Annotated in this window: 46 protein-coding genes, 1 tRNA gene and 1 pseudogene (1 of these 48 running past the window's edge); 20 read left to right on the top strand and 28 right to left on the bottom strand. The window is 71.5% G+C overall.

From position 1 onward, the window contains the following. The 7 genes in view from AOQ37_RS25745 to AOQ37_RS25715 are tightly spaced (at most 8 nt apart) and all read right to left on the bottom strand, a layout consistent with a single transcriptional unit that may run on beyond the window. Window positions 1-568, bottom strand: partial view of an HpcH/HpaI aldolase/citrate lyase family protein gene (locus tag AOQ37_RS25745; RefSeq protein ID WP_062647334.1) — the 5' portion only. Its footprint begins 266 nt before the window's first position; only the first 568 of its 834 coding nucleotides appear in the window; its start codon is at window positions 566-568; the stop codon falls past the left edge of the window. Beyond that, window positions 565-1,761: a CaiB/BaiF CoA transferase family protein gene (locus tag AOQ37_RS25740; protein WP_062647332.1), complete on the bottom strand. Its 1,197-nt coding sequence runs from the start codon at window positions 1,759-1,761 to the stop codon at window positions 565-567. Before AOQ37_RS25740 ends, AOQ37_RS25745 begins: the two co-directional genes overlap by 4 nt. Beyond that, the gene (gene rbsK, locus AOQ37_RS25735) at window positions 1,758-2,651 is read right to left on the bottom strand and encodes a ribokinase (RefSeq protein ID WP_062647330.1); all 894 of its coding nucleotides are present in this window, start codon (window positions 2,649-2,651) and stop codon (window positions 1,758-1,760) included. The genes AOQ37_RS25740 and rbsK overlap by 4 nt, the downstream gene beginning before the upstream one ends. Then, window positions 2,648-4,027: an ADP-ribosylglycohydrolase family protein gene (locus tag AOQ37_RS25730; RefSeq protein ID WP_062647328.1), complete on the bottom strand. Its 1,380-nt coding sequence runs from the start codon at window positions 4,025-4,027 to the stop codon at window positions 2,648-2,650. The genes rbsK and AOQ37_RS25730 overlap by 4 nt, the downstream gene beginning before the upstream one ends. Beyond that, window positions 4,015-5,202, bottom strand: a complete 1,188-nt coding sequence (locus AOQ37_RS25725; RefSeq protein WP_062647326.1) for an ADP-ribosylglycohydrolase family protein — start codon at window positions 5,200-5,202, stop codon at window positions 4,015-4,017. Before AOQ37_RS25725 ends, AOQ37_RS25730 begins: the two co-directional genes overlap by 13 nt. An 8-nt stretch (window positions 5,203-5,210) precedes the next feature. Then, on the bottom strand, window positions 5,211-6,758 hold the full coding sequence (locus AOQ37_RS25720; RefSeq protein WP_234437004.1) for an ADP-ribosylglycohydrolase family protein: 1,548 nt from the start codon (window positions 6,756-6,758) through the stop codon (window positions 5,211-5,213). Next, entirely contained in the window at window positions 6,755-7,906 is a 1,152-nt protein-coding gene (locus AOQ37_RS25715) for an ADP-ribosylglycohydrolase family protein (RefSeq protein ID WP_062647324.1), read from the bottom strand. Before AOQ37_RS25715 ends, AOQ37_RS25720 begins: the two co-directional genes overlap by 4 nt. A 290-nt stretch (window positions 7,907-8,196) precedes the next feature. On the opposite strand from AOQ37_RS25715, the gene AOQ37_RS25710 reads away from it, so the two are divergent. The 3 genes from AOQ37_RS25710 (at window position 8,197) to AOQ37_RS25700 (ending at window position 15,367) form a co-directional block, all read left to right on the top strand. Beyond that, complete coding sequence (locus tag AOQ37_RS25710; RefSeq protein ID WP_062647321.1) at window positions 8,197-8,928, top strand: VIT1/CCC1 transporter family protein; 732 nt, start codon at window positions 8,197-8,199, stop codon at window positions 8,926-8,928. Between the two features lie 384 nt (window positions 8,929-9,312). Beyond that, on the top strand, window positions 9,313-13,911 hold the full coding sequence (gltB, locus tag AOQ37_RS25705) for a glutamate synthase large subunit (RefSeq protein ID WP_199825084.1): 4,599 nt from the start codon (window positions 9,313-9,315) through the stop codon (window positions 13,909-13,911). Then, window positions 13,904-15,367 (top strand): glutamate synthase subunit beta, encoded by a 1,464-nt coding sequence (locus AOQ37_RS25700; protein ID WP_062647317.1) that lies wholly within the window; start codon window positions 13,904-13,906, stop codon window positions 15,365-15,367. The genes gltB and AOQ37_RS25700 overlap by 8 nt, the downstream gene beginning before the upstream one ends. Before the next feature lie 191 nt (window positions 15,368-15,558). On the opposite strand, the gene AOQ37_RS25695 is transcribed toward AOQ37_RS25700, so the two are convergent. After that, window positions 15,559-16,389, bottom strand: coding sequence for a chitosanase (locus tag AOQ37_RS25695; RefSeq protein WP_062647315.1), 831 nt, complete (start codon window positions 16,387-16,389; stop codon window positions 15,559-15,561). A gap of 105 nt (window positions 16,390-16,494) precedes the next feature. Here AOQ37_RS25695 and AOQ37_RS25690 point away from each other — a divergent pair, with 105 nt between their 5' ends. The 3 genes from AOQ37_RS25690 (at window position 16,495) to qcrB (ending at window position 19,603) form a co-directional block, all read left to right on the top strand. Then, window positions 16,495-17,214 (top strand): vWA domain-containing protein, encoded by a 720-nt coding sequence (locus tag AOQ37_RS25690; protein ID WP_062647313.1) that lies wholly within the window; start codon window positions 16,495-16,497, stop codon window positions 17,212-17,214. After that, window positions 17,211-17,756 (top strand): HutD/Ves family protein, encoded by a 546-nt coding sequence (locus AOQ37_RS25685; protein WP_062647311.1) that lies wholly within the window; start codon window positions 17,211-17,213, stop codon window positions 17,754-17,756. The genes AOQ37_RS25690 and AOQ37_RS25685 overlap by 4 nt, the downstream gene beginning before the upstream one ends. 191 nt (window positions 17,757-17,947) lie before the next feature. After that, window positions 17,948-19,603: a cytochrome bc1 complex cytochrome b subunit gene (gene qcrB, locus AOQ37_RS25680; protein ID WP_062647309.1), complete on the top strand. Its 1,656-nt coding sequence runs from the start codon at window positions 17,948-17,950 to the stop codon at window positions 19,601-19,603. 91 nt (window positions 19,604-19,694) lie between these two features. On the opposite strand, the gene AOQ37_RS25675 is transcribed toward qcrB, so the two are convergent. Continuing rightward, window positions 19,695-20,267, bottom strand: coding sequence for a TetR/AcrR family transcriptional regulator (locus AOQ37_RS25675; RefSeq protein WP_062647307.1), 573 nt, complete (start codon window positions 20,265-20,267; stop codon window positions 19,695-19,697). A gap of 78 nt (window positions 20,268-20,345) precedes the next feature. On the opposite strand from AOQ37_RS25675, the gene AOQ37_RS25670 reads away from it, so the two are divergent. Beyond that, complete coding sequence (locus AOQ37_RS25670) at window positions 20,346-20,837, top strand: FBP domain-containing protein (RefSeq protein WP_062647305.1); 492 nt, start codon at window positions 20,346-20,348, stop codon at window positions 20,835-20,837. 2 nt (window positions 20,838-20,839) lie between these two features. On the opposite strand, the gene AOQ37_RS25665 is transcribed toward AOQ37_RS25670, so the two are convergent. Beyond that, a complete protein-coding gene (locus tag AOQ37_RS25665) occupies window positions 20,840-21,820 on the bottom strand; it encodes an acyl-CoA dehydrogenase family protein (protein WP_062647304.1) in 981 nt (326 codons plus the stop codon). Further along, complete coding sequence (locus AOQ37_RS25660) at window positions 21,817-22,968, bottom strand: acyl-CoA dehydrogenase family protein (protein ID WP_062647302.1); 1,152 nt, start codon at window positions 22,966-22,968, stop codon at window positions 21,817-21,819. Before AOQ37_RS25660 ends, AOQ37_RS25665 begins: the two co-directional genes overlap by 4 nt. Window positions 22,969-23,029: 61 nt before the next feature. Here AOQ37_RS25660 and AOQ37_RS25655 point away from each other — a divergent pair, with 61 nt between their 5' ends. From AOQ37_RS25655 to AOQ37_RS25645, 3 genes are read left to right on the top strand one after another with little or no spacing between them, the layout of a single operon-like run. Further along, entirely contained in the window at window positions 23,030-23,818 is a 789-nt protein-coding gene (locus AOQ37_RS25655) for an SDR family oxidoreductase (protein ID WP_062647300.1), read from the top strand. A gap of 26 nt (window positions 23,819-23,844) precedes the next feature. Next, entirely contained in the window at window positions 23,845-24,543 is a 699-nt protein-coding gene (locus AOQ37_RS25650; RefSeq protein ID WP_234437003.1) for a TetR/AcrR family transcriptional regulator, read from the top strand. Beyond that, complete coding sequence (locus tag AOQ37_RS25645; protein ID WP_062647298.1) at window positions 24,480-25,637, top strand: acetyl-CoA C-acetyltransferase; 1,158 nt, start codon at window positions 24,480-24,482, stop codon at window positions 25,635-25,637. The genes AOQ37_RS25650 and AOQ37_RS25645 overlap by 64 nt, the downstream gene beginning before the upstream one ends. 63 nt (window positions 25,638-25,700) lie before the next feature. Here the strand turns inward: AOQ37_RS25645 and AOQ37_RS25640 are convergent, their stop codons facing one another. The 4 genes from AOQ37_RS25640 to AOQ37_RS25625 are packed head-to-tail and all read right to left on the bottom strand — an operon-like array spanning window position 25,701 to window position 29,098. After that, on the bottom strand, window positions 25,701-26,759 hold the full coding sequence (locus AOQ37_RS25640) for an NAD(P)H-dependent flavin oxidoreductase (RefSeq protein ID WP_062647296.1): 1,059 nt from the start codon (window positions 26,757-26,759) through the stop codon (window positions 25,701-25,703). After that, window positions 26,759-27,514 (bottom strand): CoA-transferase subunit beta, encoded by a 756-nt coding sequence (locus AOQ37_RS25635; protein WP_062647294.1) that lies wholly within the window; start codon window positions 27,512-27,514, stop codon window positions 26,759-26,761. The genes AOQ37_RS25640 and AOQ37_RS25635 overlap by 1 nt, the downstream gene beginning before the upstream one ends. Next, a complete protein-coding gene (locus tag AOQ37_RS25630) occupies window positions 27,511-28,347 on the bottom strand; it encodes a CoA transferase subunit A (protein ID WP_062647292.1) in 837 nt (278 codons plus the stop codon). The genes AOQ37_RS25635 and AOQ37_RS25630 overlap by 4 nt, the downstream gene beginning before the upstream one ends. Next, window positions 28,340-29,098 (bottom strand): enoyl-CoA hydratase family protein, encoded by a 759-nt coding sequence (locus AOQ37_RS25625; RefSeq protein WP_062647291.1) that lies wholly within the window; start codon window positions 29,096-29,098, stop codon window positions 28,340-28,342. Before AOQ37_RS25625 ends, AOQ37_RS25630 begins: the two co-directional genes overlap by 8 nt. A 54-nt stretch (window positions 29,099-29,152) precedes the next feature. On the opposite strand from AOQ37_RS25625, the gene AOQ37_RS25620 reads away from it, so the two are divergent. Next, window positions 29,153-29,893, top strand: a complete 741-nt coding sequence (locus AOQ37_RS25620; protein ID WP_062647289.1) for an SDR family oxidoreductase — start codon at window positions 29,153-29,155, stop codon at window positions 29,891-29,893. A gap of 1 nt (window position 29,894) precedes the next feature. Beyond that, a complete protein-coding gene (locus AOQ37_RS25615) occupies window positions 29,895-30,800 on the top strand; it encodes an SDR family oxidoreductase (protein ID WP_062647287.1) in 906 nt (301 codons plus the stop codon). A 115-nt stretch (window positions 30,801-30,915) separates the two neighbouring features. Here AOQ37_RS25615 and AOQ37_RS25610 read toward each other — a convergent pair whose 3' ends face one another. Further along, window positions 30,916-31,809 (bottom strand): hypothetical protein, encoded by an 894-nt coding sequence (locus AOQ37_RS25610; RefSeq protein WP_062647285.1) that lies wholly within the window; start codon window positions 31,807-31,809, stop codon window positions 30,916-30,918. Between the two features lie 108 nt (window positions 31,810-31,917). Here AOQ37_RS25610 and AOQ37_RS25605 point away from each other — a divergent pair, with 108 nt between their 5' ends. The 4 genes from AOQ37_RS25605 to AOQ37_RS25590 all read left to right on the top strand — a co-directional run bounded on the left by AOQ37_RS25605 (window position 31,918) and on the right by AOQ37_RS25590 (window position 37,973). After that, complete coding sequence (locus tag AOQ37_RS25605; RefSeq protein ID WP_062647283.1) at window positions 31,918-32,271, top strand: chorismate mutase; 354 nt, start codon at window positions 31,918-31,920, stop codon at window positions 32,269-32,271. Between the two features lie 186 nt (window positions 32,272-32,457). After that, on the top strand, window positions 32,458-34,947 hold the full coding sequence (pepN, locus tag AOQ37_RS25600) for an aminopeptidase N (RefSeq protein ID WP_078890357.1): 2,490 nt from the start codon (window positions 32,458-32,460) through the stop codon (window positions 34,945-34,947). Window positions 34,948-35,194: 247 nt separating this feature from the next. Then, on the top strand, window positions 35,195-36,556 hold the full coding sequence (locus tag AOQ37_RS25595; RefSeq protein ID WP_107085295.1) for a pyridoxal phosphate-dependent decarboxylase family protein: 1,362 nt from the start codon (window positions 35,195-35,197) through the stop codon (window positions 36,554-36,556). A 46-nt stretch (window positions 36,557-36,602) separates the two neighbouring features. Continuing rightward, the gene (locus AOQ37_RS25590) at window positions 36,603-37,973 is read left to right on the top strand and encodes a lysine N(6)-hydroxylase/L-ornithine N(5)-oxygenase family protein (protein ID WP_062647279.1); all 1,371 of its coding nucleotides are present in this window, start codon (window positions 36,603-36,605) and stop codon (window positions 37,971-37,973) included. A gap of 173 nt (window positions 37,974-38,146) precedes the next feature. On the opposite strand, the gene AOQ37_RS25585 is transcribed toward AOQ37_RS25590, so the two are convergent. Then, entirely contained in the window at window positions 38,147-39,958 is a 1,812-nt protein-coding gene (locus tag AOQ37_RS25585; RefSeq protein ID WP_062647277.1) for a bifunctional metallophosphatase/5'-nucleotidase, read from the bottom strand. 148 nt (window positions 39,959-40,106) lie between these two features. Between AOQ37_RS25585 and AOQ37_RS25580 the strand changes: the two genes are divergently transcribed. Beyond that, the gene (locus AOQ37_RS25580; protein WP_062647275.1) at window positions 40,107-40,808 is read left to right on the top strand and encodes an SIMPL domain-containing protein; all 702 of its coding nucleotides are present in this window, start codon (window positions 40,107-40,109) and stop codon (window positions 40,806-40,808) included. A 181-nt stretch (window positions 40,809-40,989) separates the two neighbouring features. Further along, complete coding sequence (gene pyk / locus AOQ37_RS25575) at window positions 40,990-42,426, top strand: pyruvate kinase (protein ID WP_062647273.1); 1,437 nt, start codon at window positions 40,990-40,992, stop codon at window positions 42,424-42,426. A gap of 19 nt (window positions 42,427-42,445) precedes the next feature. Here the strand turns inward: pyk and AOQ37_RS25570 are convergent. Further along, window positions 42,446-43,087: pseudogene (locus AOQ37_RS25570) on the bottom strand (helix-turn-helix domain-containing protein); the annotation flags it as partial. 106 nt (window positions 43,088-43,193) lie between these two features. Further along, window positions 43,194-43,266, bottom strand: a tRNA-Leu gene (locus AOQ37_RS25565). Window positions 43,267-43,367: 101 nt separating this feature from the next. Between AOQ37_RS25565 and AOQ37_RS25560 the strand changes: the two genes are divergently transcribed. After that, window positions 43,368-44,024: an ANTAR domain-containing response regulator gene (locus AOQ37_RS25560; protein ID WP_020131824.1), complete on the top strand. Its 657-nt coding sequence runs from the start codon at window positions 43,368-43,370 to the stop codon at window positions 44,022-44,024. A gap of 76 nt (window positions 44,025-44,100) precedes the next feature. Here AOQ37_RS25560 and AOQ37_RS25555 read toward each other — a convergent pair whose 3' ends face one another. The 9 genes from AOQ37_RS25555 to AOQ37_RS25515 all read right to left on the bottom strand — a co-directional run bounded on the left by AOQ37_RS25555 (window position 44,101) and on the right by AOQ37_RS25515 (window position 54,287). Then, on the bottom strand, window positions 44,101-44,817 hold the full coding sequence (locus tag AOQ37_RS25555; protein ID WP_062647271.1) for an ABC transporter ATP-binding protein: 717 nt from the start codon (window positions 44,815-44,817) through the stop codon (window positions 44,101-44,103). Continuing rightward, entirely contained in the window at window positions 44,814-45,728 is a 915-nt protein-coding gene (locus AOQ37_RS25550; RefSeq protein WP_062647270.1) for an ABC transporter ATP-binding protein, read from the bottom strand. Before AOQ37_RS25550 ends, AOQ37_RS25555 begins: the two co-directional genes overlap by 4 nt. Window positions 45,729-45,733: 5 nt before the next feature. Then, window positions 45,734-47,560, bottom strand: a complete 1,827-nt coding sequence (locus tag AOQ37_RS25545) for a branched-chain amino acid ABC transporter permease (protein ID WP_062647268.1) — start codon at window positions 47,558-47,560, stop codon at window positions 45,734-45,736. Window positions 47,561-47,565: 5 nt separating this feature from the next. Then, window positions 47,566-48,498: a branched-chain amino acid ABC transporter permease gene (locus AOQ37_RS25540; protein ID WP_062647266.1), complete on the bottom strand. Its 933-nt coding sequence runs from the start codon at window positions 48,496-48,498 to the stop codon at window positions 47,566-47,568. Between the two features lie 110 nt (window positions 48,499-48,608). After that, window positions 48,609-49,835, bottom strand: a complete 1,227-nt coding sequence (locus AOQ37_RS25535; protein ID WP_062647265.1) for a branched-chain amino acid ABC transporter substrate-binding protein — start codon at window positions 49,833-49,835, stop codon at window positions 48,609-48,611. A 271-nt stretch (window positions 49,836-50,106) separates the two neighbouring features. Then, a complete protein-coding gene (locus AOQ37_RS25530) occupies window positions 50,107-50,811 on the bottom strand; it encodes a hypothetical protein (protein WP_062647263.1) in 705 nt (234 codons plus the stop codon). Next, window positions 50,808-51,347, bottom strand: a complete 540-nt coding sequence (locus tag AOQ37_RS25525) for a hypothetical protein (protein ID WP_306305216.1) — start codon at window positions 51,345-51,347, stop codon at window positions 50,808-50,810. The genes AOQ37_RS25530 and AOQ37_RS25525 overlap by 4 nt, the downstream gene beginning before the upstream one ends. Before the next feature lie 108 nt (window positions 51,348-51,455). After that, window positions 51,456-51,944, bottom strand: coding sequence for a PaaI family thioesterase (locus tag AOQ37_RS25520; protein ID WP_062647261.1), 489 nt, complete (start codon window positions 51,942-51,944; stop codon window positions 51,456-51,458). A gap of 63 nt (window positions 51,945-52,007) precedes the next feature. Further along, window positions 52,008-54,287, bottom strand: coding sequence for an FdhF/YdeP family oxidoreductase (locus AOQ37_RS25515; protein WP_062647260.1), 2,280 nt, complete (start codon window positions 54,285-54,287; stop codon window positions 52,008-52,010). A gap of 189 nt (window positions 54,288-54,476) precedes the next feature. Between AOQ37_RS25515 and polA the strand changes: the two genes are divergently transcribed. After that, window positions 54,477-57,200, top strand: coding sequence for a DNA polymerase I (gene polA / locus AOQ37_RS25510; RefSeq protein ID WP_062647258.1), 2,724 nt, complete (start codon window positions 54,477-54,479; stop codon window positions 57,198-57,200). Window positions 57,201-57,485: the final 285 nt, after the last annotated feature.

Here is a 57,485-nt window from a genome sequence, read left to right as displayed (position 1 = left end):
TGTCGGGGTGCACCGACTGGGGCGGCGGCGCCAGCCCCGCGGCCCGGGCGGCGACCACGACCCTGGCGCGCGACCAGTCGAGGCCCGCGTCGTCGCGGACGCCCAGGTCGGCCCGGAGGTCCGCCTCGCCGAGGGCGATACCGCGCAGCGAGGGGTGGGCGCTGGCGATGGCGTGGGCGTGTTCGATGCCTAGGGCTGACTCCAGGAGGGCGTGGAGGGGGGTGGCTCCACGGTCCGCGTGCGGCATGGCCGCGGCGACCCGGGTGATCTGGTGCGGGGAGGTCACCTTCGGCAGGCGCAGGGCGGCGACCCCGGGGAGGGCGGCCATCGTGCGCAGGTCCGCCGCGGCGAAGGGGCTGTCCAGGGCGTTCACCCGGACATGGACGGGGACCGGCTGGGGCTCGCCGAGGCGTTCGGCGGTGGCGGTGCGGGCGTACTCCTTGCGGTCCGGGGCGACCGCGTCCTCGAGGTCGACGATGACGACGTCGGCACCGCAGGCGAGGGCCTTGGTGACGGTCTGCGGGCGATCACCGGGGACGTAGAGCCAGGTCAGAGGGGTGTTCGTCATAGGGCGCCCGCCTCGCGGAGGGAGGTCAGCTCGGCCGGGGTCAGTCCCAGTTCGGTCAGTACCTCCTCCGTGTCGGCGCCGTGCGGGCGGCCGGTCCAGCGGATCGCGCCGGGGGTGGAGGAGAGCCGGAAGAGGACGTTCTGCATGCGGATCCGGCCCAGCTCCGGGTCGTCGACGGCGGTGATCGTGTCGAGGGCCTGGTACTGGGGGTCCGCCATCACGTCGCGTACGTCCTGGATCGGGGCGATCGCCGCCTCCGCCTTCTCGAAGGCGGCCAGGACGTCGGTGCGGCTGCGGGCGGCGATCCAGCCGCCGACCGCCTCGTCGAGCAGGTCGGCGTGGGCGGCCCGGTCGGCGCCGGTCGCGAACCAGGGCTCGTCGATCAGGTCGGGGCGGCCGACCAGGCGCATCACGCGCTCCGCGATCGACTGGGCGGAGGTCGAGACGGCGACCCAGTTCCCGTCGGCGGTGCGGTAGGTGTTGCGCGGGGCGTTGTTGGCGGACCGGTTGCCGGTGCGGGCCTGGACGTATCCCAGCTGGTCGTACCAGAGCGGCTGGGGGCCGAGGACGGTGAGGATGGGTTCGATGATCGCCATGTCGACGACCTGTCCCGTGCCGGTGCGGTCGCGGGCGGCGAGGGCCGTCATGACGGCGTAGGCGGTGGCCAGGCCGGCGATGGAGTCGGCCAGGCCGAAGGGCGGCAGGGTCGGGGACGCGTCGGGTTCGCCGGTGATCGCCGCGAACCCGCTCATCGCCTCGGCGAGGGTGCCGAAGCCGGGGCGGTGCGCGTAGGGGCCGAACTGGCCGAAGGCGGTGACCCGGGCGAGGACCAGACGCGGGTTGGCCGCCGACAGTTCGTCCCAGCCGAGGTCCCACTTCTCCAGGGTGCCGGGGCGGAAGTTCTCGATGATCACGTCGGCGGTGGCGGCGAGGCGCAGCAGGGTGGCGCGGCCGCCGGGCCTGGAGAGGTCGAGGGTGATGGTGCGCTTGTTGCGGCCGAGGAGCTTCCACCACAGGCCCACGCCGTCCTTCGACGGGCCGTGGCCGCGGGAGGGGTCGGGCCGGGTGGGGTGCTCGACCTTGATCACCTCCGCGCCGAAGTCGCCGAGCATGGTGGCGGCGAGCGGCCCGGCGAAGAGGGTGGCCAGGTCGAGCACGCGCACGCCGTGCAGGGGGGTCGTCCTCCCGGTCATGACGCGTACTGCGTCTCGATCTCGGAGCGGTAGGGCATCGAGGCGGAGGCGCCCGGCCGCTGGACCGACAGGGCGGCCGCCGCGGAGGCCCAGGCCAGTGCCTCCGGTACCGGCCGTCCCTCGCCGAGTGCGACGGCGAGGGTGCCGACGAAGGTGTCGCCCGCGCCGGTCGAGTCGACGGCGGTGACGCGCGGGGCGGGCACGGTCAGCGGCCGCTCGCCCCGGGTCGCGTACAGGCTGCCGGACGGGCCGAGCGTGATGACCACCTCCGGCACGCTGTCCAGCAGGGCGGTGGCCGCCTCACGCGGGTCGGTGCGGCCGGTGAGAGTGGCCGCCTCGTGCTCGTTGGGGACCAACAGGTCGGTGACCGCCAGGAGTTCGGGCGGGAGCGGCTGGGCGGGGGCCGGGGTGAGGATCGTCCGGACGCCGTGGGCACGGGCCGCCCGGGCTCCCGCGACGACGGCGGCGAGGGGGACCTCGAGCTGGAGCAGGAGCGCGTCGGCGGAGGAGATGAGGACCTCGTCGCCGGGGACGAGGTGGTCGACGGTGCCGTTCGCGCCGGGGACGACCACGATCGCGTTGCCGCCCTCGGCGTCGACGACGATGTGGGCGGTGCCCGAGGGGCTCTCGACGGTGCGCAGGTGGTCGGTGTTGACGCCGGAGTGCTCCAGGGTGGAGCGCAGCCGGGTGCCGAAGGCGTCGTTGCCGACGGCGCCGATCATCGACACGGTGCCGCCCGCGTGCGCGGCCGCGACCGCCTGGTTGGCGCCCTTGCCGCCGGGGATCGTACGGAACTCCCGTCCCGTCACGGTCTCCCCGCGCTGCGGGGGTTTCTCTACGTAGGCGACGAGATCCATGTTCGTGCTGCCGAGCACGACGATGTCGGTCATGGCTGGGAAGCCTCCCGGGGGATGAGGGACCAGGTGAGGTGGGCCAGGGTGTCGAAGCCGACGCCGTTGAGGTCGGCGACCGAGGTGGCCAGGCGGTTCTTGAGCGGGGCCGTCCAGTGGTCGGGGAGCGCGGCCGGGTCGCCGGTGAGGAGGGCGGCGATCCCGCCGGCCGTCGCGCCGGCCGAGTCGCTGTCCAGACCGCCGGCCACGGCACGGCCGACGGAGCCGGTGAAATCGCCGTCCGCGTGGGTGAGGGCGGCGGCGATCAGCGCGGTGTTGGGGACCGCGTGGACCCAGTGGTGCCCCTGGTGGGCGGCGTGGAGTTCGTCCACCACGGTGTCGAAGTCGTCGTGTTCGCCGGCGAGCCGGACGGCGTGGGTGACCGCCCGCGCGAGGCGGGAACGGGGCGGGACGACGCTCAGGCCGGTGCGCAGACAGGCGTGGACGTCCTGGGTGCCGGTCGCGGCGGCGGCGATGGTGGCCGCCGTGAACATCGCCGCGTAGACGCCGTTCGCGGTGTGCGTGAGGGTGGCGTCGCGGTGGGCCTGTTCGGCGGCCGCGGCCGGGTCACCGGGGTTGGTCCAGCCGTGCACGTCGGCGCGGATGAGGGCGCCGATCCATTCGCGGAAGGGGTTGCGGTGGCGGGCGGTGAGCGGTGGTTCGATGCCGCACAGGAGGTTGCGCAGGGCGAGGCGTTCGGCGGTGAAGGTGCGGCCCGCGGGGAGTTCGTCCAGCCAGAGCCGGGCCACGTCCGAGGTGGTGAAGTCCCTGCCGTGGCGCTGGAGCAGGAGGAGGTTGAGCAGCGGGTAGTTGAGGTCGTCGTCCTCGGGCATGCCGTCGATGTTCTCGGCGAGGGAGGTGGTCGCCGAGCGGCGGTTCCAGGGGTGGGCCTCCAGGAGCGGACCGGGGACCCCGCGGGCGGTGAAGTAGCCCCTGAGGGGCCAGTTGCCGGTGGACCGGGCGAGTCGGCGGACGGCGTCCAGCGGGAGTTTCTCCACCGGCTTGCCCAGCAGGCAGCCGACGGCCCGGCCCAGCCAGGCCGCCTCCAGTCCGGCGGGGCTGGGGGAGCGCGGGGGCGCGTCCGCCGGACGGCTCGGCCACCGCGGGCACAGGGCCCTGATCTTCTCCAGCGCGGTCGGCTCGTGCTCCGCCGACCGGCTGGGCAGATCGGCCAGTTCGTCCAGGAGGTCGTCGGCGAGGAGGCGCAGGTAGCGTGAGGCGCGCTGGGGGGACGCGCCGGCCCGGGGCGGGGCCTCGCAGCCGCCGGCCGCCTTCCAGCGGGCGGCGATCGCCCACGGCTCCCGGCCGTCCTGGGCCGCCTGGCACAGTTCGTGGCCGAGCAGGTCCTCGGGCTGGACCCAGGTCAGTCGGAGCATCGGGGACCCCCGATCGCGGCGAACGCCCGCTCGTGCGCCCGGCGGTGGTGGACGTCGCGGTCGAAGATCTCCCGGGTGACCTCGGTGAGCGTCGCCGCGGGCTGCCAGAGGTCGAGGCGGCTGGCCTCGGCGACCCGCTTCGACCACTCCTCGGGGACCGGCGAGCCGAGGGCGCCGGCCATCGCCCCCGCCATCGTCGCGATCGAGTCGCAGTCGCGGCCGTAGTTGACCGCGCCCAGCACCGCCTGCCGGTAGTCGCCGCCGGCCACCAGCAACATGCCGAGGGCGACGGGGAGTTCCTCGATCGCGTGCAGACGGGACGGGCGGCGGGCGGCCAGCGAGGGCCGGCGGTAGTCGGGGCCGACGGTGTCGTACGGCGCCACCGCCTCGCGCAGCGGGACCAGCGCCGACTCGAAGTCGGTGTAGCGGGCCGCCGCTTCGCAGACCTTCTCGATCGCCGTGCGGGTCCCGTCCTGGGCCAGGGCCAGACAGGCCGTGACGACGGAGTCCGCCGTCGCGCCCGGCGCGCACGCGGCCGCCACCGCCGCCGCGAAGACCCCCGCCGCCTCCCGGCCGTACGACGACTGGTGGGCGCCTGCGATGTCCAGCGCCTCGGCGTAGGCGCCCGCCGGGTTGGCCGCGTTGACCAGGCCCACCGGGGCCATGTACATCGCCGCACCGCAGTTGACGATGTTGCCGACGCCCGCCTCACGGGGGTCCACATGGCCGTAGTGCACTCTCGCCACCAGCCATTTCTCCGCCAGGAAGATCCGTTGGAGGGGGAGTGCCTCGGCCTCCAGCTCCGGGATCCAGCGCGGTGTCGTCAGCAGGTCCGGGACCAGGTGGTCGGCGATCGCGTAGGCGTCGAGGTGGTCGCGGACCGTCGCGTAGACCCGGATCAGCGCGTGGGTCATCAAGGTGTCGTCGGTGACGTGGCCGTCGCCCTTGTGGTACGGGGCGATGGGGCGCGCGGTGCGCCAGTCGTCGCCGTTCCAGGGGCCGACGACGCCGTGGATCCGGCTGCCGTGGCGCTGGAGGATCTGCTCGGGGGAGTAGCCCTCGACCGGGCCGCCGAGCGCGTCGCCGACGGCCGCGCCGACCAGGGCGGCGGTGATGCGGTCTTCCAGGGTGCCGCCGCCGCTTCCACTGCTGCTTTCTTGTGCTTTGGGCGTCATGCCCCGAATCATCCTCCTGGAGGGGCCGGTTGCGTGGCTTCCAGGAGTTCGGCGAGTTCCACCAGGTCGGTTCCGGTGAGCCGGGGCAGCGCGCAGCCGGACAGGAGGCGGCAGCTGTCCCGCCAGGAGACGGGGATCGCGGTGCCGCCGCCCAACGCGCCGGTCAGCGCGCCCGCGAGGGCCGGGGCCGAGTCCGCGACCCGGGACAGACAGGCCGCCGCCGGTACCGCCTCGCCGATACGGCCCCCGGACGCCGTCACCAGGGCCAGGGCCACCGGGACCGTCTCCGCCGCCGCGATGCCGTAGCTGTAGACGTGGTCGACGATCTGGTGCTCCAGGAGGGGGATGACGGCGAAGGCGCTGTCGGCGCCGCGGGTCAGCTCCAGGGCGTGCCGGGCGTTGCGGCCGATCTCCGTGTGTTCGGGGAGTTCGGCGAGCGCCGCCGCCACGCAGGAGCCGGGGCCCGCGCCGACGAGGGCCAGCGCGACGGCCGCCGCCATCGCGCGGGCCCCGTGCACGCCGTCGCCGTCCTGTGTGTAGCGGGCGTCGAACTCGGCCAGTTCGGCGGCGAGTCGGGGGTCACCGGGGTGCGCCACGGCCAGGACGCAGGCGCGTACGCAGGCCGCGTCGTCGAAGTAGTGGGGGTTGTCGTGGCCGGTGGCGGGCGGCCGCAGTCCCGCGGCGAGGTTGCCGAGCCCGGCCCGCACGGAGATCCGGGCACGCAGCGGGAGGACGGCGGACTCGATCTCGGGCGCGCGGTCGGCGGCCGCCGCGACCTCGCAGGCGAGGGCGTTCCAGGTGAGGTCGATGGCGGCGCGCATCCGGCGTTCCCGGCTGAGGTCGCCGAGGGCGGCGTCGTCCCCGGCCCGCAGGACCGCCTCGGCGGCGAAGGCCGCCCACTCGGCGTCGTCGGAGGGGCCGAGGCGCAAGGGCTCGGGGGGCTGGTTGAGGGCGATGGGGACGGGGAGGGTGGTCGTCGCGTTGTGCTCGGCGAAGGTGTCGAGTTCGCGGGTCAGACGCCGGGTCCACTCCGGCATACGGGCGGCCCGGTGGCGGGCGGCGGGCCAGCCGGCGGCGTCGCCCGCGGCGAGGCCCAGCAGGAGGCCCTCGACGCGGGCTCCCTTCGGGGGCCCGGCCCTGCGGGGCGCCTCGGCCGCGCCTTCGGACCGGGCGTTCCCACCCGCACCGCCTGCGCGGCTCCCGCTGCCGGGTGCGGGTGGCCCCTGTGGGGCCGGTTCCTGTGGGGCCGGTCCCTGTGGAGCGGTCCGGACGTCGGCGACCGCGGATCCGTTCGCCGCCACCACTGCCGCCGCCGAGCCCGTGTCCGTCCCCGTCCCCGTCTCCGTGCCCGTGCCCGTCCCCGTCCCCGTCCCCGTGCCCGTCCCCGTGTTCGTCCTCGTCGGTGTCCGGGGTGGTGTCGCGGTGGCCGAGGTCGCCCGCGTCCGCGCCGACCCCGCCGCCGACTCGGTGGGGTCGGTGGATTCAGTGGGGTCGGTGGGGTCCGGGGGCGGGGTTCCCGCGGAGGTGTCCTCCTGCCAGGGGCTCGGTGGCCTCACAGTGCCACCTCCGCGGCGTCGTTCGCCGCCAGGGTGAAGGCGGCCGGGTCCGGCGGCGGGGCCGGCAGGGGGTCAGGCAGGGGGAACCGGGTGAGGCCCATCAGGTTCGGCACGAGGTCCTCCCCGACCATCCCCTCGCCCCACTTGCCGCCCTCGCCCGGCACCAGCAACTCCGCCACGTCCAGCACGTGGTGGCCCGCCATGGACGGCAGGCAGGTGCCCCGCGCCGGGCCGATCGCCGCCGCCCACTCCGCCGGGATCGCCGCCGCCCCCTGCGTCGCACCGGCCAGGGCGCCCGCCACCGCCGCCGTCGTGTCCGCGTCGCGGCCCATGTTCACCGCCGTGAGGACGGCTTCGCGGAAGTCGCCGTCGGCGGCGGCGTAGGCGCCGAAGGCGAGGGCGACGGCCTCGGGGGCGAGGTCGGTCCAGGGGTAGCCGCCGATGACGACGGCGGAGCGGACCGCCCGTTCGCCCCGGTGGGCCACCGCCACCGCCCGGCGCAGCGAACGCGCCGTCCAGGAGTCCTCGGGGACGACGGCCAGGGCGGAGGCGACCACCGAGACCGCCGGGGCTCCGGCCATCGCCGCCGCGACACCCGCCGCGACCGCCTGGCCGCCGTAGATGCCCTCGCCGTCGTGGCTCACCGCGCCGTCGATGGCCACCAGGCGGGCGGCTTCCGCGGGGCGGCCCGCGGCGAAGACGCCGAAGGGGGCCGCACGCATGGCCAGTCCGTCGCTCCAGGCGTGCCGGTGCTGCGCCGAGATCGGCGCCGCCAGGCCCCGGCGGAGGTTCTCCAGGGTGCCGCGTTCGCTGAAACCGGCACCGCGGAAGGGGCCCTCGTCGCGGTCGGCGATCCACTGGTGCCAGGCCGCCTCGACATGGGCCGCGGTGAGCGCGGAGCCGTGTCGGGCCAGCAGCAGGCCCGAGAAGATCGCGTACTCGGTGTCGTCGGTGCCGGCCGGCTTCTCGGCGACGTATCCCGTGATGCGGCCCCAGCGGGCGCGGATCTCGGAGGGCTTCATGTTCTCCGCGGGGGCTCCCAGGGCGTCCCCCACGGCGAGGCCGAGCAGGGCGCCGCGGGCCCGTTCGCGCAGTGCGGCGGCGTCCCCCGGCGCCGGGACCGAGGGGATGCAGGCGATCGATGCCATACGCGGCCTCTCCTCCAGGGCTCCGCACCGGGCGCGGAGCACTGTGCGGATGTGTCCCACCATCGGCGGTTGACCTCAGCCTCGGAGGCCCTCATGTCACCCGGTCGACATCTGTGCAGAGTCCCGATCGTATGAGCATTCGAAGGTAAAGCCGCAGGTTAGCCCAGCCTTTCCTTGCTGGCGGGTGGGAATCACTCGATCTATCTTTGGTGTTGTAAAAAAGTGGACTTAGTCCAGACTTAGCATTGCCTCAGCTTACTGGGGCTCTCCGTGCCACCCTGGGGGATCTCATGGCCATCATCGAAACCGAAGCCGCGCTGCACGAGGCGCACCGCGACAACCACACCCACCGGGACGTCAACGGGGGCTGGCTGCGGCCCGCCGTCTTCGGTGCGATGGACGGCCTGGTCTCCAACCTCGCCCTGATGACCGGTGTCGCCGGTGGTTCGGTGGGTCACCAGACCGTCGTCATCACCGGACTCGCCGGACTGGCCGCGGGCGCCTTCTCCATGGCCGCGGGCGAGTACACCTCCGTCGCCTCGCAGCGCGAGCTGGTCGAGGCCGAACTCGACGTCGAACGCCGGGAGTTGAGAAAGCACCCCAAGGACGAGGAGGCCGAGCTCGCCGCGCTGTACGAGGCCAGGGGGGTCGAGGCCGGGCTGGCCCGGCAGGTCGCCCATCAGCTCTCGCGCGACCCCGAGCAGGCGCTGGAGATCCACGCCCGCGAGGAACTGGGCATCGATCCCTCCGACCTGCCCTCGCCGCTGACCGCCGCCGTGTCGAGCTTCGGCGCGTTCGCGCTGGGCGCGCTGCTGCCGGTGCTCCCCTATCTGCTGGGGGCCGCCACGCTCTGGCCGGCCGTGCTGCTCGCGCTGTTCGGGCTGTTCGGCTGCGGGGCCGTGGTGGCCCGGGTGACCGCGCGCAGCTGGTGGTTCAGCGGACTGCGCCAGCTCGCCCTCGGTGGTGCGGCGGCCGGTGTGACGTACGCCCTGGGCAGTTGGTTCGGAACGGCCGTAGGATAGTGGCGATGCTACTTATGCGTTGGGCCGCATAAGTAGTCGTTACTGACTGGTTTCGAGTGCTTAACCAGCGGGCATGAGCCGTAAGCGCTGTGGGCAATGACGCCTCCGGCGCACTCGCGGGGTGAACGACGCCGCTCCCCCCGCCTCCCGGACCGACGGACACCGATCTGATCGATCTTGTCCCGTCCGGTCCCCCTTCACTTTCAGCCACGTGCGCGATACCCCTGTCGCAACAGCGTGGCGTCCGCATGTTGGAACGGAGTATCCGGTTCCCGAGAACCGCTCCATCATGTAACCTGCACGAAATTTTGCGTTACGCAGAGGGCCAACGTCGTCCCTTCGCCAGCAGACATGCCACTTGAGACGACGACGACGGGAGAGCCGATGCGTACGCCGCGCCAGCCGTCCCAGCATTCCGCGAATGGCCAGAACTGGTCCTTCATGGATGCTCGCCCTGCTGCGCAGGGTATGTACGACCCCCGCAACGAGCACGACGCCTGTGGCGTCGGCTTCGTGGCCAACCTCACCGGCGAGGCGAGCCACACGCTGGTCGAGCAGGCGCTCACCGTTCTGCGCAACCTCGAACACCGCGGCGCCACCGGCTCCGAGCCGGACTCCGGCGACGGCGCGGGCATCCTGACCCAGGTCCCGGACGCCTTCTTCCGCGAGGTCGCCGGATTCGAGCTCCCCGAGGCCGGCGGCTACGCCGTCGGTATCGCCTTCCTCCCCGAGGAGGGCACCCAGGAAGTCGTCTCACAGATCGAGACGATCGCCGACGAAGAGGGCCTCACCGTCCTCGGCTGGCGCGAGGTCCCGGTCGCCCCCGGACTGCTCGGCGCCACCGCCCGCTCGACGATGCCGGCCTTCCGCCAGATCTTCGTCACGGACCGCGCGAGCACGGGCATCGAACTCGACCGCAAGGCGTTCGTGCTGCGCAAGCGCGCCGAACGCGAGGCCGGCGTCTACTTCCCGTCGCTGTCCGCGCGGACCATCGTCTACAAGGGCATGCTGACCACCGGCCAGCTCGAGCCCTTCTTCCCGGACCTGTCCGACCGCCGCTTCGCCTCGGCCGTGTCGCTCGTCCACTCGCGCTTCTCCACGAACACCTTCCCGTCGTGGCCGCTCGCGCACCCGTACCGCTTCGTCGCGCACAACGGTGAGATCAACACCGTCAAGGGCAACCGCAACTGGATGCGCGCCCGCGAGTCGCAGCTGGTCTCGGACCTCTTCGGACAGGACGAGAAGTCCATCGAGCGGATCTTCCCGGTCTGTACGCCGGACGCCTCCGACTCGGCGTCCTTCGACGAGGTGCTCGAGCTGCTCCACCTCGGCGGCCGCTCGCTGCCGCACTCCGTGCTGATGATGATCCCGGAGGCGTGGGAGAACCACGACTCCATGGACCCGGCCCGGCGCGCCTTCTACGAGTTCCACTCCACGATGATGGAGCCCTGGGACGGCCCGGCCTGCGTCACCTTCACCGACGGCACCCAGGTCGGCGCCGTGCTCGACCGCAACGGCCTGCGACCCGGCCGCTACTGGGTCACCGACGACGGCCTCGTCGTCCTCGGCTCCGAGGTCGGCGTCCTCGACATCGACCCCGCCAAGGTCGTCCGCAAGGGCCGCCTCCAGCCGGGCCGGATGTTCCTCGTCGACACCGCCGAGCACCGCATCATCGAGGACGACGAGATCAAGGCCCAGCTCGCCGCCGAGAAGCCCTACGCCGAGTGGCTGGAGGCCGGCGAGATCGAGCTGGTCGACCTGCCCGAGCGCGAGCACATCGTGCACACCCACGCCTCGGTCACCCGCCGCCAGCAGACCTTCGGCTACACCGAGGAAGAGCTGCGCATCATCCTCGCGCCGATGGCCAAGACCGCCGGTGAACCGCTCGGTTCCATGGGCACGGACTCGCCGATCGCCGCGCTCTCCGCGCGCCCGCGGCTGCTCTTCGACTACTTCACCCAGCTGTTCGCGCAGGTCACCAACCCGCCGCTGGACGCGATCCGCGAAGAGCTCGTGACCTCGCTGCGCTCCTCCCTCGGCCCGCAGGGCAACCTGCTCGAGCCGAGCGCCGCGTCGTGCCGCACGGTCACCCTGCCGTTCCCGGTCATCGACAACGACGAGCTGGCCAAGCTCATCCACATCAACGCCGACGGCGACATGCCCGGCTTCAAGGCCGCGACGCTCTCCGGTCTGTACCGCGTGCACGGCGGCGGCGACGCGCTGGCCGCCCGCATCGAGGAGATCTGCGCCGAGGCCGACGCCGCCATCGACAACGGCGCCCGGCTCATCGTCCTGTCGGACCGCCACTCGGACGCCGAGCACGCCCCGATCCCGTCGCTGCTGCTCACCGCGGCCGTCCACCACCACCTCATCCGCACCAAGCAGCGCACCGAGGTGGGCCTGCTGGTCGAGGCCGGTGACGTCCGCGAGGTCCACCACGTCGCGCTGCTGATCGGCTTCGGCGCCGCCGCCGTCAACCCCTACCTGGCGATGGAGTCCGTCGAGGACCTGCTGCGCGCGGGCACCTTCCTCGACGGCCTGGAGCCCGAGCAGGCCATCCGCAACCTGATCTACGCGCTCGGCAAGGGCGTCCTGAAGGTCATGTCCAAGATGGGCATCTCGACCGTCGCCTCCTACCGCGGCGCCCAGGTCTTCGAGGCCGTCGGTCTCGACGACGCCTTCGTCGAGAAGTACTTCAACGGCACCGCCACCAAGATCGGCGGCGTCGGCATCGACGTCATCGCCAAGGAGGTCGCCGCCCGCCACGCCAAGGCGTACCCGGCCAGCGGCATCGCGCCGGCCCACCGCGCCCTGGAGATAGGCGGCGAGTACCAGTGGCGCCGCGAGGGCGAGCCGCACCTGTTCGACCCCGAGACGGTCTTCCGCCTCCAGCACTCCACGCGCACGGCCCGCTACGACATCTTCAAGAAGTACACAGACCGCGTGAACGAGCAGTCCGAGCGCCTCATGACGCTGCGCGGCCTGTTCGGCTTCAAGTCGGACCGGCAGCCGATCCCCCTCGACGAGGTCGAGTCGGTCGACGAGATCGTCAAGCGCTTCTCCACCGGCGCCATGTCGTACGGCTCCATCTCCAAGGAGGCGCACGAGACCCTCGCCATCGCCATGAACCAGCTGGGCGGCAAGTCCAACACCGGTGAGGGCGGCGAGGACGCGGACCGGCTGTACGACCCGGCGCGCCGCTCGGCGATCAAGCAGGTCGCCTCCGGCCGCTTCGGCGTCACCTCCGAGTACCTCGTCAACGCGGACGACATCCAGATCAAGATGGCCCAGGGCGCCAAGCCCGGCGAGGGCGGCCAGCTGCCCGGCCACAAGGTCTACCCGTGGGTCGCCAAGACCCGGCACAGCACCCCGGGTGTCGGTCTGATCTCCCCGCCGCCGCACCACGACATCTACTCGATCGAGGACCTGGCCCAGCTGATCCACGACCTGAAGAACGCGAACCCGCAGGCGCGGATCCACGTGAAGCTGGTCTCCGAGGTCGGCGTCGGCACGGTCGCGGCCGGTGTGTCCAAGGCCCACGCGGACGTCGTGCTGATCTCCGGCCACGACGGCGGCACCGGCGCCTCCCCGCTCACCTCGCTCAAGCACGCGGGCGGCCCCTGGGAGCTCGGCCTCGCCGAGACCCAGCAGACGCTGCTGCTCAACGGCCTGCGCGACCGGATCGTCGTCCAGACCGACGGCCAGCTGAAGACCGGCCGTGACGTGATCATCGCCGCGCTGCTCGGCGCCGAGGAGTTCGGTTTCGCGACCGCGCCGCTCGTCGTCTCCGGCTGCGTCATGATGCGCGTCTGCCACCTGGACACCTGCCCGGTCGGCATCGCCACCCAGAACCCGGTGCTCCGCGACCGCTTCGCCGGCAAGGCGGAGTACGTGGTGAACTTCTTCAAGTTCATCGCCGAGGAGGTCCGCGAGATCCTCGCCGAGCTGGGCTTCCGCACCATCGAGGAGGCCGTCGGCCACGCCGAGGTCCTCGACGTCGAGCGTGCCGTCGACCACTGGAAGGCCCAGGGCCTCAACCTGGCCCCGCTGTTCCACGTGCCCGCCCTGCCCGAGGGCGCGGCGCTGCACCAGGTCATCTCCCAGGACCACGGTCTGGAGAAGGCGCTCGACAACGAGCTGATCAAGCTCGCCGCCGACGCCCTGGCCGCGGACTCCGCGACCGACGCCCAGCCGGTGCGCGCCCAGGTCGCCATCCGCAACATCAACCGCACGGTCGGCACCATGCTCGGCCACGAGGTGACGAAGAAGTTCGGTGGCGCGGGCCTGCCCGAGGACACCATCGACATCACCTTCACCGGCTCCGCGGGCCAGTCCTTCGGCGCCTTCCTCCCGCGCGGCGTCACGCTGCGCCTGGAGGGCGACGCCAACGACTACGTCGGCAAGGGCCTCTCCGGCGGCCGGGTCGTCGTCCGCCCGGACCGGGGCGCCGACCACCTCGCCGAGTACTCCACGATCGCGGGCAACACCATCGCCTACGGCGCGACCGGCGGCGAGCTGTTCCTGCGCGGCCGTACCGGTGAGCGGTTCTGCGTCCGCAACTCCGGCGCGACGGTCGTCTCCGAGGGCGTGGGCGACCACGGCTGCGAGTACATGACCGGCGGTCACGCGGTGGTCCTCGGCGAGACGGGCCGCAACTTCGCGGCCGGTATGTCGGGCGGCATCGCCTACGTGATCGACCTGAACCGCGACAACGTCAACTCCGGCAACCTCGGCGCTGTCGAGGCCCTGGACGAGACCGACAAGCAGTGGCTGCACGACGTGGTGCGCCGGCACGCCGAGGAGACCGGTTCGACGGTCGCCGCGAAGCTGCTCGTCGACTGGGACACCGCCGCGGAGCGCTTCAGCAAGATCATCCCCAGCACGTACAAGGCAGTGCTCGCCGCCAAGGACGCCGCCGAGCAGGCGGGACTCTCCGAGTCCGAGATCACCGAGAAGATGATGGAGGCGGCGACCAATGGCTGACCCGAAGGGCTTTTTGAACCACGGCCGTGAGGTCGCCAAGTCCCGTCCGGTCGACGTGCGTCTGAAGGACTGGAACGAGGTCTACGTCCCCGGCTCGCTGCTGCCGATCATCAGCAAGCAGGCCGGCCGGTGCATGGACTGCGGCATCCCGTTCTGCCACAACGGCTGTCCGCTGGGGAACCTGATCCCCGAGTGGAACGACTTCGCCTACCGCGAGGACTGGACGGCGGCCTCCGAGCGCCTGCACGCCACGAACAACTTCCCGGAGTTCACGGGCCGGCTGTGCCCCGCTCCGTGCGAGTCGGCGTGTGTGCTGGGCATCAACCAGCCGGCCGTCACCATCAAGAACGTCGAGGTCTCGATCATCGACAAGGCGTGGGAGACCGGTGACGTCGCCCCGCAGGCCCCCGAGCGCCTGTCCGGCAAGACCGTCGCGGTCATCGGCTCGGGCCCGGCGGGTCTTGCCGCCGCCCAGCAGCTCACCCGGGCCGGCCACACCGTCGCCGTCTACGAGCGCGCGGACCGCATCGGAGGGCTCCTGCGGTACGGCATCCCCGAGTTCAAGATGGAGAAGCGGCACATCAACCGCCGTATCGAGCAGATGCGCGCGGAGGGCACCCGCTTCCGTACCGGGATCGAGATCGGCCGCGACCTCAAGGCGACCGACCTGAAGAAGCGCTACGACGCCATCGTCATCGCCGCCGGCGCCACGACCGCCCGTGACCTGCCGGTCCCCGGCCGTGAGCTCAAGGGCGTCCACCAGGCGATGGAGTACCTGCCGCTGGCCAACAAGGTCCAGGAGGGCGACTTCGTGGCGCCCCCCATCTCGGCCGAGGGCAAGCACGTCGTGGTCATCGGCGGCGGCGACACCGGAGCCGACTGCGTGGGCACGGCCCACCGTCAGGGCGCGGCCTCGGTCACCCAGCTGGAGATCATGCCCCGCCCGGGCGAGGAGCGGGACGCGGTCTCCCAGCCGTGGCCGACCTTCCCGATGCTGTACAAGGTCACCAGCGCGCACGAGGAGGGCGGCGAGCGGGTCTACTCCGTCTCCACCACCCACTTCGAGGGCGACGAGGACGGCAACGTCCAGTGGCTGCACCTGAGCGAGGTCGAGTTCGTCGAGGGCAGGCTGACGCCGAAGCCGGGCACGGAGCGCAAGATCCCCGCCCAGCTGGTCACCCTCGCCATGGGCTTCACCGGCACCGACCGTGAGAACGGCGTGGTGGAGCAGTTCGGCCTGGAGCTCGACGAGCGCGGCAACATCGCCCGCGACGCCGACTTCCGCACCAACGTCCCCGGCGTGTACGTCGCCGGTGACGCGGGCCGCGGCCAGTCGCTCATCGTGTGGGCGATCGCGGAGGGCCGCTCGGCCGCCCGCGGCGTCGACCGGTTCCTGACCGGCGCGAGCGAACTGCCGGCCCCGATCCGCCCGACGGACCGCTCGCTGCTGGTCTGACGGCCCGAGGGCCCCCATACGTCCCGTACAAAGGCGTACGGAACACAGACGGCGCCTGCCCCACAGTCCCCGACCGGACGACCGGGCAGGCGCCGCCGCATGTCCGCGTACCGGCGTGGCGCGTTCCGGGGGGCCGCCCACCGCTGTGCGGGCCGCCCGACCGCCGTGCCCCGGGCGCGCACCCCCGGTGGCTACGGCACCTGGTACGTCTCCCCGTACACCTGCCACCGCAGCGGCGGGCGCAGGCCGAGGTTGCCCTCGCGCAGGAACCGGCGCTGGGTCGTGTCCACCCGAGAGGTGTCGATGCCGGGGTGCCGGGTCAGCATGGCCCGGCGGCGGGCGTCGAGGAACGCGTCGAGGTACGCGGTCTCCGCGCCGCCCTGCGCCGGGGTGCGGGCCCGCCGCATCGCAGCCGCGCGGATGCCGTCGAAGCTGGTCGGGCCCGCGCCGGGGCCGTGGAAGACCAGTGCGTCGTAGTAGAAGAACTGGCCGAGCGCGCCGAGGCCGTCGACCCGGCCCCGGTGGACCGCGGGGTCGAAGTAGATACGGTCGCGCTCGGCGGCCTGGGCGGCCCGGAAGGCCGGCACCCTGGACTCGGCCCGCCAGGCGGCCGGGAAGCCGGGGTCCAGGCCGGCGTGCGAGGGGGTGCCGTCGACCCGGCGCAGGGCGGGGAGATAGCGCGCGAGGGCGTTGCCCGGGTGGTCGCGCGTGTAGCGCTCGACGAGGGTGAGCAGATCGTGCGTGCCGGTGCAGAAGCCGATCAGGCCCGCGGTGTAGCCCTGACCGTCACCGATGTCCTCGACATAGCCGTACGCACCGCGCCAGTTCAGTGTTGCGTTCTCGGCGCTCGCCACGATCTTCTGGGCCAGTTCCTTCTGGGCCGGGGCGGCGACTCCCGGCGCGGTCGCCCGGACGTCGGCGGTCGGCTCGGCGAGCTGGGTGAGCTGGGTGAGCTGGGCCGGAGTGAACAGGTACACCGTCGACGCCACGGCGGCGCAGACTAGGGCGGCGGCACGTTTCATGCCGCAACCCTAGAGCGGGAATGTCGCGTTCCTTGTCATTCCATCCTTTTTAGTCGGCGAACGAACAAAAGGGCGAGGGCCGGTGGGTGTGGGAGGCTGTGCGCCATGGTCGCGATCAGTCTCACCAAGGTCCAGGAGACCGCTCCCGCGCTGGTCAACCTCTACAAGAGCGCCGGGGTTTCCCTCAGCAAGCACGGTCTCGACGGGCAGCGGGCCGCCGTCTATCTCGTCGTGGACTATTCGGGGTCGATGAAGCCGTACTACCAGGACGGCAGTGTGCAGGCGCTGGCCGACCGGGTGTTGGGCCTGTCCGCGCACCTCGACGACGACGGCCGGGTGCCGGTCGTCTTCTTCTCCACCGACGTCGACGCCGTCACCGACATCGCCCTCGCCGACCACCAGGGGCGGGTGGACCGGATCGTGGCCGGGCTCGGGCACATGGGCAAGACGAGTTACCACCTCGCCATGGACGCGGTCATCGACCACTACCTCGACAGCGGGTCGAAGGCCCCGGCGCTCGTCGTCTTCCAGACCGACGGCGGCCCGATCAACAAGTTGGCCGCCGAACGCTACCTCTGCAAGGCCTCGAAGCTGCCCCTGTTCTGGCAGTTCATCGGCTTCGGCGACCGGAGCAGCAAGCAGTTCGACTTCCTGCGCAAGCTCGACGAACTGCCCGTGCCGGCGAAGCGGGCGGTCGACAACGCCGGTTTCTTCCACGCCGGTTCGGACCCGCGGAAGGTGTCGGACGCGGAGCTGTACGACCGGCTGGTGAAGGAGTTCCCGATCTGGCTGAGCGCGGCCCGGGCGCGGGGGATCATCCGGTGACGGTGCTGCTGCCGGCGGCCGGGCGCGCGGCGGTGGCCTGGAAGAACGGCGGCGGGGTGACCCGGGAGATCGCCTGTGTCCCGGCGGACGCGGGCATGGCCGCCTTCACCTGGCGGGTCAGCCTCGCCGAGGTCGCCGCGGACGGGCCGTTCTCCGTGTTCCCCGGGGTGGAGCGGACCCTGACCCTGGTCGAGGGCGCGGGCATGGACCTGACCGTGGCCGGACGGCGACGGCTCGTCGGCGCACGGTACGTGCCCCAGGACTTCCCCGGGGACGAGCCCACCGACTGCCGACTGCTGGACGGGCCCGTCGTCAACCTCAACGTGATGTGGCGCAGGGGCGCTTCGGCCCCGGCCGTCGCGGTCGTACGGGGCCGGCTCCGGCTGCGGGCGGCGCACGCCCTGGTCGTCGCCCTGGACGAGGACGGGGCCACCGAGGTCGACGGGGTACGACTGGCCCGCCACGACGCCCTGTTGCTGACCGGTGAGGACGCGACGCTGCACGCACACGGCCCGACGGCGGTGGTCGGCCTCGTCCCGTGACGGCGGCCCCCTGCGCCGCGCCGACGGCTCGGGCCGTGCGTACGGGTCGTCCGCTCGGGCCGTGCGTTCGGGCCGTGCTCTCGGGTCGTCCGCTCGGGCCGTGCTCTCGGGTCGTCCGCTCTGGCCGTCCGCACCGTTGGCTCAGCCGGGCCGCCGTGCCACCCTGGGGTTGATCCGGCGGGAGGCGACGTATGGGTGACGACGCGCGATCGGTGAACGGGGCGGCCGGCGAGGGGACTTCGCGGCGTGTCGAGTCCGGCGGGGGCGAGCGGCTCGCCGACTGGGCCGACGAGCGGCTGGGACTGTACGCGCTGGCCAGGACGAACCTGCGCAAGGTGTTCCCGGACCACTGGTCCTTCATGCTGGGCGAGGTCTGTCTCTACAGCTTCCTGGTCCTCCTGCTCACCGGCGTCTACCTGACGCTCTTCTTCGAACCGAGCAGCGCCGAGGTCGTCTACGACGGCAGTTACGCCCCGCTCAACGGCGTCACGATGACGAAGGCCTACGAGTCGACGCTCGACATCAGCTTCGACGTGCGCGGCGGGCTGCTGATCCGGCAGATCCACCACTGGGCGGCCCTGGTCTTCGTCACCGGCATGCTGGTGCACATGATGCGGGTGTTCTTCACCGGCGCGTTCCGCAAGCCGCGCGAGGTCAACTGGCTGTTCGGCTGGACCCTGTTGTTCCTCGGCATCCTCACCGGACTGACCGGCTACTCGCTCCCCGACGACCTGCTCTCCGGCACCGGCGTCCGGTTCGCCGACGGCGCGATCCTGTCCATCCCGGTCGTCGGCACGTATGTGTCGTTCTTCCTCTTCGGCGGGGAGTTCCCGGGGCACGACATCATCTCCCGGTTCTTCCCGATCCATGTGCTGCTGCTGCCCGGGATCATGCTGGGGCTGGTCGTCGCCCATCTCATCCTGGTGTTCTTCCACAAGCACACGCAGTACCCCGGGCCGGGCCGCGATCAGAGGTCGGTCGTCGGCATGCCCTTCATGCCCGTCTACATGGCCAAGGCCGGCGGGTTCTTCTTCCTGGTCTTCGGTGTGCTGACGGTGATGGGCGGCATCGCGAGCATCAACCCGGTGTGGGCTTTCGGCCCGTACCGTCCGGACCTGGTGACGACGGGCGCGCAGCCGGACTGGTACCTCGGATTCTCCGAGGGGCTGATCCGGGTGATGCCGGGATGGGAGATCAACGCCTGGGGCCACACCCTGGCGCCCGGTGTCCTCATCCCCTTCACGCTGTTCCCGCTGATCCTGCTCGCCATCGGCGTCTACCCGTTCGTCGAGGCGTGGATCACCGGCGACCGGCGGGAGCACCACATCCTCGACCGGCCGCGCAACGCGCCCGTGCGCACCGGGCTCGGGGTCGCCTGGCTGACCCTGTACGGGGTGCTGCTGATCGGCGGCGGCAACGACATCGTGGCCACCCATCTGCATCTGTCCATCAACGCGATCACCTGGTTCGTACGGGTCTCGGTGTTCGTCGCCCCGGTCGTCGCCTTCATGGTCACCAAGCGGATCTGTCTGGGCCTCCAGCGCAGGGACCGGGACCAGGTGCTGCACGGCCGCGAGACGGGGACCATCAGGCGTCTGCCGCACGGCGAGTACGTGGAGGTCCACGAGCCGCTGAGCCAGGCCCGGTTGTTCACCCTCACCCAGCACGAGCAGCATCCGCCGTACGAGATCGGGCCGCTCGTCGACCACAACGGCGTGCGGCGGCCGGTCCGGGTGTCCCAGCGGGTGCGGGCGCGGCTCGCGCGGGCCATGTTCGGGGCGGACAGCCACATCCCGAAGCCGACGCCACAGGAGCGTCGCGAGCTGACCGGCGGTCCCGGACACTGACACCGGCTCGCCCTGCCCGCACGGGCGGACGGGTGGACGGCGGGGAAGCGGACACTAGCGGGCGGACGAGCGGGCGGGTGCGCCGTGCCGGTCAGTCCTGGGGCGGCCAGTTGCGCAGCAGGGTGTCGAGGGCGTCCAGGATCCTGGTCCAGGTCTCCTGGGTGTCGGGTGCGCTGTGGCTGAATCCGCCGCCCAGCTCCAGGCTGACGTAGCCGTGGAAGACGCTGCCCAGGAGCCGGACAGCGTGGGTCTGGTCCGGCTCGGTGAGGTCGTAGCCGCGCAGGACCGCCCGGGTCATGCGGGCGTGCCGCGGTCCCGCGCTCGCGGCCGCCGCCTCGGGGTCGAGCCGCAGCTGGGCCGCGGCGTAGCGGCCGGGGTGTTCGCGGGCGTAGTCGCGGTAGACGTCGGCCAGGGCGGTCAGGGCGTCCTTGCCGGCGCGCCCGGCGAGGGCGAGGTCGCCCCGGTCGGCGAGCTCCGCCAGGGCGAGCTGGGCGATCCGGGTTCTGAGGTCGTCGGAGTTCTTCACATGCGAGTACAGGCTCGCGACCTTGACGTCGAAGCGCCGGGCGAGCGCCGAGACGGTCACCTGGTCGAACCCGACCTCGTCGGCCAGTTCCGCGCCCGCCCGGACCAGCCGGTCCGTGCTCAGCCCCACTCGCCCCATGCGCCGTCCTCCAGTGCCTTGTCGCCGACAGACATTATGCGTTTGCCTAAAAGCTTTAGGCAAATTAGCCTGCGTTATATGAAGCCGCTCACCGAGCAAGAGATCCGCGCCGCCTTCGTCAACTGCACCAAGGGTGAGGCCAAACGCCTGACCGTCCCCCGCGACCTGGCCGACCGGCCCTGGGAGGACCTGGACTACCTCGGCTGGCGGGACCCCCAGGCCCCCGACCGGGCCTACCTCGCCGTCGAGCTGGACGGCCGGCCCCAGGCCCTCGCGCTGCGCTCCTCCACCTCCGGCTCGTGGCAGGCACGGCGCAGCATGTGCACGATGTGCCTCACCACCCACTCCGGCGGGGTCTCGCTGATGGTCGCGCCCAAGGCGGGCCGGGCCGGTCAGCAGGGCAACTCGGTGGGGGCCTACATGTGCAGCGACCTCGCCTGCTCGCTGTACGTGCGGGGCAAGCGGGACGCGGGCGCCGGGGCCCGGATGCCCGAGACGCTCACACTGGAGGAGAAGATCGGGCGGACCGTGGCGAACCTCGCCGCGTTCATCGCCAAGGTGACCGGCTGAGGCTACGCGTGGCCGCGCAGGACCTCCGCCCGGCACTCCTGCGGGGTGCCCCAGGCGGTGCGCAGCGCGCGGGCCTTGGTCAGCCAGAGCGACAGGTCGTACTCCGCCGTGTAGCCGATCGCGCCGTGCAGATGGAGCGCGGTGCGCGCGGTCGCGTACGCGGCCTCGCAGGCGCTCACCTTCGCGGCGGCCACATCGACCGCGCTCATCGTCACGGCGGCGCCCAGGACCAGGGGGCGGGCGAACTCCAGCGCGATCCTGGCGTCCGCCAGCCGGTGCTTGACCGCCTGGAACGAGCCGACGGGGACGCCGAACTGCACGCGTCGCCCGACATACGCCACCGTCCGCTCCAGCAGCGCGAGCCCCACCCCGAGCGCCTGCGCCGCGGTGGCCAGACGGGCCCAGCGCAGGCCGCGGTCCACGGGCGGGTCGGGGACGAGCAGTTCGCCGCCCGGCAGCAGGCGGGTGAGGCGGCGGGCGGGGTCGAGCGAGGGGCGCACCGGGCCGTGACCGGGGGCGAGGCGGAGGCCGTCGGCGTCCACCGCCAGGCGTAACTCCGCCGCGTCGCCGTCCACGGCGTACGAGCCCGCGGCCGCCAGCGTGGCCATCGACCGGCCCGTGGCCAGAGCGGGCAGGAACCGCTCGGCGGGGCCGGGCTCGAGCAACAGGGCCGCCGCGGCGACCGTCTCCACCAGCGGGCCCGGCACCGCGTGCCGCCCCAGCTCCACGAAGGCGACGGCCAGGTCCACCGGCCGGGGCCCCAGCCCTTCGTACGCCTCCGGGACCGCCAGCGCGAACACGCCGGCCTCGGCGATCCGCGACCACAGGGCGAGGCCGCCCGCCCGCTCGCCCCGGCTCCAGTCGCGGATCACGGCAGGAGTGCCGGCCGCGCCCAGCATCGCGTCCAGCGACCGGGCGAACGCCCGCTGCTCGGCGTCCAGCAGGAAGCGCGGCGGCGGCGCAGCCGGCCCGGGCGAAGTCATCGGCGGCGTCCCCTCGGCAGGCCGAGCAGCTGCTCGGCGACGATGTCGCGCTGGATCTCGTTGGTGCCCGCGTAGATCGGCCCGGCCAGGGCGAAGACATAACCCTGCGACCAGTCGGTGTCGGCCGCCTCGCCCTGCGCCTCCGGTGCGCCGAGCAGATCCAGCGCCGTCTCGTGCAGCGCGATGTCGTACTCCGACCAGAAGACCTTGTTCAGGCTCGACTCCGGGCCGAGCCGCTCCCCGGCGAGGAAGCGGGCGGCGGCCGCTTGGGTGAACAGCTGGTACGCGCGGGCGCCGATCAGCGCGTCCGCGACCTGGGCCGCGGCCGCCTCCGGACAGCCCCGCTCCACCCACAGGGCGTGCAGCCGGTCGGCCGAGGCGAGGAAACGGCCGGGGGAGCGCAGGGTGAGCCCGCGTTCGTTGGCCGCCGTCGACATCGCGATCCGCCAGCCCTGACCCGGCTCCCCGATCACGTCCTCGTCCGGCACGAAGACCTCGTCAAGGAACAGCTCGGCGAACGCCGGCTTCCCGTCCAGGCGGCCGATCGGGCGGACGGTGACCCCGGGGGCCCGCAGGTCGAACATGAGGTAGGTGAGGCCCTGGTGGGGTTTCGGGGTGTCGGGGTCGGTGCGGAACAGGCCGAAGGCGCGGTCGGCGAAGGCCGCGCGCGAGGACCAGGTCTTCTGCCCGCTCAGCAGCCAGCCGCCGTCCCCGCGGACCGCCCTGGCGCGCAGCGCGGCCAGGTCCGACCCTGCCTCGGGCTCCGACCAGGCCTGCGCCCAGACGACCTCGCCGGTCGCCATCGGGGGCAGGACCCGCGCCCGCTGCTCCTCGGTGCCGTGGTCGAGCAGGGTGGGGGCGAGCAGGCTCACCCCGTTCTGGCCGACGCGGCCCGGGGCGCCCGCCGCGTAGTACTCCTCCTCGAAGAGCAGCCAGCGCAGCAGCCCGCAGTCCTGGCCGCCGTAGCGCCTCGGCCAGTTCACCACCGACCAGCCGGCCGCGGCCAGTTCCGCCTCCCACGCGCGGTGCGCTGCGAAGCCCTCCGCGGTCTCCAGGGAAGGCAGCGGCTCGGACGGCACCCGCGCGCGCAGCCAGGCCCGCGCCTCGGCGCGGAACGCCTCGTCGGCGGGGGAGCGGTCGAGGTCCACGGGCGTCCTCCTCGTGCGCGCGTTCTTCCCTAACAAGTGTTTGGTAGGTTAGCGTGCCGTCATGAAGAACGTCGAGGGTCCGCCGTACGTTCCCGGGCACGCGCTGCTCGACGGCCGCACCGCCGTGATCACCGCGGCGGCCGGCGCGGGCATCGGCGGGGCGACCGCGCGCCGCTTCCTGGAGGAAGGCGCCCGCGTCGTGATCAGCGACACCCACGTCCGCCGGCTCACCGCGTACCGGACCGAACTCGCCGAGGAGTTCGGCGAGGACGCGGTGGCCGCCCTGCCGTGCGACGTCACCGACGAGAGCCAGGTCCGGGACCTGTTCGACACCGCCGTACGCACCCACGGGCGCCTGGACGTCGTCGTCAACAACGCGGGCCTCGGCGGCACCTCGGAACTCGTCGACATGACCGACGCACAGTGGTCACGCGTCCTGGACGTCACCCTCAACGGAACCTTCCGGTGCACCCGGGCCGCCCTGCGCCTGATGCGCGAGACCGGCGGGGGAGTCGTCGTCAACAACGCCTCCGTCGTCGGCTGGCGCGCCCAGGCCGGACAGGCCCACTACGCCGCCGCGAAGGCGGGCGTCATGGCCCTGACCCGGTGCGCGGCGATCGAGGCGGCCGCCTACGGCGTACGGGTCAACGCGGTCTCGCCGAGCCTCGCCATGCACCCGCACCTGGTCAAGGTGACCTCCGCCGGCCTGCTGGAGGAACTCACCGCCCGGGAGGCCTTCGGCCGGTACGCCGAACCCTGGGAGGTGGCCAACGTGATCGTCTTCCTGGCGTCGGGCTACTCCTCGTACATGACGGGCGAGGTCGTCTCCGTCAGCGGCCAGCACGCGTGACGACCGGAGCAGACCACAATGTGTCCGTGCCGACCAAGAAGAAGCCCCAGGTGACCGCGGCGCCCGCCCGTCGCCGTGAACTCCTCGACACCGCCGCCGAGGTGTTCGCCGAACAGGGCTACAACGCCACCACCGTCCGGAAGATCGCCGACCACGCGGGCATGCTCGCGGGCAGCCTCTACTACCACTTCGACTCCAAGGAATCGATGCTGGAGGAGATCCTGCGGACCTTCCTCGACGAGCTCTGGGACGGCTACGACACCGTCCTGGCCGCCGGGCTCGGACCCCGCGAGACGCTCGCGGCCCTGGTCACCGAGTCCTTCCGGGAGATCGACCGGCACCGCGCCGCCGTCGCGATCTACCAGAAGGAGAGCAAACAGCTCGTGGCGCAGGAACGGTTCGCGTTCCTCGCCGAGTCACAGCGCCGGTTCGAGAAGGCCTGGCTGGCCACGCTGGAACGCGGCGTCGCGGACCGGGTCTTCCGCCCCGACCTAGACCTCCGCCTCGCCTACCGGTTCGTCCGCGACACCGTGTGGGTCGCCGCGTCCTGGTACCGGCCCGGCGGACAGCACAGCCCGGAGGAGATCGCCCGGCAGTACCTGTCGATGGTGCTGGACGGGATCGCCGTACGTGAACAGCCCTTTCCTGTGAGGGAGTCGCCATGTCCGAGGCCTACATCGTCGAAGCGGTCCGCACGCCCGTCGGGCGGCGCGGAGGAGGACTGAGCACGGTCCACCCGGCCGACCTGGGCGCGCACGTGCTCAAGGAACTCGTCGCGCGGGCCGGCATCGACCCGGCCGCCGTCGAGGACGTCGTCTTCGGCTGCCTGGACACGGTCGGACCGCAGGCCGGGGACATCGCCCGGACCTGCTGGCTGGCCGCCGGGCTGCCGGAGGAGGTGCCGGGCGTGACCGTGGACCGTCAGTGCGGCTCCTCGCAGCAGGCCGTGCACTTCGCCGCACAGGGCGTCCTGTCCGGCACCCAGGACCTGGTGGTCGCGGGCGGCGTACAGAACATGTCGCAGATCCCGATCGCCTACGCCACCCGGCAGGCCGCCGTGCCCCTCGGCTTCACCCAGGGCCCCTTCGCGGGCAGCGAGGGCTGGCGCGCGCGGTACGGGGACCGGCCGGTGAACCAGTTCGCCGGCGCCGAGATGATCGCCGCGAAGTGGGGCATCAGCCGCCGGGACCAGGAGGAGTTCGCCCTGCGCTCGCACGGCCGGGCGGTGCGGGCGATCGACGAGGGCCGCTTCGCGCGGGAGACCGTCGCCCTCGGGGAGGTCACCGCCGACGAGGGACCGCGCCGGGACACCTCTCTGGAGAAGATGGCCGCGCTGAAGCCCGTCATCGACGGCGGGACCGTCACCGCCGCCTGCTCCTCGCAGGTCTCCGACGGCGCGGCGGCCCTGCTGCTCGCCTCGGAACGGGCGGTGCGCGAGCACGGTCTGACGCCCCGCGCACGCGTGCACCACCTCTCCGTCCGCGGCGAGGACCCGATCCGCATGCTGACGGCTCCGATCCCGGCGACCGCCCACGCCCTGAAGAAGACCGGCCTGTCGATCCAGGACATCGACCTCGTCGAGATCAACGAGGCGTTCGCGCCCGTCGTCCTGGCCTGGCTGAAGGAGACCGGCGCCGACCCGGAGCGGGTCAACGTCAACGGCGGCGCGATCGCCCTCGGCCACCCCCTCGGCGCGACCGGCGCCAAGCTGATGACCACCCTGCTGCACGAACTGGAGCGCACGGGCGGCCGCTTCGGCCTCCAGACGATGTGCGAGGGCGGCGGCCAGGCCAACGTCACGATCATCGAGAGGCTGTGACGGTCACCGAGAGGCTGTGACGGTCATCGGGAGGCTCTGACGGTGACCGGGAGGCCGTGACGGTCACCGTGGGGCACCGAGCCGGTTCACGGCGAGGACCGTGTCCTGCGCCTCCTTCATGATCCGCGCCACCAGCTCCGCGCACGACGGCAGGTCGTCGATCACCCCGGCGACCTGCCCGGCGGCCATCACTCCCGCATCCGTGCGCCCCTCCACCATCGCGGACCGGAGCATCATCGGCGTGTTCGCGGCGAGCAGCACCTGACTCCAGGTGAGGTCCTTGCCGTGGCGCAGCGCCAGACCGTCGCGGACCATCTCCCGCCAGCCGAGGCCGGACAGCCTCCGGAAGCCGGCCGCGTGACGCACCGCCCGCACCAGGGCCCCGGCCCGGCCCGCGTCCTCCAGGGCGTCGACCAGAGCGGTGCGCAGCATGCGGTGCGGGAGGCCGTCCACCGCCCGGGTCACGGTGACGTCCCGGACCGTCGCCGCCAGGTACCGCGCCTTCACCGCGTCCGGGACCGGCGAGTCCGAGGTGAGCAGGAACCGGGTGCCCATCGCGACCCCGGCCGCCCCGTACGCCAGCGCCGCCACCAGACCCCGCCCGTCGAAGAAGCCGCCCGCCGCCACCACCGGGATGTCCACGGCGTCCACCACCTGCGGCAGCAGCACCGTCGTCGCCACGTCCCCGGTGTGTCCGCCGCCCTCCCCGCCCTGCACGATCACCGCGTCCGCACCCCAGGCCGCGACCTTCTCGGCGTGCCGACGCGCCCCGACGGACGGGACGACGACGACACCCCCCTCCTTCAGCTCCGCGATCAGCTCCGCGGAGGGCGCCAGCGCGAAGGACGCGACCCGCACGCCCTCGTCGAGGATGATCCGCACCCGGTCGCCCGCGTCCGCCGCGTCGGCCCGCAGGTTCACCCCGAACGGCGCCGTCGTCCGCGACCGCACCTCGCGCACCGCCGCCCGCAGCCCGTCCACGGTCATGGTCGCGGAGGCCAGGACCCCCAGCGCCCCCGCCTCCGCCGCCGCCGACACCAGCCGCGGGCCCGCCACCCACCCCATCCCGGTCTGCACGATCGGGTGTCGCACCCCGACCAGCCGGGTGAACGCCGTTTCCATCAGACGGCGACCTCCCTGGCCCGGGTGCCGTGCGGGTCGATCACCTCGCGGATCAGACGCAGTTCGCCCGCCGTCGGTTCACGGGTGAGCGGCACCTCGTCCGGTATCACGAGGTCGAAGCCCGTCGCCTCCCGGACCTGTTCGACACTCACCCCGGGATGCACCGAGGCCAGCCGCATCGCGTGGTCCGGCGTGGCGAAGTCGAACACCCCGAGGTCGGAGACGACCCTCGGGACCCGGTGGTGGCGGGCGCCGGCCGCCCGGTCGTAGCCCACCCCGCACACCATGTCGACCCGCTCGACGAAGACCCGCCGGGAGTGCCGCGGCACCCAGTAACTCGTCGGGTTGTTCAGCGTGTTGACCGGCGCGCCGCGCACCCCGAGCAACTGCCGCAGGGGCTTCGCCCAGTCCCCGATGCACGCGATGTTCTGGTTGCCGTACCGGTCGATCTGACTCGCGCCCATCATCACGTGCCGCCGGCCCCCCGTGACCAGCGCCAGGTGCTGCCGGTACGGCAGCCAGCCCTCGACGGTGCCGTCGGGCCCGACGAGCAGGGCCTCCCCGTCGGTCAGCAGCAGGTCCGGCGCGAAGGTGTGCCGGGCCAGGCGGGCACCGACGGAGGGGATGAGACCCATCGGACTGGCCAGGATCTCGCCCGCCCCGCGCCACGCCTCCGCGCAGGCGATCACGCAGTACTCGGCACGGGTCACCTCGCTCACGCCCCCGTTCACACCCTCGCTGACGCCCTCGCTCACGACTCCTCCTCGACGGCCGACCGGTACGCCCGCTCGTCCCCGGCGAGGAACCGCGCGGCGAACTCGGGCCAGGGCGTGGTCGCGTACCGCTTCTGCAACGCCTCGTCCCGGCCGTAGTCGGGGGCGCAGGACGTGAAATGCGCGCCGCCCGTCGCCTCGATCACCCCCGTCACCGTGTGCCGCTTGATCAGCAGCGACTGCGGCGCCGCCTCCTCGGTCAGCTCCGCGGTGTCGACGATCCGCTCGCAGCTGACGTACGCCGCGTCCGCCGCCTCGCAGAACAGATCGTCGAAGTAGGGATCCGGGCCCAGGTACTGCCCGTTGCCCAGCCGGTCGGCCCGGTTGACGTGCACCAGGGCCGCGTCCAGCCGCAGGGCCGGCATCGCCACGAACGTCTCCTGGTCCTCGTACGGCGAAGTCACCGTCCGAAGCCCGGGGTTGACCCGCATCACGTCCGAACCGAGCCCGGCCCGCACCGGCAGGAAGGGCAGCCGGTTCGCGGCCGCGTGCAGACCCCACATGAACATCGCCTCGTCGACCTCCGTCAGCTCGAAGGCCCCGCGCTCGCGGGCCGCGCGGTAGTGCGGCTCCAGGGGGATCGAGTCGAGGGTGACGAACGCGGCGACCAGCTTCCGGATCCGCCCGGCCGCGGCGAGCATCCCGACGTCCGGGCCGCCGTACGACACGACGGTGAGGTCGGTGACCTCCGACCGGAGCAGCGCCCTGACCAGCGCCATCGGCTTGCGGCGGGAGCCCCAGCCGCCGATGCCGAGGGTCATCCCGCTGCGCAGCCGGGCGACCGCCTCCGCGGCGGTCATCGTCTTGTCACCCACGCCTGCCCCCGTCCCCGTCCTCGCCGAAGGTGCCCCGGACCCGGTCGGCCACCCCCGAGACGTCCGCCTCGAAGGTGAAGCCCTGCTCGAAGCGGTAGCTGCGGCGCACGTCGACCGGGTCGATGCCGTTGATCGCCGCCTTGGCGAGCCGCAGCAGCTCGCCGTCCTTGGCGGCTATCTCGCGCGCCAGCTCCAGCGCCGCGGCGCGCAGCCCCTCGCGCGGGACCACCCGCCACACCGAGCCGTGCGCGTGCAGCTCGGCCGCGGTGACGGTGCGCGAGGTGTAGTACAGGGCGCGCATCAGATGCTGGGGGACCAGCCGGGCGAGATGGGTGGCCGCGCCGAGCGCGCCCCGGTCCAGCTCGGGCAGCCCGAACACGGCGTCCTCGCTCGCCACGATCACGTCCGCGTTCCCCACCAGGCCGATGCCCCCGCCCAGGCAGAAACCGTGCACCGCCGCGACCACCGGCACCTCGCACTCGTACACCGCGGCGAACGCCTCGAAGCAGCCGCGGTTGGCGCCTACCAGTGCCGACCGCCCCCGTGCCCGGATCTCCTTGATGTCCACGCCCGCGTTGAACCCACGGCCTCCGGCCGCCAGCACCACGCACCGGGTCTGCGGGGCGCGGCCGGCCGCGCGGACCGCGTCGGCCAGCGCGAACCAGTCGTCCACCGTCAGCGCGTTGACGGGCGGGACGTCGACGGTCGTCACGGAAATCCCCTTTTCGGGGGACGAGGTGGAGACACCCATGGAAGCATCAGCTACCTTTCCACCAAACGTTTGTTAGGTGGAAGGTAGCAGCGAATGGAGCTGGACGGAAAGGTCGCCGTCGTCACCGGCGGCACCCGCGGCGTGGGCGCCGGCATCGCCCGCTCCCTCGCACGCGCGGGCGCCCAGGTCGTGGTCTGCGCCCGCCGACCACCGGAACACCCCCTCGACAGCGCCACGTTCGCCCCGCTCGACGTACGGGACGCCGACGCCGTACGGCGCTTCTTCACCGGCCTGCCCCGGCTCGACGTCCTCGTCAACAACGCGGGCGGCGCCCCCCACCGCCCCCTCGCGCACACCGACCCCGCACGGCACGCGCGCGTGATCGAACTCAACCTCCTCGCCCCGCTGACCGTCTCCCTCGCCGCGTACGACCACCTCAGACACGCCAACGGCTCCATCGTGATGATCGGCAGCGTCAGCGGCGGCCGCCCCTCACCCGGCACGGCCGCCTACGGCGCGGCCAAGGCCGGCCTGGAGAACCTCGCCCGCTCCATGGCCGTCGAATGGGCGCCCGAGGTCCGCGTCAACACCCTCGTCGTCGGCATGGTCCGCACCGAACTGACCCACCTCCACTACGGCGGCGAGGACGGCGTCGAAGCCGTCGCCCGCACCGTCCCCCTCGGCCGCCTCGCCCTCCCCGCCGACGTGGGCGCGGCAGCCGTCTTCCTCGCCTCCGACGCCGCCCGCTACATCAGCGGGGCCAGCCTGCTCCTGCACGGAGGCGGTGAACGGCCCGCCTTCCTCGACGCCGCAACCGTCAACAAGGAGACGTGAGATGAGCGGAATCTGCCACCGGCGCGTCGTCGCCGTCACCGGCGCGGGACGCGGACTCGGGCGCGCCCACGCGCTCGCGTTCGCCGCCGAGGGCGCCCGTGTCGTCGTCAACGACCTCGGTGTCGGCCTCGACGGCACCCCCGACCCGCACAGTCCCGCCGGACAGGTCGCGCGGGAGATCCGCGCGGCCGGCGGCGAAGCCGTCGCGCACGCCGGGGACATCGCCACCCCCGAAGGCGCCGCCACCCTCGTCGGCACCGCGCTGGACACGTACGGCCGACTCGACACCCTCGTCAACAACGCGGGCTTCCTGCGCGACCGCATGCTCGTCAACCTGACCGAGGACGACTGGGACGCCGTCCTGCGCGTCCACCTCAAGGGCCACTTCCTCACCCTCAAGCACGCCGCCGCACACTGGCGCGCCGAGACCAGGGCCGGCCGCCCGCCCGCCGCCCGCGTCATCAACACCAGCAGCGGCGCGGGGCTGCTCGGCTCGCTCGGCCAGGGCAACTACAGCGCCGCGAAGGCCGGGATCGTCGCCCTGACGCTCGTCGCCGCCGCCGAACTCGCCCGCTACGGCGTCCAGGTCAACGCGATCGCACCCGCCGCCCGCACCCGGATGACGGAGCGCACCTTCGCCGCGGCCATGACCGCCCCCGAAGCCGGCTTCGACGCGATGGCCCCCGAGAACGTCTCCCCGCTGGTCGTCTGGCTCGGCTCCGACACGAGCCAGGGCGTCACCGGACGCGTCTTCGAGGCCGACGGCGGACGCATCACCGTCATGGAGGGCTGGCGGCCCGGCCCCACCACCGACAAAGGGGCACGGTGGGCCCCCGCGGAGGCGGGGGAGGCCGTACGGAAACTCCTGACGCGGACGACCCCACCGGGCCCCGTCCACGGCACGTAGGCCACCCGGCCACCCGGCTCCGCGGGCCCCTCGACCGTCTCTCCCCGCGACCCCGCGACCCCGCAGCCCACAGCCCCGCAGCCCGCGGCCCGGAACCCGGCAGTCCGGCGCCCGCCTACGTGTCGCACTCCAGCACCGTCCGGCACAGCGCGCACCGTGCCCGCACCCGGCCCCGCACCGGGACCCTGATCCGCTGATGGCAGGTGGGACACGCGAACGTCACCCGCAACGCCCCCGGAGCGTCCGGGGCGAAGCTGTACGGGCTGTCCGGGGCCGCCGCCGACGGATGGACCTGGGCATGCCGGCGATCACGCGCGTAACGCCGCCGCCCCGCCCAGCCCGCCGCCGTCAACGGAGGCTGCCGCCCGTCATGCCGGGCCCGCTCGAGCCCCCGCGCGTACGCCGTGTACGCCTGCGCACTCGTGAACCACACCGACGGATCCTCACCGAAGACCAGCGACCGCTTCGCCAGCACGTACCCGAACTCCTCCGGAGTCAGATACCCCAGCTTCTGCGAGGACGCCGCGTCCTCCCGGTAGGCGTCCAGCAGCAGCCAGCCCGCCCCCAGATACGTCGTCGCCGTGTCCGTCAGGATCTCGTTGTCCCGCGTCCCCGGGAACGACAGCCCCACCCGGTGCAGATAGACATGCATGACCTCGTGCGCCAGCGCCGCGCCGATGTCCCGCCGGTGCGTACGGAACCGGTCGTTCAACTCCACGAAGTACTCCGGACCCGCCGTGAGTTCGACGTTCGCCGCATGCTCCATCGCACGGAACGCGACGATCATTCGCGCCTGCGGCAACCGGAAGTGCCGCACCAGCTCACGCGCCACCCGCTGCACCCCCAGATGCAGATCGTCCGTGTCGCAGAACGCCACGTCCGCCGGCGCCACACTCGACGTGAACTGATGGATGGTGTCGTACGACAACCGCCGGTACAGCGCCGTGACCGCCGCCCGCACCGTCTCCAGGTGCGGGTACCCGTGCTCGACCGGCCCGCCGTTCGCCACGCCCGCACCCCCAAGACGCCGGGAACCCGGGTTCCCGGGATCCCGATTCCACTGTAAGGGCAGGCCACCCCCGGGGCGGGCCCGGCGGACGCACTAGGGTGAACGCCCATGACCACCAGCAACACCCCCGGAGCCGGAGACGTCGACCCCGCCGTCCGCGAGGAGCTCGACCGGCTGCGCGCCAGCATCGACAACATCGACGCCGCCGTCGTGCACATGCTCGCCGAGCGCTTCAAGGCCACCCAGCAGGTCGGCCACCTCAAGGCCCGCCACCAGCTGCCGCCCGCCGACCAGGCCCGCGAGGCCCGCCAGATCGCCCGGCTGCGCTCCCTCGCCGAGGACGCCCGACTCGACCCCGCGTTCGCCGAGAAGTTCCTCAACTTCATCATCGCCGAGGTGATCCGCCACCACGAGCGCATCGCCGAGGGCACCGTCGACGCCGAGGCCCCCACCCCGAACTGACCCGGGAACCCCGAACCGACCCGGAAAGGGCGGGGTCCGTCGCGGCCTGTCACCGCGCGGAAACGCACCGTCGGCACCGCCCGTCGCACCCACCGCACCCCGCGACCGGAACGGCGCTCCGGCGCGAGAAGGGGCATAAGGCACGTACCGATCCGCCCCTGTGCCCCGCCGACGGCATCAGGCAGCATGTCGTTCATGTCCGTACTGACGCGCGACGAAGCGCAGAGCCGTGCCAAGCTCCTCGACGTCCACCGCTACACCATCGAGCTCGACCTGACGACCGGCGAAGAGACCTTCGAGTCCAGCACCGTCATCCGGTTCGCCGCGCGCACGGACGGGGCCACCTTCGTCGAGGTCAAGCCCGCGGCACTGCACTCCGTCACCCTCGACGGCGAGCCCCTCGACCCGGACACCCTCGACGGCAACCGGCTCCCCCTCGACCACCTCACGGCGGGCGACCACGAACTGCGCGTCCGGACCAGCATGCGCTACTCCCGCACCGGCGAAGGCATGCACCGTTTCACCGACCCCACCGACGGCGAGACCTACCTCTACACCCAGCTCTTCATGGACGACGTCCAGCGCGTCTTCGCCGCCTTCGACCAGCCCGACCTCAAATCCGTCTTCGAGCTGACCGTCAAGGCCCCCGAAACCTGGACCGTCCTCGCCAACGGCATCACCGAACACCTCGGCGAAGGCCGCTGGCAGGCCGCCCCCACCCCCCTCATCTCCACCTACCTCGTCGCCGTCGCCGCCGGCCCCTGGCACTCCGTACGCACCGAACACGACGGACGCCCCTTCGGCCTCCACTGCCGCCGCTCCCTCGCCCCCCACCTCGACGCCGACGCCGACGAACTCCTCGAGATCACCCGGCAGTGCTACGACCGCTACCACGAGAAGTTCGAGGAGCCCTACCCCTTCGACTCCTACGACCAGGCGTTCGTCCCCGAGTTCAACGCCGGCGCCATGGAGAACCCCGGCCTCGTCACCTTCCGCGACGAGTTCGTCTACCGCTCCGCCGTCACCGACACCGAACGCCAGACCCGCGCCATGGTCATCGCCCACGAGATGGCCCACATGTGGTTCGGCGACCTCGTCACCCTCCAGTGGTGGGACGACATCTGGCTCAACGAGTCCTTCGCCGAATACATGGGCTACCAGACCCTCACCGAAGCCACCCGCTTCACCGACACCTGGACCGACTTCGGCGTCGTCCGCAAGGCCTGGGGATACGACGCCGACCAGCGCCCCTCCACCCACCCCGTCGCCCCCGAGAACGTCGACGACACCGCGTCCGCCCTCCTCAACTTCGACGGCATCTCCTACGCCAAGGGCGCCTCCGCACTACGGCAACTCGTCACCTGGCTCGGCGAGAAGGACTTCCTCGCCGGCATCAACACCCACTTCGCCCGCCACCGCTTCGCCAACGCCACCCTCGCCGACTTCATCGACTCCCTCGCCGCCCACACCGACCGCGACGTCCACGCCTGGGCCGACGCCTGGCTGCGCACCACCGGAGTCGACACCCTCACCCCCACCCTCCACGGCAGCAACGGCGACCACACCCTCACCGTCACCCACGACGGCAGCCGCCCGCACCGCGTCGCCGTCGGCCTCTACGACCTCGACCTCGCCGACGAAGGCCGCCTCACCCTGCGCGAACGCCTCGAGGTCGACATCCCGCAGAGCGCACCCCAGCCCATCGGCAAGCGCCCCGCCCTGGTCCTCCTCAACGACAGCGACCTCACCTACACCAAGGTCCGCTTCGACCCCGCCTCCTCCGAAACCGTCCGCACCAGCCTCTCCGGCCTGCCCGACCCGCTCACCCGCGCCGTCGTCTGGAACGCCCTGCGCGACGCCGTTCGCGACGGCGACCTCGCCCCCACCGCCTACCTCGACGCCGCCCGCGCCCACCTCCCCAGGGAAACCGACCTCGCCCTCGTCCAGGGCGTCCTCGCCTTCGCCTCCGGACAGGTCGCGGACCGCTACGTCACCCCCGAGCAACGCCCCGCCGCCGTCGCCACCCTCTCCGCCCTCTGCCGCGACCTCATCCGCCGCACCGAGGACGGCGACCACCCCGGCCTGCGCCTCATCGCCGTACGCCACTTCATCGACGGCGCCGCCCACCCCGACACCATCGCCGCCTGGCTCGCCGACGGCACGGTCCCCGGCGGCCCCGAACTCGACCCCGACCTGCGCTGGCGCGTCCTCGCCCGGCTCGCCGTCCTCGGCGCCACCGACGAACGGGCCATCGCCACCGAACTCGCCCGTGACCCCTCCGCCACCGGCCAGGAAGGCGCCGCCCGCTGCCGCGCCGCCCTCCCCGACGCCGAAGCCAAACGCACCGCCTGGGCCGCCATGTTCGACGACGACACCCTCTCCAACTACCTCTTCACCGCCACCGCCCAGGGCTTCTGGCAGCCCGAACAGAGCGACCTCGTCGCCGACTACGTCCCGCGCTTCTACCAGGACGCCGTCGCCGTCGCCGCCCGACGCGGCCCCGCCATCGCCGAAGCCGCCGGCCGCTGGGCCTTCCCCGCCCACGCCGTCACCCCCGACACCCTCCACCTCGGCCGAGCCTGCCTCACCGACGCCGACCCCACCCCCGCCCTCCGCCGCAAGCTCATCGACCAACTCGACGACCTGGCACGGGCGTTGCGGGTCAGGAACGCGTAGTTACGCCGGAAGACGATCGGCCCGTCCGGCGATCGAGGACGAGGCCCGTCCAGGGCCGAAGCGGGTCCAGGGGCGCGGCCCCCGGTAGCGCCCACACCAGCCCCGGTGCGATCTCCCGCACCGGGGCTGAGAACACACGTCCCCCGTAAGGGTTCCCTCACCGGATCCTCCGGACGCGCCCCCGCGATCCCCGACAAGCTTGCACTCCCCGCTGCGGCCACCCGCCCCGCGCCCCCGGAGGAGCCCCGTGAGCATGCCACCCCTCGCCTCAGGACCCGAAGGCCCCGACGCCCTACGGCCCTTGCTCACGACCGTCCTCGACGCCCTCACCACCGGCAGCGGCGCCCGCGGCGGACCACTCCCCGCCGGCGGACCCCGGGCCGTCGCCGCCCGCGTACGCCACGCCGTGGGAGACCTGCTCCCCGAACAAGGCGACCCCCGAGCCCTCACCACCCTCGTCCACGCCCTCGCCGAAGGCGCCGCCGACCCCGCGGACCCCCTCTGCGCCGCCCACCTGCACTGCCCACCCCTCGCCGTCGCCACCGCCGCCGACCTCGCCGCCTCCGTCCTCAACCCCTCCCTCGACTCCTGGGACCAGGCACCCGCCGCCTCCGAAATCGAGGCACTCCTCACCCGGACCCTCGCCGCACACGCCGGCATGGCCGACGCGGTCGTCACCACCGGCGGCACCGAAGCCAACCAACTCGCCCTCCTCCTCGCCCGCGAGACCCACGGCCCCGCCCTGACCCTCGTCTGCGGCGCCAACGCCCACCACTCCCTGCCCCGCGCCGCCTGGCTCCTCGGCCTCCCCGCACCCGTCGTCATCCCCACCCCCACCGGCACCCTCGACCCCACCGCCCTCACCCACACCCTCACCACCCTGCCCGGCCGCCCCCTCCTCGTCGCCGCCACCGCGGGCACCACCGACGCCGGACTCATCGACCCCCTCCCCGCCATCGCCGCGCTCTGCCGCACCCACGGCGCCCGCCTGCACATCGACGCCGCCTACGGAGGCGGACTGCTCTTCAGCGACCGCCACCGCCCCCTCCTCACCGGCCTCGACACCGCCCACACCGTCACCCTCGACCTGCACAAACTCGGCTGGCAACCCGTCGCCGCCGGCCTCCTCGCCGCCCGCGACGCACACGACCTCACCGCCCTCCACCACCAAGCCGACTACCTCAACGCCGACGACGACACCGAAGCCGGCCTCCCCGACCTCCTCGGCCGCTCCCTGCGCACCACCCGACGCCCCGACGCCCTCAAGATCGCCGTCACCCTCAAGACCCTCGGCCGCACCGGCCTCGGCGCCCTCGTCGACCAGGTCTGCTCCCACGCCCACGCGTTCGCCGACCTCGTCACCGCACACCCCGGCCTCGAACTCCACGCCCCACCCACCATCAGCACCGTCCTCTTCCGCCCCACCGGCGCCACCGACCAGGCCGTGGCCGAGATACGCCGCCGCCTCCTCACCCACGGCCGCGCCGTCCTCGGCCGAGCCCGCCTCGACGGGCGCCTCTGGCTCAAAGCCACCCTCCTCAACCCCCACACCCGCCCCCACGACCTGGCCGCCCTCCTCGACCTGGTGGAAGGAAACACCCCCCGATGAACACACCCCCCACCCCGGCGCCGACACCCCCCGCGACCTCGTCGGCATCGGCATCGGCCCCTGCAACCTCTCCCTCGCCGCCCTCGCCCACCCCCTCGCCGAACTCGACACCGTCTTCTACGAACAACGCCCCCGCTTCGACTGGCACCCCGGCCTCCTCATCGACGGCGCCCGCGTCCAAGTCCCCTTCCTCGCCGACCTCGTCACCCTCGCCGACCCCACCAGCCCCTGGACCTTCCTCAACTACCTCAAGACCCACCACCGCCTCTACCCCTTCTACTTCGCCGAGCGCTTCCACACCCCCCGCGCCGAATACGACACCTACTGCCGCTGGGTCGCCGACCAACTCCCCGGACTCCGCTTCCGCCACCAGGCCGACGCCGTCCGCTGGAACCCCGAACGCGACGTCTTCGAAGTCGACCACACCCAACTCGACGCCGACGGCGAAGCCGAAGCCCTCGGCCGCACCCACACCCGCAACGTCGTCCTCGGCATCGGCACCGAGCCCTACGTCCCCGACGCCCTGCGCCCCCTCGTCGACGCCCCCGGCGTACCCGTCGTCCACGCCGCCGACTACCTCACCCACCGCGACACCCTCCTCGCCGCCGGCCACATCACCGTCGTCGGATCAGGACAGTCCGGCGCCGAAGTCTTCCTCGACCTCCTCCGCCACCGCCCCGCCGGCCACGAACAACTCCACTGGATCGGCCGCACCGACGCGTTCGCCCCCATGGAGTACTCCAAACTCGGCCTCGAACACTTCACCCCCGACTACACCCGCTACTTCCACTCCCTCCCCGAAAGCACCCGCGACCGCCTCACCACCGCCCAGTGGCAACTCCACAAAGGCATCGACACCACCACCCTCGCCGCCATCCACGACGAGCTCTACCGACGCACCCTCGGCGGCGGCTGGCCCGACACCGTCCTCACCCCCGGCGTCCGCGTCCGCACCGCCGGACGCATCGCCACCACCAAGATCGAACTCCACCTCGAACACCTCCAGCAGGACACCCGCACCCGCCTCACCACCGACGCCGTCGTCCTCGCCACCGGCCACCGCGAACGCACCCTCGACCGCATCCTCGCCGGCCTCGACCCCTACATCCGCCGCGACAACAGCGAACGCCCCCGCGTCGACGAACACTTCCGCCTCGTCCTCGACCCCTCCATCACCGCCACCGGGTGCAACGTCTACGTCCAGAACGCCGAACGCCACACCCACGGCGTAGGCGCCCCCGACCTCGGCCTCGCCGCCTGGCGCGCCGCCACCATCCTCAACACCCTCACCGGCAAGGAGACCTACCCCCTCCCCACCCGCACCGCCTTCACCACCTTCGGACTCGAACAACCACAACCCCGAGTCCCCGCAGCCCGACAGGCACCCACCCTCACCCCCCTCGTCGACCGACGATGAGCACCGGGCCGGCACCGGACGGCCCACATCCCCCAGCACGCCACCCGCAGTTCAGCACCCTCCAGACCCACGAAAGACCGCGTACGCGAAAGGCGGTGCTCCCGCGGTGACCGACCCGGCCACCACCCGAAACACCGCCCACCGCACCACAGCACTACACGCGCACGGAAACCCTAGAAGACCGGCGTACCGTCACGCGTCAGCTCCCAGTCCACCGACGCGAAGTCCTTCGGATCCAGCACACCCTTCGCCGTCACCCACTCCGAGATCCGCGTACGGATCTCCGTCGACTCCGCCCACAACTCCTGCGCCGACGCCACATGCGGGAACGCGCCACCACCATTGGCCCGGTAGTTGTTCACCGCCAGCACGAACTGCTGCGCATCGTCCAACGCCACCCCGTTGTACGTCAGGTTCTTGATCCGCGAACCCGCCGCCTGCGCGATGTCGATCTCGTACACCAGACCCGACACATAGTCGTAGTTGTAGTCCGGACGCCCCGCCGCGTTCGTCAGCTTCTCCGTGTCGACCACCGCACCCGCCGCCGTCTGCACGAAGTACTGCGCCGAGTACTCCAGGTACGCCCGCACCTGCGCACCCGTCAGCAACTTCGCCACCAGCGTGTTGTCGTACACGTACAGGCTCGACAGATCCCGGATCGTCACCTCGCCCGCCGGGATCTCCGACGTACGCGAGAACGGAGACGCCTGCGCGATCACCGGCAGCGACGCGTACGACGTACCCGCCAGCGCCGCCCTGACGACGTCCTCCTGCACCTTCGTGATCAGGTCGATGATCGGCGCGTCCTTGTACCGCGCCTCCACCGTCGTCAACGTCTCCGTCGCCGTACCCACCACCTGGTTGACGTACGCCACGACCTTCGCGTGCTCGTCACCCAGCAGCTTCGTGATCTTCGGGTCGTCCGCCACCGAGTTGGAGTTCAGCACCTTCGAAGCGACGGACTCCACCGTCCACCGCCCCTTCTCGAACACCAGCTCCACATCGAACACCGACAGCCGCTCCGCGTACGCCAACGGCTCCGACAACACGACCGTCTTCCCGGTCTTCGCGTTGACGACCTTCAGCTCCGGAATCTCCACATGCGCGTGACCCACCAGCACCGCGTCGATGTCCGGCACCTGCTGCGCCACCAGCGCCGCCGAGTTCTCCACGTACGGCAACTGGTCACCGTACGACGACGTACCCGACGAACCCGAGTGCGCCGACACGATCACCACATCCGCACCCAGCGACTTCAGCTTCGGCACCCACTTCGCCGCCTGCTCCTCCAGCCCCGGGAACGCCAGCTTGCCCTGCACATACGCCTTGTCCCAGATCGCGATACCCGGGTTCGTCAGCCCCAGCACCGCCACCTTCACCGGCGGCGCGCCCTTCACACAGAACGTCTTGATCACGTAGGGCGGGAACGCCGGCTTCAGCGTCTTCGCGTCCACCGCGTTCGCACCCAGCAGCGGGAACCGCAACTGCGACTCGAACTTCCGCAGCGTCTCGATACCGTAGTTGAACTCGTGATTGCCCAGCGCCGCCGCGTCGTACCCGATCGCGTTCATCGCCTGCGCCATCGGGTGCACCGGACCACCCTTGGCGGTGATCGGATCCACCTTCGCGTAGTAGTACGTCAGCGGAGTGCCCTGGATCGTGTCACCCGCGTCCAGCAGCAGCGTGTTCTCGCGCCCCTTCTCCGCACGGATCTGGTTCACCAGCGTCGAGATACGCGCCAGCCCCTGCGCGTTACCGGCCGCGTCCGTGTACTCCGCGTCCTTGAAGTAGTCCCAGTTGAACACGTGACCATGCAGGTCCGTCGTCCCCAGCACCGTCAGCGCGTACCGCTTCGGCTGCTTGACCGGCTTCCCCGGCTTCTTCGCCTCGGCGGCCCGCGCCGGAGCCGCGGCAGCACCCGCGATCGCCACCCCCGCCCCGGTCACAGCGGACTTCTTCAGGAACTTCCGGCGATTCAACGGCATGTCTCATGCTCCTCGGGGATGGTTGACGACGCGCGTAGATTCTGACCCGGGCACGACCGACGGCAACAGGTCCAGGAGGTTTCGATCTGATGACCAGACCGGTCAACTGCCCCCGGTCAACGGGGAAACCCATGACAAGGTGGGACGTATGACCTCCCCGCAGAATCCCCCGTACGGCACACCCGACGCACCACTCCTCACCGTCCGCGGCGAGGCCGAACTCGAGGTCGACCCCGAGATCGCCCGCATCGGCATCACCCTCACCGCCCGCGGCCGCGACCGCCGCACCACCCTCGACGACCTCACCCGCCGCAACACCACCACCCTCGACCTCATCAAGTCCTACGGTGACGCCGTCGAGAACCTCTCCACCGGCACCCTCACCCTCACCCCCGAACTCACCCACCGCGGACGCGGCGAACGCGTCCGCACCTACCACGGCACCATCCACCTCACCGCCGAACTCACCGACTTCACCGCCCTCGGCGAACTCACCACCCGCCTCGCCGACCTCGACCTCACCCGGATCGACGGCCCCACCTGGGAACTCCGCCCCACCTCACCCGTCCACCGCCAAGCCCGGCAACAAGCGGTCCGCGAAGCCGTACAACGAGCCCACGAATACGCCGAGGCACTCGGCACCACCGTCGCCGCCCTCCTCGAACTCGCCGACACCGGCACCGACGGCGGACGCCCCCGCGCCGCCTTCGACCGCCGCGCCGTCCGCTTCTCCATGGCAGCCCCCGACACGGACGCCGGCGCACCCGAACCCCTCGACCTCGAACCCCAGCGCATCCACATCCACACCGAGGTCAGCGCACAGTTCACGATGAATCCACCGAGCCTGTGAATTCATCCATTCGGGGAGGCCCCCCGCAAGAGCCGGGGTAAAAACGAAAAGTGCTCATCAGAGCGGCAGCCCGCACAATTTATTAATTGACGGCAGTCGACAACAACCCTTCACCCAAAGGTTGTTGGACGGCCATGCCCCTCCGAATTCCCTACCCACCGGTAAGACATAAGCTCGAAACATGCGCCGAGCAAAAATCGTCTGCACCCTGGGCCCCGCCACCGACACATACGACCAGATCAAAGCCCTGGTCGACGCCGGAATGGACGTAGCCCGCTTCAACCTCAGCCACGGCGGCCACGCCGAGCACGACGAGCGCTACCAGCGCGTCCGCAAGGCCTCCGACGAAACCGGCCGCAGCGTCGGCCTCCTCGCCGACCTTCAAGGCCCGAAGATCCGCCTCGGCAACTTCGCCGAAGGCCCCGTACTCCTTGAACGCGGCGACACCTTCACCATCACCGTCGAGGAAGGCGTGGAAGGCGACCGCCACAGGTGCGGCACCACCTACGCCGGCCTCGCAGCCGACGTCACCACCGGCGAACGCATCCTCGTCGACGACGGCAAGGTCTGCCTCGAAGTGACAGAGGTCGACGGACCCCGCGTGCACACCCGCGTCATCGAAGGCGGCGTGATCTCCGACCACAAGGGCCTCAACCTCCCCGGCGTCGCCGTCTCCGTCCCCGCCCTCTCCAAGAAGGACGAGGACGACCTCCGCTGGGCGCTGCGCACCGGCTTCGACGTCATCGCCCTCTCCTTCGTCCGCAGCGGCCGCGACATCCTCGACGTCCACCGCATCATGGACGACGAAGGCCGCCGCCTCCCCGTCATCGCCAAGATCGAGAAACCCCAGGCCGTCGAGAACATCGACGACATCGTCGCCGCCTTCGACGGAATCATGGTCGCCCGCGGCGACCTCGGCGTCGAAATGCCCCTCGAACAGGTCCCCATCGTCCAAAAGCGCGCGATCAAGCTGGCGAAGCGCAACGCCAAGCCCGTCATCGTCGCCACCCAGATGCTCGACTCCATGATCGAGAACTCCCGCCCCACCCGCGCCGAAGCCTCCGACGTCGCCAACGCCATCATCGACGGCACCGACGCGGTCATGCTCTCCGGCGAGACCAGCGTCGGCAAACACGCCATCCAGACCGTCCGCACCATGGCGAAGATCGTCGAAGCGGCCGAGGAGGACATCCTCGCCAAGGGGCTCCCGCCGCTCACCGCCTCGAACAAACCGCGCACCCAGGGCGGCGCCGTCGCCCGGGCCGCCGCCGAGATCGGCGACTTCCTCGACGCCAGGTTCCTCGTCGCCTTCACCCAGAGCGGCGACACCGTCCGCCGCCTCTCCCGCTACCGTTCGCCGATCCCGCTCCTCGCCTTCACCCCGGAACCGGCGACCCGCTCCCAGCTGAACCTGACCTGGGGCGTCGAGACGTTCCTCGGCCCCCACGCGGACTCGACGGACGCGATGGTCGACCAGGTGGACGAGCTGCTGCTGAGGTACGGCCGCTGCGAGAGGGGCGACGTGGTGGTCATCACGGCGGGTTCGCTCACCGGCGTCTCGGGCTCGACCAACCTGGTCCGCGTCCACCACGTCGGAGAGGACGACAGCCCGAAGTAGGGGGACCGGGTCAGTACTACCGGATGTCGTCGGAGACATTGGTGAAGAAGTACCGGGGGTATTCGTAGCGCTTGGGTTCACCGGCAACGATGCGGGTCGTCCAGTTGGTGATGCGGCACCCGTCGGAGTGGATGAGACCTCGGATGAACTCCCAGGGGTGGGCGTCGACGATGCCCTGTTGCCAGGGTTCGAGGACGATGGGCCGCTCGTGCTTCTTGCCGGGGTTGTGCTGGGGAAACATACAAGTCCAGTGCCTTGTGTACGACTTCACCTCGACGCAGCCAGTCTTGTGACGCTGGCTGACGTTCGGGAGCGGCATCACCTTGCGCATGGCTTCTTCGGCTGCCGCGATCAGGCCGGTCTGCGTGGCGTTGCAGAAGATGGAGAGGCGGTGCTGCTTGGTTTTCGAGACGATGTGGCCGTCGCCGAGGTACAGGCCGAGCAGGTAGGCGTATGCGATCTCATCGAACTCGCGGCCGGTGCAATTGGGGCAGTCCGTCGGCTGTTCGTATCTCTCGCCACGGGCTTTGCGGTCCTCGCTGCGCCACCAGCCGACGGTGCCGCGCGGAATGTTCAGATGCTCAGCCACGAGACGATTCGGCGCACCTTGGCGCATGAGTGCGACGGCTTGGGCGCGAATCGAAGGACTGTGCTGTTCCATGCCGCCACTTTGAGCAGGAGGCCGCGACGACACGCAGCAAAAAGCGGATGTTCACGAGAACGGGAACATCCGCTTTTCTTTCGTGACCTTGGGAACCAAGGAAAAGTGCCCCGAGTCGGATTCGAACCGACGCTGTATGGGTTTTGAATCCATGGCCTCTACCGCTGGGCTACCGGGGCCCCTTCGAAACGAAGGTCAGCGGTCACCCGCTGTGTCACTACCTTACCGCAGCTAGGTAGGCTCTTGTCAGCAGCACCCCTGCCCTGAACGAGGAGCTCCCGTGACCGCCCCCGAGTCGCCCCAGCCCGTGGACGCGCCCGACGACGACAAGTCGCACGTGCCTCCGCTGACGACCCGTGTCGTCATCGCCGAGGACGAGGCCCTGATCCGCCTCGACCTCAAAGAGATGCTGGAGGAGGAGGGCTACAGCGTCGTCGGCGAGGCCGGTGACGGTGAGCAGGCGATCGAGCTGGCCCGTGAGCACAAGCCGGACCTGGTCATCCTCGATGTGAAGATGCCCAAGATGGACGGCATCTCCGCCGCCGAGAAGATCGCCGAGGAGCGCATCGCGCCGGTGCTGATGCTGACCGCGTTCTCGCAGCGCGACCTCGTCGAGCGGGCGCGTGACGCCGGGGCGATGGCGTACCTGGTGAAGCCGTTCAGCAAGAGTGACGTCGTCCCGGCGATCGAGATGGCCGTCTCGCGTTTCACGGAGCTGCGGGAGCTGGAGAACGAGGTCGCGGACCTGACGCTGCGGCTGGAGACGCGCAAGCTGGTGGACCGGGCGAAGTCGATTCTCCAGACGGAGTACGGGCTGACGGAGCCGGCGGCGTTCCGCTGGATCCAGAAGACGTCGATGGACCGTCGGATGTCGATGCAGCAGGTCGCCGAGGCGGTCATTCAGGACGCGGACGAGAAGAAGTCGTCCAAGGGCTGAGCAAGCACGGCAGAGCAAAGGACGAGGCCCGCGCCCGGAGAAGGGGCGCGGGCCTCGTCGTGTGCGAGGGGGGTGCTCAGTCCTCGCCGAGGTACGCCTTGCGGACGGACTCGTCGTGGAGGAGGTCCTGGCCGGTGCCGGAGAGGACGATCTTGCCGATCTCCATGACATGGCCGTGGTCGGCGAGCGACAGGGCGGCCTGGGCGTTCTGCTCGATGAGCAGGATGGTCATGCCCTGGGCCTTGAGCTCGACGATGGTGGACATGATCTTCTGCATCATGATGGGGGAGAGGCCCATGGAGGGCTCGTCCAGCATGAGCAGTTTGGGCTGGGACATGAGCGCCCGGCCCATGGCGAGCATCTGCTGTTCGCCGCCGGACAGGGTGCCGGCGGCCTGCTTCCGGCGCTCTCCCAGGATGGGGAAGAGGTCGTAGGCGCGCTGGATGTCCTTTTCGATGCCGGGCTTGTCGTTGCGGAGGAAGGCGCCGAGGCGGAGGTTGTCCTCGATCGTCATGCGCGGGAAGATGTGCCGCCCCTCGGGGGAGTGGGCGAGTCCGAGCGAGACGATGTCGTGGGCGGGGATCTTCTTCAGCGATCTGCCGTTGAATTTGATCTGGCCGCCGACGGGCTTGAGGAGTCCGGACAGGGTGCGCAGGGTGGTGGTCTTGCCGGCGCCGTTGGTGCCGATCAGGGTGACGACCTCGCCGGCCTCGACCTTGAACGAGATGCCTTTGACGGCCTCGATCTTGCCGTAGGCGACCCGGAGGTCCTCGACTTCGAGCAGTGCGGTCATCGGTCGTTCTCCTTGGCGGGCGCGGCGTCCGTCGGGGTGGCGGCGCTCTCGGCGTTCGCTTCGGCGGCCTCGACTTCGGCTGTTTCTTCGTCGCCGGGGGCGTTCTCGAAGGGTTCGCCGAGGTAGGCGGCGACCACTCGTTCGTCGCCCTGGACGGTCGCGCTGTCGCCTTCGACGAGCTTTTCGCCCTGGACGAGGACGGCGACGCGGTCGCAGAGGTTGAAGATGAAGCGCATGTCGTGCTCGATGACGAGGACGGCGATGCCCTTGTCGCGGATGGCGAAGACGAGTTCTTCGGTCGCGCGGGTTTCCTGGGGGTTCATGCCGGCGGTGGGCTCGTCCAGGAGGAGGAGGCCGGGCTCGCTGGCGAGTGCGCGGGCGATCTCGAGCTTGCGCTGTTCGCCGTAGGGCAGGTTGCGGGCGAGGTGGTCGGCCTTCTTCTCCAGGCCGATGAACTCCAGGAGTTCCATGGCGCGTTCGCGGCTGGCGGCTTCGGCGCGGTGGAAGGAGGGGAGGCGCAGGACGGCCGACCAGAAGCCTTCCTTGGTGCGGGTGTGGCGGCCGACGAGGACGTTTTCCAGGACGGTCATGTTGCCGAAGAGGCGGATGTTCTGGAAGGTGCGGGCGATGCCGGCGGCCGTGACCTTGAAGGATTTGGGCGGCAGGACGGTGCCCTTGTAGCGGACTTCGCCTTCGGTGGGGATGTAGAGGCCGGTGAGGCAGTTGAAGAAGGTGGTCTTGCCGGCGCCGTTGGGGCCGATGAGGCCGACGATCTCTCCGGCGTTGACGTGGAGGTTGACGTCGCGGACGGCGGTGAGGCCGCCGAAGCGCATGGTGACGCCGCGGGCGTCGAGCACCGTCTCGCCGACAGGGGCGACAGGGGCGTCCTTGGTGGTGGTGTCGGTGGTCATGGTGGTCAGGCCCCTGCCTTGGTCAGGACGGTGGGAGCTTCCGCGTCCTCGTGGAACTCGAGCTGGCGGCGCCGGTTGGGGATGAGGCCTTCCGGTCGGAAGCGCATCAGCAGGATGAGGGCGAGGCCGAAGGCGAAGAGCTGGTAGTCGCCGAGGAACTGGAGTTTGTTGGGGATGAGGAAGAGCAGTGCGGCGCCGATGAGGGGGCCGCTGATGGTGCCCATGCCGCCGAGGACGACCGCGGCGAGGAGGAAGGCGGAGTTGGGCGGGATGGGGCCGGCGAAGAGGTACTGCTCGGGGGTCACGGTGTAGGTGACGTGGGCCTGGACGGTGCCGGCGAGTCCGGCGAGGGAGGCGCCGACGGCGAAGGCGATGAGCTTGACGCGGAAGCCGTTGATGCCCATGGCGAGGGCGGCGGTCTCGTCCTCGCGGATGGCGACCCAGGCGCGGCCGATGCGGGAGTCGCCGCTGCGTCGGAAGACGAGGACGACGACGGCGGTGATGACCAGCATCAGGAAGAAGTAGTTGGCGAACCGGCCGATGGTGAATCCGGCGATGGCGTGCTCGGCTCCGAAGTCGAACCCGAGGATGTTGAGGTTCGGGATGGAGGAGATGCCGTTGGAGCCGTTGGTGATGTCGGGGCCGGAGGTGCCGTCGAGGTTGTTGGCGGTGATGCGGAAGATCTCGCCGAAGCCGAGGGTGACGATGGCGAGGTAGTCGCCGCGCAGTCGCAGGGTGGGGGCGCCGATGAGGACGCCGAAGATGAGTGAGGCGGCTGCGCCGACGAGGACGGCGGCCCAGAACGGGAAGTGCACGTCGAAGGGCGAGCTGGGGGAGCCGGAGACCATGGCGGCCGCGTAGGCGCCGACGCCGAGGAAGGCGACGTAGCCGAGGTCGAGGAGGCCGGCGAGGCCGACGACGATGTTGAGGCCGAGGGCGACGGTGCCGAAGATCAGGATGTAGACGCCGACGGTGGCGTACTGGTCGTCGGTCTGGGTGAAGGGGAACATCGCGGCGGCGACGAAGGCGCCGCAGATGGTGATGTTCTGGTGGCGTGCGGTGATCTGGCTGGCCTGGGCGACGAGGCCGGCCTTGTTGAGTGCGGCGAAGCCGAAGGCGGCGGTGATCAGGAAGCCGATGAAGAGTTCGTCGTACTCGGTGCCGATGCCGTAGGTGAAGACGGTGAGGCCGAGGCCGAGGATGCCGACGATGATCAGGATCTCGGCGTAGGAGGGCAGGGTGCCGACGGGGCGGGCGGTGCCGCTGGAGAAGGCTGCCTTGGTGGTGTCCCGGGCGGCGCGGAGGCGGTGGCGGAAGAGTTCCCAGCCGGTGTCGTCCGGGTCGTGGGGTTCGGGTTCGGGGCGCTCGAAGGGGAGGGCGAGGGCGCCGAGGAAGGCGGCGAGGCTGGTGAGGGCGGCGAGGTAGCCGCCGGGCTCGAGGTTGACGATGCCGCCGAGGTCGACGGTGATCGCGATGACCGTGTACCAGACGGTGGCGAAGGCGGCGAGGGCGGCGAACTTGATCGCGCCGTCGGAGCCGGCCGGGGTGAGCCAGCGCAGGCCCTTCACTCCGTAGGAGGAGAGGCCGAAGAGGGTGGTGAGGGCGCCGCCGATGAGGGCGAGGACCTGGAGGCCGCCGGGGTAGCCGTAGACGGTGAGGTCGCCGGGGAAGGCGGAGGTCCAGGTCCAGGCGAGGAAGGTGGAGACGACGGTGAGTGCGCCGCCGCCGGTGGCGAGTGCGCGGCCGAGGTGCGCCGGGATGCCGATGAGGCCGGTGGCCGGCCCGGAGGCGGGGGTGCTCGGGGTCTCGGGTGCGGTGGTCTGTGTGGTCATCGGTGTCACGCCCTGTCCGCGACGCGCTCGCCGAGCAGGCCTTGTGGCCTGAACAGCAGTACGAGGATGAGAAGTACGAAGGCCCAGACGTCGGCCCAGGACTGGCTGCCGAACTTGTCCATGCCGGGGATGTCGGCGATGTAGGCGGTGGCGAGGGTTTCGGCGATGCCGAGGACGACGCCGCCGATCATGGCGCCGTAGATGTTGCCGATGCCGCCGAGGACGGCCGCGGTGAAGGCCTTGAGGCCGAGGATGAAGCCCATGCGGTAGTCGATCTGGCCGTACTTGAGGCCGTAGGCGACACCGCCGATGGCGGCGAACACGGCGCCGAGGGCGAAGGCGATCACGATGATGCGGTCGGTGTTGACGCCCATGAGCTTGGCGGTGTCCGGGTCCTGCGCGGTGGCCTGCATGCCGCGTCCGGTGCGGGTCTTCATGACGAAGTAGGCGAGGACGGCCATGCTGATGGGGGCGGCGGCGAGGAGGAAGATGTCACCGGTCTGGATGGTGACGTCGCCGAGGTGGAAGGGGCCGCCCTCGATCTGGGGGAAGGTGCGGGCGGAGGTGGCCTCGGGGTACCAGGCCCAGACCGCCTGCTGGAGGGCCAGGGAGAGGCCGATGGCGGTGATGAGGGGGGCGAGACGGGGTGCTCCGCGCAGGGGGCGGTAGGCGAACCGTTCCGCACCGATGGCGACGAGGACGGCGACGAGGATGGCGCCGATGAGCATGAGCGGGAGGGCTATCCACATGGTCGTGCCGTTCGGCAGTACCCAGAGGTAGACGGAGAGAGCCCCGAATGCGCCCGTCATGAAGATCTCGCCGTGGGCGAAGTTGATGAGCTGGACGATGCCGTAGACCATTGTGTAGCCAATGGCGACCAGCCCGTACATGGATCCCAGTAGCAGGCCGTTGACCAGCTGCTGCGGCAGTTCGTTCACCGCATGTCCTCCGAGACGTTCGGATGTTTTCGACGGATGTGTCCGGATGTGAGTCCGCGCGGGGCGCCAGTGGAACAGCGCCCCGCGCGGCTCGTGTGATGCGGGGTGGGTCAGCCGGAGTAGGTGCCGGACTTGACCGGCTTCCAGGCGCCGTTCTCGACGGCGTAGACGGTGAGCTGCTTGTTGGTGGCGTCACCGAACTCGTCGAAGGAGACCTTGCCGGTCACACCGTCGAAGGAGACGTTCTGCATGGCGGCGGTGACCTTGGCGCGGGCGTCGTCCGGAAGCTTGCCGTCGTTGTCGTCGACGACCTTCTTCACGGCCTCGATGATCGCCCAGGCCGAGTCGTAGGAGTAGCCGCCGTAGGCCTCGTAGGCCTCCTTGTAGCCCTCGGTCTTGTAGTTGGCGACGAACTCCTTGGCGGAGGCCAGTTCCTCGACGGGGGCGCCGACGGAGGTGGCGAGGTCGCCGGTGGCGGTGGCGCCGGCCAGCTTGATGAAGTCGGCGCTGTAGATGCCGTCACCGCCGACCACGGGGATCTTGGCGCCGGCGGCCTTGATCTGCTTGCTCAGGGGGCCGGCCTGAGGGTACTCGCCGCCGTAGTAGACGACGTCGGCGCCGGAGTTCTTGACCTTGGTGGCGATGGCCGAGAAGTCCTTGCTGTCCGGGTTGATGTGCTCGGTGCCGGCCACCGTGCCGCCGAGCTTCTTGAACTCCTCGGTGAAGGTTCCGGCGAGGCCGGCGCCGTAGGTCTTCTTGTCGTCGATGACGAAGACCTTCTTCTTCTTGGCGTCGTTGATCAGGTACTGCGCGGCGAACGGGCCCTGGATGGCGTCCGTGGTCGCGGTGCGGAAGTACGAGTTGTAGACGCGCTTCTTGGAGTTCGCCCAGTCGGTGCCCTGGGTGAGCGCCGGGTTGGTGTTGGCCGGCGAGACCTCGACGAGCTTGGCGTCGTCGAAGACCTTCTGCATGGACTCGGCGACGGAGGAGTTCAGCGGGCCGACCACGCCGAGGACGGACTTGTCGGCGACGAGCTTGGTGGCGTTCTGCTGGCCCGAGGACGGCTGGGCCTGGTCGTCGAGCGCCTCGATCTTGAAGGTGACGCCGTCGACGTACTTCTGCTTGTTGGCCGTCTTGGCGGCGAGGTCGACAGAGTTCTTGATGCCGAGGCCCAGCGCGGACAGGTCGCCGGTCAGCGGGGCGTCGATACCGATGGTGACGGTGGTGCCACCGCTGTCGGAGCCCTTGTCGTCGCTGTCGCGCGAGCCGCAGGCGGTGAGGGTGAGTGCTCCCGCGGACAGCGCGGCGGTAATGGCGATGAGCGAACGTTGGCGCACGTTCCAGTCCTTTCCCTGGGCGGCTCTCCCCCCTGGAAGAGGCCGAGTCGAGCGCTGGGCCGAAGGGGTATTCCAGCCGCGCGGTGACTGGGCGTGACTCTAAGCGGGTGAAGCTGACGGAGAGGAGGGTCTGACCGATGCTGTGACGCTCTTGTTATGACACGAGGTAATGCAGAGCGGTACTTGGTGGGTGGAACAGCTGAATTCAGGCCGATTCGCCCTGTCCACATGTTGAGAACGTGCAGGACGCACCAGGGAACGTTCAGGCGTCTCAGGTGTTTTGGTGATGACCGGATTCGTTGCTACAGGCGACTTGTACGGCCTCGGAGAGGTCGTGCGCATAGCGACTGCCGAGGATGAAACTGTGAGCTTGTATTGCGCGCGCATTACGTAGAGTTACGTCCAGGAAAGGAAGTCCGGCGTTCTTCGGCACTTTTCCGCATTCCGTCACGCGCATCGTGATGACGACCTTGCGGACGGAACCCGCTTTCGTCCTGAAGGGGGCGCGGGGGGCCGAGGTCAGGGAAAGCCCGGCGTACGGCTGGGTCAGCCGCGTCACGGTGACCGGCGGTCCTGATTCCACGCCGAGCACCATGTCGAAGGCGAACGTGCGGGGTGGCGCGTCGGGCGGCACGGCGGCCTCGCCGAGGTAGCTGACGTCCACCACCTGGGACGGGAACGGCGGTGCGGGAGCGGCCTGTTGGGCCTCGTGCGGGCGGGTCGCCCAGAGGTAGCCGCCGCCCGCGAGGAGGAACGCCGCGGCGAGGGCGGCCGACACGGCCCGGCGGTGGGCGCCGCGGTGGCGGACGAGCCCATGGAACAGGCGGGCGGCGGGAGTCGGGGCGACGGCGTCGACGGCGTCGACGGCGTCGGCAGGGCCGGTGGGGCCGACGCCGGCCGCGGTGGTGCGGCCGGCGTCGGGGGCGTCCCACGCGTGCGTGCCCTCGCCGGGCTCCACGGGACCCACGCCGCTCATTGCCAGGGCCCCTCGGTCGGGCCGCCGGAGCGGTACCGGTCCGCGCAGCCCCGGCCCGCCTCACGGTCGATCAACTCGTCGGCCACGTCGGCTCCTTGGCTCTTCCTCACGGCCCGCGCGGCGTCCACGACGGTCCGCAGGATCTCGTACTGCCCGTTGGACAGCCCCATCGACTGGTAGTCCCCGTAGGCGGTGCTGTCCAGGACCTCGCGCGACCAGTGGGCGACGATGCGGGTGCACAGTTCCGCGGGCGAGGCGGTGGACGGGGAGCCCGACGGGGGTGCGGACGGGGACGCGGCCGGCGGCCCCGTGCCGCTCGCGCCGTCGCGCCCGGACGCTCCGCAGCCGGTCGCGAACAGAGCCACCAGCAGAGCGGCCAGCAGGGCTGCCGACAGGGGCGTCGGCAGGGGCGTCGGCAGGGGCGCCGACAGGGGCGGCGACAAGGCCGCCGACGGGTCCGCCGGTAAGTCTGCGGGCAACGCCGGTGCGGGCAGACGGCCCGCCGCCCCCGCCCGAGGGGCTCCTCCCGTGGTCATGCCCCGACGCTAGGCCGCCGCGGTGGCGGCGGGCAACGGCCGCGCGCACGTGACCCTCCGCGGCGGCCCTGCCGTCACCGCGCGGTCGCCCTCATCGCGCGGTCGCCGTCACTGCGCGGTGGCCACCTGCGCTCCGTCACCGGCCCGGACGTCCCGCAGGAGGCAGGTGAGCCGGGCGGTGCACACGCGTCGCCCCTCCGCGTCGCTGATCACGATCTCGTACGTCGCGGTGGAGCGGCCCTGGTGCACGGGGGTGGCCACACCGGTGACCAGGCCGGAGCGGACCCCGCGGTGGTGGGTGCAGTTCAGGTCGACACCGACGGCGATCTTGGTGCTGCCGCCGTGCAGCATGGAGCCGACCGAGCCGAGGGTCTCGGCGAGGACCGCGGAGGCGCCGCCGTGCAGCAGGCCGTAGGGCTGGGTGTTGCCCTCGACCGGCATGGTGCCGACGACCCGGTCGGCGGAGGCCTCGATGATCTGCACGCCCATGCGGTTGCCGAGGTGTCCGGCGGAGAAGAGGGCCAGGAGGTCGATGCCGAGGGCGTCGTACTCGTCGATGACCTCTTGCGGGAACTTCACGTGCTGCTGCTCGCCCATGGGGCCCGGCTCCGTTCGTCGATCACATCGTCGATCACACTGCGGTGTGACTTAAGCAAACGCTCAGTCGGTTGCCGATTGTTCCAGACGGACGACGACCGACTTGCTGGCCGGGGTGTTGCTCGTGTCGGCGGTGGCGTCCAGCGGGACCAGGACGTTGGTCTCCGGGTAGTACGCGGCGGCGCAGCCCCGGCTGGTCGGGTAGACCACCACCCGGAAGCCGGGCGCCCGCCGCTCCACGCCGTCGCGCCACTCGCTCACCAGGTCCACGTAGGAGCCCTCGGCGAGCCGGAGGTCGCGCGCGTCCTCGGCGTTGACCAGGACGACCCGGCGGCCGTTCTTGATGCCCCGGTAGCGGTCGTCGAGGCCGTAGATCGTGGTGTTGTACTGGTCGTGCGAACGCAGCGTCTGGAGGAGCAGCCGGCCCTCGGGCAGCTTCGGGTACTCGACCGGGGCCGCGGTGAAGTTGGCCTTGCCGGTCGCGGTGGGGAAGCGGCGCTCGTCGCGCGGGCCGTGCGGGAGGGTGAAGCCCTCGGGGCGGGCCACGCGCGCGTTGAAGTCCTCGAAGCCGGGGATCACGCGCGCGATGCGGTCCCGGATCGTCGCGTAGTCCTTCTCGAACTCCTCCCACGGCACCTTGCTGTCCTCGCCGAGCACGCGGCGGGCGAGACGGCAGACGATGGCGGGTTCGGACAGCAGATGCGCGCTCGCGGGCGCGAGACGGCCGCGCGAGGCGTGCACCATGCCCATCGAGTCCTCGACGGTCACGAACTGTTCGCCCCCGCCCTGGAGGTCGCGTTCGGTGCGGCCGAGCGTCGGCAGGATCAGGGCCCGCGCGCCGGTCACCACGTGCGAGCGGTTGAGCTTGGTCGACACGTGCACCGTGAGCCGGGCGCGCCGCATGGCCGCCTCGGTGACCTCGGTGTCCGGGGAGGCGGAGACGAAGTTGCCGCCCATCGCGAAGAACAGCTTCGCCTCGCCGTCGCGCAGGGCGCGGATGGCGCGCACGACGTCGAAGCCGTGCTCGCGCGGGGGCGCGAAGCCGAACTCCTTCTCCAGGGCGTCCAGGAAGGCGGGCGCGGGCCGTTCGAAGATGCCCATCGTGCGGTCGCCCTGCACGTTGGAGTGTCCGCGCACCGGGCACACGCCCGCGCCCGGCCGGCCGATGTTGCCGCGCAGCAGAAGGAAGTTGACGACCTCACGGATCGTCGGCACGGAGTGCTTGTGCTGGGTGAGGCCCATGGCCCAGCAGACGATGGTGCGCTCGGAGGCGAGCACCATGCGCAGGGTCTCCTCGATCTGCGCGCGCGTGAGGCCGGTCGCGGTGAGCGTCTCGTCCCAGTCGGCGGCGCGGGCCGCGTCGGCGAACTCCTGGAAGCCGTGGGTGTGTTCGGCGATGAACGCCTCGTCGAGCGCGCCGTCGGTGTCCAGGACGAGCTTGTTGAGGAGGCGGAAGAGGGCCTGGTCACCGCCGATGCGGATCTGGAGGAAGAGATCGGTGAGCGAGGCGCCCGCGGTGAGGCCCTTGGGGGTCTGCGGGTTCTTGAAGCGTTCCAGGCCCGCCTCGGGCAGCGGGTTGACGCTGATGATCTTCGCGCCGCCCGCCTTGGCCTTCTCCAGCGCGGACAGCATGCGCGGGTGGTTGGTGCCCGGGTTCTGCCCGGCGACGATGATCAGGTCGGCCTGGTAGAGGTCCTCGAGCAGGACGCTGCCCTTGCCGATGCCGATGGTCTCCGACAGGGCCGAGCCGGACGACTCGTGGCACATGTTGGAGCAGTCCGGGAGGTTGTTCGTGCCGAGTTCGCGGGCGAAGAGCTGGTAGAGGAACGCGGCCTCGTTGCTGGTGCGGCCCGAGGTGTAGAAGACGGCCTCGTCGGGAGAGGCGAGGGCGGCGGTCTCCTCGGCGATGATGTCGAAGGCGCGCTCCCACGTCACCGGTTCGTAGCGCTCCCCGCCCTCGGGGAGGTACATGGGGTGCGTGAGACGGCCCTGCTGGCCGAGCCAGTAGCCGCTGCGGCCGGCGAGGTCGGCGACGGGATGCGCGGCGAAGAACTCGGGGGTGACCCGGCGCAGGGTCGCCTCCTCGGCGACCGCCTTCGCGCCGTTCTCACAGAACTCGGCGGTGTGCCGGTGCTCCGGTTCGGGCCAGGCGCAGCCCGGGCAGTCGAAGCCGTCCTTCTGGTTGACCCGCAGCAGGGTCAGGGCGGTGCGCTTCACACCCATCTGCTGCTGCGCGACCCGCAAGGAGTGGCCGACGGCCGGCAGGCCCGCCGCGACGTGCTTCGGCCCGGCGACCTGCGGAGCGTCCTGGACCGGATCGGCCTTGGGCGGCTTCGTTGCCATCGCGCGCTCTCCTTCGCTCGCCTGTGCCACACACCTCCTCGATCCTCGCACGAGGCACCGACGGCGTTCACCCGCGGGCGGTGCGGCGGGCGGGAGCAAAGCTTGCGGCGCACGGCCGGCGGCCCGGGGAACCCCGTGAGCCGTGGCGGCCGGGACAGAGTGTCAGTGGGGCGTGGCAGGATCGGGGGCGTGGCAGAGACAGCAGCGAAGAAGACCGACACCCCCGCCGGCAGCCGGCCCCGCCTGATGCTCATGGACGGGCACTCGCTGGCCTACCGCGCGTTCTTCGCGCTCCCCGCGGAGAACTTCACCACCGCGACGGGCCAGCCGACGAACGCGATCTACGGCTTCGCGTCGATGCTGGCCAACACCCTGCGTGACGAGGCGCCCACGCACTTCGCGGTCGCGTTCGACGTGTCCCGCAAGACCTGGCGCTCCGAGGAGTTCACCGAGTACAAGGCGAACCGCTCCAAGACGCCCGACGAGTTCAAGGGCCAGGTCGAGCTGATCGGCGAGCTGCTCGACGCGATGCACGTGTCCCGGTTCGCGGTGGACGGCTTCGAGGCGGACGACGTCATCGCCACGCTCGCCACCCAGGCCGAGGCCGAGGGCTTCGAGGTGCTGATCGTCACCGGTGACCGCGATTCCTTCCAGCTGGTGTCCGAGCACACGACCGTGCTCTATCCGACGAAGGGGGTCTCGGAGCTGACCCGGTTCACCCCGGAGAAGGTCTTCGAGAAGTACGGGTTGACGCCCGCCCAGTACCCCGACTTCGCGGCGCTGCGCGGCGACCCGTCCGACAACCTGCCCGGCATCCCCGGTGTCGGGGAGAAGACGGCCGCGAAGTGGATCAACCAGTTCGGTTCGTTCGCGGAGCTCGTCGAGCGGGTCGAGGAGGTCAAGGGCAAGGCCGGGCAGAACCTGCGCGACCACCTGGAGGCCGTCAAGCTCAACCGCCGCCTCACCGAGATGGTCCGTACCGTCGAGCTGCCGAAGACGGTCGTCGACCTGGAGCGCCTCCCGTACGACCGCACGGCCATCGCGGTGATCCTGGACACCCTGGAGATCAGGAACCCGTCCCTGCGCGAGCGGCTGTTCGCCGTCGACCCGGGCGGCGAGGAGGCCGAGGCGACCCCGGTGATCACCGGTGGGGTGGAGCTGGACGGCACGGTGCTGGGCACCGGCGAGCTGGCCGGCTGGCTCGCGGAGCACGGCACCGACACCCTCGGCGTCGCCACCGTCGACGCCTGGGCGCTGGGGGCGGGCTCGGTCGCCGAGATCGCGCTCGCCGCCGCCGCGGGAGCGGCCGCCTGGTTCGACCCGGCGGAGCTGGACGAGGCCGACGAGAACGCGTGGGCGGCCTGGATCGCCGCCGAGGACCGCCCCAAGGTCCTGCACAACGCCAAGGGCGTCATGCGGGTCTTCGCCGAGCACGGCTGGTCCGTCGCCGGTGTCGGGATGGACACGGCCCTGGCCGCCTACCTGGTCAAGCCGGGCCGCCGCTCGTTCGACCTGGACGCGCTGTCCCTGGAGTACCTGGGCCGCGAGCTGGCCCCCGCCGCCGCGGCCGACGGCCAGCTCGCCTTCGGCGCGGACGACGGCGCCGAGGCCGAGGCCCTCATGGTGCAGGCCCGCACGATCGTCGATCTCGGCGAGGCGTTCCGCGGCCGGCTCGAGGAGGTCGGCGCGGCCGACCTGCTGCGCGACATGGAGCTGCCGACCTCCGCCCTCCTGGCCCGCCTGGAGCGGCACGGCATCGCCGCCGACCGCGCCCACCTGGAGGCCATGGAGCAGATGTTCGCGGGCGCCGTCCAGCAGGCCGTGAAGGAGGCGCACGCGGCGGCCGGACACGAGTTCAACCTCGGTTCGCCCAAGCAGCTCCAGGAGGTCCTCTTCGGCGAACTGGGGCTGCCGAAGACGAAGAAGACCAAGACCGGCTACACCACCGACGCCGACGCCCTGGCCTGGCTCGCCGGCCAGACGGACAACGAGCTGCCGGTCATCATGCTCCGCCACCGCGAACAGGCGAAGCTGCGGGTCACCGTCGAGGGCCTGATCAAGACGATCGCCGCGGACGGCCGCATCCACACCACGTTCAACCAGACGGTCGCCGCGACCGGCCGGCTGTCGTCCACGGACCCGAACCTCCAGAACATCCCCGTCCGCACCGACGAGGGCCGGGCCATCCGCCGCGGTTTCGTCGTCGGCGAGGGCTTCGAGTCCCTGATGACCGCCGACTACAGCCAGATCGAGCTGCGGGTCATGGCGCACCTGTCGGAGGACGCGGGTCTCATCGAGGCGTTCACCTCCGGCGAGGACCTGCACACCACGGCCGCCTCCCAGGTGTTCGGCGTCGAGCCCGGCGCGGTGGACGCGGAGATGCGGCGCAAGATCAAGGCGATGTCCTACGGCCTCGCGTACGGCCTGTCGGCGTTCGGCCTCTCCCAGCAGCTGAACATCGACGCGGGCGAGGCCCGTGGCCTGATGGACGCCTACTTCGAGCGGTTCGGCGGCGTCCGGGACTACCTGCGCCGCGCGGTCGACGAGGCACGGGCGACGGGCTACACGGCGACGCTCTTCGGCCGCCGCCGCTATCTGCCCGACCTCAACAGCGACAACCGTCAGCGCCGTGAGGCGGCCGAGCGCATGGCCCTCAACGCGCCGATCCAGGGCACGGCGGCGGACATCGTCAAGATCGCCATGCTCAAGGTGGACGCCGCCCTGCGCGCGGCGGACCTCACGTCCCGCATGCTGCTCCAGGTCCACGACGAAATCGTCCTGGAGATCGCCCCCGGTGAGCGGGCGGCGGTCGAGGAACTGCTCCGCCACGAGATGGCCCACGCCGTCCAGCTGCGAGCACCGCTGGACGTGTCGGTCGGCGCGGGCACGGACTGGGAATCGGCGGCGCACTAGGCCGCCGCGAGGGGCGGCCCACCGGGCGCGGACGCCCGCCGTGCGGGACGGTCCACCGGGCGTGGCGATCCGCCGCGTGAGGACGGCTCGCCGCGTGGGCACGTCCGCCGGGTGGGGGCGGCCCACCGTTCCCCGTCGTTCTCCGGAACGGACGGGAGGGGCCCTGCCGGCAGCGGCAGGGCCCTTTCGTGTGCCCGGGGGCAGCCGTTGGTGCTGCTGTCGGGCCCGGAGCCGTAGGGGCCGGTGCCTGACCTGGGGGGAGTCGGGCTCCGTCACGGGGGGGTG

This window comes from Streptomyces maremycinicus, assembly GCF_001184025.1.
GTDB lineage: Bacteria > Actinomycetota > Actinomycetes > Streptomycetales > Streptomycetaceae > Streptomyces > Streptomyces maremycinicus.
This window is presented reverse-complemented; position numbering and strand designations above follow the sequence as displayed.

What these genes read in the sequence shown, in the direction of transcription:
- AOQ37_RS25740 (WP_062647332.1), bottom strand. Translation starts at nt 1,761, where the DNA reads ATGACCGGGAGGACGACCCCCCTGCACGGCGTGCGCGTGCTCGACCTG.
- rbsK (WP_062647330.1), bottom strand. Translation starts at nt 2,651, where the DNA reads ATGACCGACATCGTCGTGCTCGGCAGCACGAACATGGATCTCGTCGCC.
- AOQ37_RS25730 (WP_062647328.1), bottom strand. Translation starts at nt 4,027, where the DNA reads ATGCTCCGACTGACCTGGGTCCAGCCCGAGGACCTGCTCGGCCACGAA.
- AOQ37_RS25725 (WP_062647326.1), bottom strand. Translation starts at nt 5,202, where the DNA reads ATGACGCCCAAAGCACAAGAAAGCAGCAGTGGAAGCGGCGGCGGCACC.
- AOQ37_RS25715 (WP_062647324.1), bottom strand. Translation starts at nt 7,906, where the DNA reads ATGGCATCGATCGCCTGCATCCCCTCGGTCCCGGCGCCGGGGGACGCC.
- AOQ37_RS25710 (WP_062647321.1), top strand. Translation starts at nt 8,197, where the DNA reads ATGGCCATCATCGAAACCGAAGCCGCGCTGCACGAGGCGCACCGCGAC.
- gltB (WP_199825084.1), top strand. Translation starts at nt 9,313, where the DNA reads ATGCGTACGCCGCGCCAGCCGTCCCAGCATTCCGCGAATGGCCAGAAC.
- AOQ37_RS25700 (WP_062647317.1), top strand. Translation starts at nt 13,904, where the DNA reads ATGGCTGACCCGAAGGGCTTTTTGAACCACGGCCGTGAGGTCGCCAAG.
- AOQ37_RS25695 (WP_062647315.1), bottom strand. Translation starts at nt 16,389, where the DNA reads ATGAAACGTGCCGCCGCCCTAGTCTGCGCCGCCGTGGCGTCGACGGTG.
- AOQ37_RS25690 (WP_062647313.1), top strand. Translation starts at nt 16,495, where the DNA reads ATGGTCGCGATCAGTCTCACCAAGGTCCAGGAGACCGCTCCCGCGCTG.
- qcrB (WP_062647309.1), top strand. Translation starts at nt 17,948, where the DNA reads ATGGGTGACGACGCGCGATCGGTGAACGGGGCGGCCGGCGAGGGGACT.
- AOQ37_RS25675 (WP_062647307.1), bottom strand. Translation starts at nt 20,267, where the DNA reads ATGGGGCGAGTGGGGCTGAGCACGGACCGGCTGGTCCGGGCGGGCGCG.
- AOQ37_RS25670 (WP_062647305.1), top strand. Translation starts at nt 20,346, where the DNA reads ATGAAGCCGCTCACCGAGCAAGAGATCCGCGCCGCCTTCGTCAACTGC.
- AOQ37_RS25665 (WP_062647304.1), bottom strand. Translation starts at nt 21,820, where the DNA reads ATGACTTCGCCCGGGCCGGCTGCGCCGCCGCCGCGCTTCCTGCTGGAC.
- AOQ37_RS25655 (WP_062647300.1), top strand. Translation starts at nt 23,030, where the DNA reads ATGAAGAACGTCGAGGGTCCGCCGTACGTTCCCGGGCACGCGCTGCTC.
- AOQ37_RS25645 (WP_062647298.1), top strand. Translation starts at nt 24,480, where the DNA reads ATGTCCGAGGCCTACATCGTCGAAGCGGTCCGCACGCCCGTCGGGCGG.
- AOQ37_RS25640 (WP_062647296.1), bottom strand. Translation starts at nt 26,759, where the DNA reads ATGGAAACGGCGTTCACCCGGCTGGTCGGGGTGCGACACCCGATCGTG.
- AOQ37_RS25625 (WP_062647291.1), bottom strand. Translation starts at nt 29,098, where the DNA reads ATGGGTGTCTCCACCTCGTCCCCCGAAAAGGGGATTTCCGTGACGACC.
- AOQ37_RS25620 (WP_062647289.1), top strand. Translation starts at nt 29,153, where the DNA reads ATGGAGCTGGACGGAAAGGTCGCCGTCGTCACCGGCGGCACCCGCGGC.
- AOQ37_RS25615 (WP_062647287.1), top strand. Translation starts at nt 29,895, where the DNA reads ATGAGCGGAATCTGCCACCGGCGCGTCGTCGCCGTCACCGGCGCGGGA.
- AOQ37_RS25605 (WP_062647283.1), top strand. Translation starts at nt 31,918, where the DNA reads ATGACCACCAGCAACACCCCCGGAGCCGGAGACGTCGACCCCGCCGTC.
- pepN (WP_078890357.1), top strand. Translation starts at nt 32,458, where the DNA reads ATGTCGTTCATGTCCGTACTGACGCGCGACGAAGCGCAGAGCCGTGCC.
- AOQ37_RS25585 (WP_062647277.1), bottom strand. Translation starts at nt 39,958, where the DNA reads ATGCCGTTGAATCGCCGGAAGTTCCTGAAGAAGTCCGCTGTGACCGGG.
- AOQ37_RS25580 (WP_062647275.1), top strand. Translation starts at nt 40,107, where the DNA reads ATGACCTCCCCGCAGAATCCCCCGTACGGCACACCCGACGCACCACTC.
- pyk (WP_062647273.1), top strand. Translation starts at nt 40,990, where the DNA reads ATGCGCCGAGCAAAAATCGTCTGCACCCTGGGCCCCGCCACCGACACA.
- AOQ37_RS25555 (WP_062647271.1), bottom strand. Translation starts at nt 44,817, where the DNA reads ATGACCGCACTGCTCGAAGTCGAGGACCTCCGGGTCGCCTACGGCAAG.
- AOQ37_RS25550 (WP_062647270.1), bottom strand. Translation starts at nt 45,728, where the DNA reads ATGACCACCGACACCACCACCAAGGACGCCCCTGTCGCCCCTGTCGGC.
- AOQ37_RS25545 (WP_062647268.1), bottom strand. Translation starts at nt 47,560, where the DNA reads ATGACCACACAGACCACCGCACCCGAGACCCCGAGCACCCCCGCCTCC.
- AOQ37_RS25530 (WP_062647263.1), bottom strand. Translation starts at nt 50,811, where the DNA reads ATGAGCGGCGTGGGTCCCGTGGAGCCCGGCGAGGGCACGCACGCGTGG.
- AOQ37_RS25525 (WP_306305216.1), bottom strand. Translation starts at nt 51,347, where the DNA reads ATGACCACGGGAGGAGCCCCTCGGGCGGGGGCGGCGGGCCGTCTGCCC.
- AOQ37_RS25520 (WP_062647261.1), bottom strand. Translation starts at nt 51,944, where the DNA reads ATGGGCGAGCAGCAGCACGTGAAGTTCCCGCAAGAGGTCATCGACGAG.
- AOQ37_RS25515 (WP_062647260.1), bottom strand. Translation starts at nt 54,287, where the DNA reads ATGGCAACGAAGCCGCCCAAGGCCGATCCGGTCCAGGACGCTCCGCAG.